General features: G+C 49.0%; 59 protein-coding genes (1 of these 59 cut by a window edge). 50 read left to right on the top strand and 9 right to left on the bottom strand.

Annotated elements, in window-relative coordinates; genetic code table 11:
• Positions 1-162: 162 nt before the first annotated feature.
• From H8Z76_RS12365 to H8Z76_RS12380, 4 genes are all read left to right on the top strand, one after another.
• Positions 163-744 (top strand): manganese efflux pump MntP, encoded by a 582-nt coding sequence (locus tag H8Z76_RS12365; protein ID WP_147619272.1) that lies wholly within the window; start codon positions 163-165, stop codon positions 742-744.
• A gap of 120 nt (positions 745-864) precedes the next feature.
• Positions 865-2,517 (top strand): ASKHA domain-containing protein, encoded by a 1,653-nt coding sequence (locus H8Z76_RS12370; protein WP_186982660.1) that lies wholly within the window; start codon positions 865-867, stop codon positions 2,515-2,517.
• A 19-nt stretch (positions 2,518-2,536) separates the two neighbouring features.
• Positions 2,537-4,267, top strand: coding sequence for a B12-binding domain-containing radical SAM protein (locus H8Z76_RS12375; protein ID WP_186982661.1), 1,731 nt, complete (start codon positions 2,537-2,539; stop codon positions 4,265-4,267).
• A 1-nt stretch (position 4,268) separates the two neighbouring features.
• On the top strand, positions 4,269-4,979 hold the full coding sequence (locus H8Z76_RS12380) for a 3'-5' exonuclease (RefSeq protein ID WP_022514429.1): 711 nt from the start codon (positions 4,269-4,271) through the stop codon (positions 4,977-4,979).
• On the opposite strand, the gene H8Z76_RS12385 is transcribed toward H8Z76_RS12380, so the two are convergent.
• On the bottom strand, positions 4,976-5,596 hold the full coding sequence (locus tag H8Z76_RS12385) for a hypothetical protein (RefSeq protein ID WP_022514428.1): 621 nt from the start codon (positions 5,594-5,596) through the stop codon (positions 4,976-4,978). The two genes, H8Z76_RS12380 and H8Z76_RS12385, sit on opposite strands and share 4 nt — an antisense overlap.
• 331 nt (positions 5,597-5,927) lie before the next feature.
• Here H8Z76_RS12385 and H8Z76_RS12390 point away from each other — a divergent pair, with 331 nt between their 5' ends.
• From H8Z76_RS12390 to H8Z76_RS13810, 24 genes are all read left to right on the top strand, one after another.
• Positions 5,928-7,523 (top strand): VanW family protein, encoded by a 1,596-nt coding sequence (locus H8Z76_RS12390; RefSeq protein ID WP_186982663.1) that lies wholly within the window; start codon positions 5,928-5,930, stop codon positions 7,521-7,523.
• A 117-nt stretch (positions 7,524-7,640) separates the two neighbouring features.
• Positions 7,641-8,627, top strand: coding sequence for an AIR synthase family protein (locus H8Z76_RS12395; protein ID WP_022514363.1), 987 nt, complete (start codon positions 7,641-7,643; stop codon positions 8,625-8,627).
• A 60-nt stretch (positions 8,628-8,687) separates the two neighbouring features.
• Complete coding sequence (locus H8Z76_RS12400; protein ID WP_147619282.1) at positions 8,688-9,170, top strand: Lrp/AsnC family transcriptional regulator; 483 nt, start codon at positions 8,688-8,690, stop codon at positions 9,168-9,170.
• Entirely contained in the window at positions 9,167-10,342 is a 1,176-nt protein-coding gene (locus H8Z76_RS12405; RefSeq protein WP_022514365.1) for an aminotransferase class I/II-fold pyridoxal phosphate-dependent enzyme, read from the top strand. Before H8Z76_RS12400 ends, H8Z76_RS12405 begins: the two co-directional genes overlap by 4 nt.
• 1 nt (position 10,343) lies before the next feature.
• Complete coding sequence (locus H8Z76_RS12410) at positions 10,344-10,844, top strand: tRNA (cytidine(34)-2'-O)-methyltransferase (protein ID WP_186982665.1); 501 nt, start codon at positions 10,344-10,346, stop codon at positions 10,842-10,844.
• Positions 10,845-10,884: 40 nt separating this feature from the next.
• The gene (locus tag H8Z76_RS12415) at positions 10,885-11,772 is read left to right on the top strand and encodes an energy-coupling factor transporter ATPase (RefSeq protein WP_022514367.1); all 888 of its coding nucleotides are present in this window, start codon (positions 10,885-10,887) and stop codon (positions 11,770-11,772) included.
• Between the two features lie 57 nt (positions 11,773-11,829).
• A complete protein-coding gene (locus tag H8Z76_RS12420) occupies positions 11,830-12,687 on the top strand; it encodes an energy-coupling factor transporter ATPase (RefSeq protein ID WP_186982667.1) in 858 nt (285 codons plus the stop codon).
• A complete protein-coding gene (locus H8Z76_RS12425) occupies positions 12,681-13,496 on the top strand; it encodes an energy-coupling factor transporter transmembrane component T family protein (RefSeq protein WP_022514369.1) in 816 nt (271 codons plus the stop codon). Before H8Z76_RS12420 ends, H8Z76_RS12425 begins: the two co-directional genes overlap by 7 nt.
• Complete coding sequence (gene truA, locus H8Z76_RS12430; protein ID WP_186982668.1) at positions 13,493-14,245, top strand: tRNA pseudouridine(38-40) synthase TruA; 753 nt, start codon at positions 13,493-13,495, stop codon at positions 14,243-14,245. Before H8Z76_RS12425 ends, truA begins: the two co-directional genes overlap by 4 nt.
• A 223-nt stretch (positions 14,246-14,468) precedes the next feature.
• Complete coding sequence (gene rplM, locus H8Z76_RS12435; RefSeq protein WP_186982669.1) at positions 14,469-14,897, top strand: 50S ribosomal protein L13; 429 nt, start codon at positions 14,469-14,471, stop codon at positions 14,895-14,897.
• 24 nt (positions 14,898-14,921) lie between these two features.
• Positions 14,922-15,317, top strand: a complete 396-nt coding sequence (rpsI, locus tag H8Z76_RS12440) for a 30S ribosomal protein S9 (protein ID WP_147619263.1) — start codon at positions 14,922-14,924, stop codon at positions 15,315-15,317.
• 94 nt (positions 15,318-15,411) lie between these two features.
• Complete coding sequence (locus H8Z76_RS12445) at positions 15,412-15,612, top strand: hypothetical protein (protein ID WP_147619262.1); 201 nt, start codon at positions 15,412-15,414, stop codon at positions 15,610-15,612.
• Positions 15,613-15,647: 35 nt separating this feature from the next.
• Complete coding sequence (locus H8Z76_RS12450; RefSeq protein ID WP_186982671.1) at positions 15,648-17,042, top strand: MATE family efflux transporter; 1,395 nt, start codon at positions 15,648-15,650, stop codon at positions 17,040-17,042.
• Positions 17,043-17,164: 122 nt separating this feature from the next.
• Positions 17,165-18,133, top strand: coding sequence for a DUF5104 domain-containing protein (locus H8Z76_RS12455; protein ID WP_186982672.1), 969 nt, complete (start codon positions 17,165-17,167; stop codon positions 18,131-18,133).
• A 322-nt stretch (positions 18,134-18,455) separates the two neighbouring features.
• Positions 18,456-19,835, top strand: coding sequence for a magnesium transporter (mgtE, locus tag H8Z76_RS12460; RefSeq protein ID WP_186982674.1), 1,380 nt, complete (start codon positions 18,456-18,458; stop codon positions 19,833-19,835).
• 84 nt (positions 19,836-19,919) lie between these two features.
• Positions 19,920-20,855 (top strand): hypothetical protein, encoded by a 936-nt coding sequence (locus tag H8Z76_RS12465; RefSeq protein WP_186982675.1) that lies wholly within the window; start codon positions 19,920-19,922, stop codon positions 20,853-20,855.
• Positions 20,856-21,008: 153 nt separating this feature from the next.
• A complete protein-coding gene (locus H8Z76_RS13710) occupies positions 21,009-21,449 on the top strand; it encodes a LytTR family DNA-binding domain-containing protein (protein ID WP_186982676.1) in 441 nt (146 codons plus the stop codon).
• Between the two features lie 13 nt (positions 21,450-21,462).
• Positions 21,463-21,906, top strand: coding sequence for a DUF3021 domain-containing protein (locus tag H8Z76_RS12475; RefSeq protein WP_186982678.1), 444 nt, complete (start codon positions 21,463-21,465; stop codon positions 21,904-21,906).
• Positions 21,907-21,971: 65 nt separating this feature from the next.
• Positions 21,972-22,748 (top strand): SDR family NAD(P)-dependent oxidoreductase, encoded by a 777-nt coding sequence (locus H8Z76_RS12480; RefSeq protein ID WP_186982679.1) that lies wholly within the window; start codon positions 21,972-21,974, stop codon positions 22,746-22,748.
• 1 nt (position 22,749) lies between these two features.
• The gene (locus H8Z76_RS12485; RefSeq protein WP_147619255.1) at positions 22,750-23,487 is read left to right on the top strand and encodes a ThuA domain-containing protein; all 738 of its coding nucleotides are present in this window, start codon (positions 22,750-22,752) and stop codon (positions 23,485-23,487) included.
• Between the two features lie 2 nt (positions 23,488-23,489).
• On the top strand, positions 23,490-24,365 hold the full coding sequence (locus H8Z76_RS12490; RefSeq protein ID WP_186982680.1) for a sugar phosphate isomerase/epimerase family protein: 876 nt from the start codon (positions 23,490-23,492) through the stop codon (positions 24,363-24,365).
• A gap of 25 nt (positions 24,366-24,390) precedes the next feature.
• Positions 24,391-25,359 carry a tRNA dihydrouridine synthase gene (locus H8Z76_RS12495; RefSeq protein WP_186982682.1) on the top strand — a complete coding sequence of 323 codons (969 nt, stop codon included), beginning with the start codon at positions 24,391-24,393 and terminating at the stop codon, positions 25,357-25,359.
• Positions 25,360-25,452: 93 nt separating this feature from the next.
• Positions 25,453-25,779 carry a cytidylate kinase-like family protein gene (locus H8Z76_RS12500; protein WP_186982683.1) on the top strand — a complete coding sequence of 109 codons (327 nt, stop codon included), beginning with the start codon at positions 25,453-25,455 and terminating at the stop codon, positions 25,777-25,779.
• Between the two features lie 15 nt (positions 25,780-25,794).
• The gene (locus H8Z76_RS13810) at positions 25,795-25,920 is read left to right on the top strand and encodes a hypothetical protein (protein ID WP_279287708.1); all 126 of its coding nucleotides are present in this window, start codon (positions 25,795-25,797) and stop codon (positions 25,918-25,920) included.
• 77 nt (positions 25,921-25,997) lie between these two features.
• Here the strand turns inward: H8Z76_RS13810 and H8Z76_RS12505 are convergent, their stop codons facing one another.
• Positions 25,998-26,444, bottom strand: a complete 447-nt coding sequence (locus H8Z76_RS12505; RefSeq protein ID WP_186982684.1) for a metallophosphoesterase family protein — start codon at positions 26,442-26,444, stop codon at positions 25,998-26,000.
• A 53-nt stretch (positions 26,445-26,497) separates the two neighbouring features.
• Here H8Z76_RS12505 and H8Z76_RS13815 point away from each other — a divergent pair, with 53 nt between their 5' ends.
• Both H8Z76_RS13815 and H8Z76_RS12510 read left to right on the top strand, forming a co-directional pair.
• A complete protein-coding gene (locus H8Z76_RS13815; protein WP_279287709.1) occupies positions 26,498-26,623 on the top strand; it encodes a hypothetical protein in 126 nt (41 codons plus the stop codon).
• 21 nt (positions 26,624-26,644) lie between these two features.
• Complete coding sequence (locus H8Z76_RS12510; RefSeq protein WP_022516400.1) at positions 26,645-28,015, top strand: MATE family efflux transporter; 1,371 nt, start codon at positions 26,645-26,647, stop codon at positions 28,013-28,015.
• Here the strand turns inward: H8Z76_RS12510 and H8Z76_RS12515 are convergent.
• Positions 28,012-28,452: an NINE protein gene (locus H8Z76_RS12515; protein ID WP_022516399.1), complete on the bottom strand. Its 441-nt coding sequence runs from the start codon at positions 28,450-28,452 to the stop codon at positions 28,012-28,014. The genes H8Z76_RS12510 and H8Z76_RS12515 overlap by 4 nt on opposite strands.
• Before the next feature lie 144 nt (positions 28,453-28,596).
• On the opposite strand from H8Z76_RS12515, the gene H8Z76_RS12520 reads away from it, so the two are divergent.
• Together H8Z76_RS12520 and H8Z76_RS12525 are read left to right on the top strand one after the other, a co-directional pair.
• Positions 28,597-29,283, top strand: coding sequence for an RluA family pseudouridine synthase (locus H8Z76_RS12520; RefSeq protein ID WP_186982685.1), 687 nt, complete (start codon positions 28,597-28,599; stop codon positions 29,281-29,283).
• A 37-nt stretch (positions 29,284-29,320) separates the two neighbouring features.
• Positions 29,321-30,379, top strand: coding sequence for an AI-2E family transporter (locus tag H8Z76_RS12525; protein ID WP_186982687.1), 1,059 nt, complete (start codon positions 29,321-29,323; stop codon positions 30,377-30,379).
• 84 nt (positions 30,380-30,463) lie between these two features.
• Here the strand turns inward: H8Z76_RS12525 and H8Z76_RS12530 are convergent, their stop codons facing one another.
• A complete protein-coding gene (locus tag H8Z76_RS12530; protein ID WP_022515656.1) occupies positions 30,464-31,804 on the bottom strand; it encodes a butyryl-CoA:acetate CoA-transferase in 1,341 nt (446 codons plus the stop codon).
• Between the two features lie 258 nt (positions 31,805-32,062).
• On the opposite strand from H8Z76_RS12530, the gene cbiM reads away from it, so the two are divergent.
• From cbiM to H8Z76_RS12545, 3 genes are read left to right on the top strand one after another with little or no spacing between them, the layout of a single operon-like run.
• On the top strand, positions 32,063-33,058 hold the full coding sequence (cbiM, locus tag H8Z76_RS12535) for a cobalt transporter CbiM (protein ID WP_186982689.1): 996 nt from the start codon (positions 32,063-32,065) through the stop codon (positions 33,056-33,058).
• Positions 33,055-33,867 carry an energy-coupling factor transporter transmembrane component T gene (locus H8Z76_RS12540; protein ID WP_147619246.1) on the top strand — a complete coding sequence of 271 codons (813 nt, stop codon included), beginning with the start codon at positions 33,055-33,057 and terminating at the stop codon, positions 33,865-33,867. The genes cbiM and H8Z76_RS12540 overlap by 4 nt, the downstream gene beginning before the upstream one ends.
• Complete coding sequence (locus tag H8Z76_RS12545) at positions 33,864-34,553, top strand: energy-coupling factor ABC transporter ATP-binding protein (protein ID WP_147619245.1); 690 nt, start codon at positions 33,864-33,866, stop codon at positions 34,551-34,553. Before H8Z76_RS12540 ends, H8Z76_RS12545 begins: the two co-directional genes overlap by 4 nt.
• Here H8Z76_RS12545 and H8Z76_RS12550 read toward each other — a convergent pair.
• Positions 34,548-35,051 (bottom strand): hypothetical protein, encoded by a 504-nt coding sequence (locus H8Z76_RS12550; RefSeq protein ID WP_186982690.1) that lies wholly within the window; start codon positions 35,049-35,051, stop codon positions 34,548-34,550. The two genes, H8Z76_RS12545 and H8Z76_RS12550, sit on opposite strands and share 6 nt — an antisense overlap.
• Before the next feature lie 168 nt (positions 35,052-35,219).
• Here H8Z76_RS12550 and H8Z76_RS12555 point away from each other — a divergent pair, with 168 nt between their 5' ends.
• Entirely contained in the window at positions 35,220-37,232 is a 2,013-nt protein-coding gene (locus H8Z76_RS12555) for an amylo-alpha-1,6-glucosidase (RefSeq protein ID WP_243240552.1), read from the top strand.
• Here H8Z76_RS12555 and H8Z76_RS12560 read toward each other — a convergent pair.
• Positions 37,202-38,377 carry a glycosyltransferase family protein gene (locus tag H8Z76_RS12560; RefSeq protein ID WP_147619243.1) on the bottom strand — a complete coding sequence of 392 codons (1,176 nt, stop codon included), beginning with the start codon at positions 38,375-38,377 and terminating at the stop codon, positions 37,202-37,204. The genes H8Z76_RS12555 and H8Z76_RS12560 overlap by 31 nt on opposite strands.
• Positions 38,378-38,504: 127 nt before the next feature.
• Between H8Z76_RS12560 and H8Z76_RS12565 the strand changes: the two genes are divergently transcribed.
• The 7 genes from H8Z76_RS12565 (at position 38,505) to murI (ending at position 46,075) form a co-directional block, all read left to right on the top strand.
• Complete coding sequence (locus H8Z76_RS12565; protein ID WP_022515663.1) at positions 38,505-38,687, top strand: DUF6472 family protein; 183 nt, start codon at positions 38,505-38,507, stop codon at positions 38,685-38,687.
• An 81-nt stretch (positions 38,688-38,768) separates the two neighbouring features.
• Positions 38,769-38,999, top strand: a complete 231-nt coding sequence (locus H8Z76_RS12570; protein WP_147619241.1) for a hypothetical protein — start codon at positions 38,769-38,771, stop codon at positions 38,997-38,999.
• A gap of 154 nt (positions 39,000-39,153) precedes the next feature.
• Complete coding sequence (locus H8Z76_RS12575) at positions 39,154-40,242, top strand: FIST signal transduction protein (RefSeq protein WP_186982694.1); 1,089 nt, start codon at positions 39,154-39,156, stop codon at positions 40,240-40,242.
• A 12-nt stretch (positions 40,243-40,254) separates the two neighbouring features.
• Positions 40,255-41,229 carry a methyl-accepting chemotaxis protein gene (locus tag H8Z76_RS12580; RefSeq protein ID WP_186982696.1) on the top strand — a complete coding sequence of 325 codons (975 nt, stop codon included), beginning with the start codon at positions 40,255-40,257 and terminating at the stop codon, positions 41,227-41,229.
• Positions 41,230-41,232: 3 nt separating this feature from the next.
• A complete protein-coding gene (locus H8Z76_RS12585) occupies positions 41,233-42,399 on the top strand; it encodes an exonuclease SbcCD subunit D (RefSeq protein WP_186982698.1) in 1,167 nt (388 codons plus the stop codon).
• Positions 42,396-45,203, top strand: a complete 2,808-nt coding sequence (locus H8Z76_RS12590) for an SbcC/MukB-like Walker B domain-containing protein (protein ID WP_186982700.1) — start codon at positions 42,396-42,398, stop codon at positions 45,201-45,203. The genes H8Z76_RS12585 and H8Z76_RS12590 overlap by 4 nt, the downstream gene beginning before the upstream one ends.
• 101 nt (positions 45,204-45,304) lie before the next feature.
• A complete protein-coding gene (murI, locus tag H8Z76_RS12595) occupies positions 45,305-46,075 on the top strand; it encodes a glutamate racemase (RefSeq protein WP_147619237.1) in 771 nt (256 codons plus the stop codon).
• A 25-nt stretch (positions 46,076-46,100) separates the two neighbouring features.
• On the opposite strand, the gene H8Z76_RS12600 is transcribed toward murI, so the two are convergent.
• The 3 genes from H8Z76_RS12600 to H8Z76_RS12610 are packed head-to-tail and all read right to left on the bottom strand — an operon-like array spanning position 46,101 to position 50,672.
• Positions 46,101-47,537 carry a sensor histidine kinase gene (locus H8Z76_RS12600; RefSeq protein WP_022515670.1) on the bottom strand — a complete coding sequence of 479 codons (1,437 nt, stop codon included), beginning with the start codon at positions 47,535-47,537 and terminating at the stop codon, positions 46,101-46,103.
• Positions 47,538-47,556: 19 nt separating this feature from the next.
• The gene (locus H8Z76_RS12605; RefSeq protein ID WP_022515671.1) at positions 47,557-48,258 is read right to left on the bottom strand and encodes a response regulator transcription factor; all 702 of its coding nucleotides are present in this window, start codon (positions 48,256-48,258) and stop codon (positions 47,557-47,559) included.
• 26 nt (positions 48,259-48,284) lie between these two features.
• Positions 48,285-50,672 carry an endonuclease MutS2 gene (locus H8Z76_RS12610; protein WP_186982702.1) on the bottom strand — a complete coding sequence of 796 codons (2,388 nt, stop codon included), beginning with the start codon at positions 50,670-50,672 and terminating at the stop codon, positions 48,285-48,287.
• A gap of 180 nt (positions 50,673-50,852) precedes the next feature.
• Between H8Z76_RS12610 and H8Z76_RS12615 the strand changes: the two genes are divergently transcribed.
• The 7 genes from H8Z76_RS12615 to H8Z76_RS12645 form a co-directional block, all read left to right on the top strand.
• Complete coding sequence (locus H8Z76_RS12615; RefSeq protein ID WP_186982704.1) at positions 50,853-52,130, top strand: S1C family serine protease; 1,278 nt, start codon at positions 50,853-50,855, stop codon at positions 52,128-52,130.
• A gap of 17 nt (positions 52,131-52,147) precedes the next feature.
• A complete protein-coding gene (locus tag H8Z76_RS12620) occupies positions 52,148-53,095 on the top strand; it encodes a 3'-5' exoribonuclease YhaM family protein (RefSeq protein ID WP_186982706.1) in 948 nt (315 codons plus the stop codon).
• Positions 53,096-53,108: 13 nt separating this feature from the next.
• Complete coding sequence (rlmD, locus tag H8Z76_RS12625) at positions 53,109-54,473, top strand: 23S rRNA (uracil(1939)-C(5))-methyltransferase RlmD (RefSeq protein ID WP_186982708.1); 1,365 nt, start codon at positions 53,109-53,111, stop codon at positions 54,471-54,473.
• A gap of 52 nt (positions 54,474-54,525) precedes the next feature.
• On the top strand, positions 54,526-54,711 hold the full coding sequence (locus H8Z76_RS12630) for a hypothetical protein (RefSeq protein WP_243240553.1): 186 nt from the start codon (positions 54,526-54,528) through the stop codon (positions 54,709-54,711).
• 111 nt (positions 54,712-54,822) lie between these two features.
• Entirely contained in the window at positions 54,823-55,725 is a 903-nt protein-coding gene (locus H8Z76_RS12635) for an RES family NAD+ phosphorylase (RefSeq protein WP_186982710.1), read from the top strand.
• Positions 55,726-55,959: 234 nt separating this feature from the next.
• The gene (locus tag H8Z76_RS12640; RefSeq protein ID WP_186982712.1) at positions 55,960-56,292 is read left to right on the top strand and encodes a hypothetical protein; all 333 of its coding nucleotides are present in this window, start codon (positions 55,960-55,962) and stop codon (positions 56,290-56,292) included.
• 399 nt (positions 56,293-56,691) lie between these two features.
• Positions 56,692-57,055: the 5' portion of a toll/interleukin-1 receptor domain-containing protein gene (locus H8Z76_RS12645; RefSeq protein WP_186982714.1), read on the top strand. Its footprint extends 173 nt past the window's final position; the window shows 364 of its 537 coding nt (coding positions 1-364); it begins with the start codon at positions 56,692-56,694; the stop codon falls past the right edge of the window.

A 57,055-nucleotide genomic window follows, 5' to 3' on the forward strand; every position in this document is an offset into this window, starting at 1 on the left:
GTTCAGGATTCAGAGGCGAATACTTTACGCTCTTTTGCGCCTGTTCCGCTTCTGGCATGACTGGAACAGATGTAAGAGCTGGAAGTTGCAGATATCTGCTTAATCAGCAGACACTAATTAGGAGCGGAAAAATGAGATTACCGAAAATGCAGGAGGAACGTTATGAATTGGATTGAAACATTACTGATCACACTTGGTATCTCATTGGATATATTCGGGATCGTTACCTGCGAGGGAGCGCTGTTGGCAGAGATCAATAAAAAGCGTCTTGCGGCGGGGAGCCTTCTGGTTGCCCTGCTGCAGACCATCGCTCTGTATCTTGGAGATCTGGTGGGCGGAGCGTCTCTTCGGTATGATATCAAGGACAAACAGATCTTAACCGTCCGTGTGATCGTGGCGATCATATTTATCGTACTCGGAGTGCGCATGATCTTAAAAGCATGGAAGAACAAGAGTATCGTGGAACGCAGAGAGGAAAACGGACTGAGCCTTGGAAGGATCTTAAAATGTGTCGGTGCTTCCAGCGTGTGTACACTTTTAGTCGGAGTGGCGTTTGGATTTCTCGGCACTAATGTGACGATCGTGCTGATCATGGTGGTATGTCTCACCGTTCTCATGGTTGTGTTTGGTATGTATACCGGATATCGCTTCGGATTTGAACAAAAGACAAAGGCGTACAGTATCGGCGGGGTTCTGCTGATCATCGGCGGGATCGACGTGGTGATACGCTATATTGTCCATTAACGTTTTGAAAGGAAAAAGGGATGAAAGCCTGTGGAAAGGTTTTCATCCCTTTTTTTAGAATAAATTCATACGATTTTAAGAAAAAACAGGGGAAACCATGATATAATAGGAACACTTGAAATGAGAAGAAAGCGGAAAGGAAGCGGACGGATGCCACAGATCACGGTGCTCTCAGAGGACAGGATGAAACAGAAGACGGTTTTGGTGCAGGCAGGAGAAACAGTTCTTTCCGGCATGAGAACGCTTGGCGTTGTGATGGGAAACTGTTGTGGCAACGGAACCTGCAAAAAGTGCGCCGTATATTTTGAGCATCCGGTGCCGGAGGCGTGTGCGGAGGACGCACGGCTGGGAAGAACGGCGCTTGATGCCGGAAAGCGGCTGGCGTGCTGCCATAAGGTGACAGAGGATCTCTGCGTGCGGCTGGCGTCCGGGATGTATCTGCCGGATGAAACAAGACCCAAAATGCAGATCGAGGGAGAAGACCTGAAAAGAAAAAGTGTGGCGGATGAGAACCGGCAGACGGAAGAAACAGAATATACCGTGATCGTTGATATCGGAACCACGACACTTGCGGCGGCATTTATGCGGGAAAGTGATCTTGAGATCGAGCAGGTGCTTACAAGGGAAAACAGTGAGCGCCGATACGGCAGTGATGTGGTAAGCCGGATCCGGGCGGCGGAAGAAGGACACGGCGTGGATATGCAGGCGGCAGTCTGGGCGGATATCGAGGCGATGTGTCAGGAATTTGTGACGGAAAAGATGCGGACACCGCAGGGAAGTGCCGGGGTCTTTCAAAAGATCCGTTTCCCGCAGATGGTGGTCGCCGGAAATACAGTGATGGAGCATCTGCTCTGCGGCTATCCGTTGAGCGGGCTTGGCGAGGCACCGTTCCGTCCATTCTCGCTCGAACTGACAAGGCAGAAAAAAAGCGGGATCTTTCCGGGGAGTGGATCGCTGGAAGAAACGGAAGTTGTGGTGCTGCCGGGAGCTTCCGCATTCGTGGGCGCGGATATCGTGGCGGGACTCTATGCGGTATCCATGGATCAGCAGGAAGGTGTCACCCTCTTTTTGGACATCGGGACAAACGGGGAGATGGCGATTGAAACCGGCGGGGAGATCCTTGCCACAGCGACTTCCGCCGGCCCTGCGTTTGAGGGAGCCAATATGACAGACGGAGTGCCCGGAATCGAGGGGGCGATCCAGCAGGTGAACCTGCTTGCCGGACGACCGGTGATCCGCACGATTGGCAATAAGCCGCCGGTCGGGATCTGCGGAAGCGGGATACTCGATCTCGCATCGGAACTGTACCGCAGTGGAAAGATCGACCGGCATGGCACGTTTTTGGATGGCGCCGCATCGTATCAGGTTGCCACGCGCGCGGATGGAAGCAGGATCTGCTTTACCCAGGAGGATATGCGGCAGCTTCAGCTGGCGAAGTCGGCGATCCGAAGCGGGGTAGATCTGCTGCTTAAAAAATCCGGTGTGAGTGAAGCGGAGGTTCAGACCGTATGGCTTGCGGGCGGATTTGGCTGTAAACTGAATGTACACAAGGCGGCACTGCTCGGGCTGATCCCCAAAGGACTTGAGAAAAAGACAAAGGCGGCGGGGAATACGGCATTGCGCGGCGCGTATGAGTTCGCGAAGGCGTGTGGGGAGCACGGAATCGAACAGACGGAGATCCGATTTAAAGAACTGGCGCATAAGATCCGGGTGCTCAATCTGGCGGGGGAGCCGGAGTTTGAGGCATATTATCTGCGCAATATGGATTTTTAACAAGAAAAGAGGAACAGACATGAAATTATTGCTGACAGCGGTAAACGCGAAATATATCCATTCCAATCTTGCCGTGTACAGTCTGCGGGCTTACGCGAAAGAATACCGAAGCCAGATCGAGCTTGCGGAATACACGATCAATCACAGACAGGAATATATTTTGAGCGGGATCTATAAGAGCAGACCGGACATCTTATGTTTTTCCTGCTACATCTGGAATCTCGATCTGGTGCTTTCGGTTGCGGAGGAGTTTCACAAGCTGTGCCCGGAGGTGCCGATCTGGATGGGCGGCCCGGAGGTTTCCTATGAAACAGAGGCGTTTTTAAGAGAGCATCCGTTTGTGACAGGCGTTATGGTCGGTGAGGGTGAGCAGAGCTTTTCGGAACTGTGCGAATATTATGTAAACGAAGAGCGCCGGGACGGGATCAAAGCGGAAGAAAGACCGGAAACGATAAAAGGGCTTGCATTTTTAGATGAGGACGGGCATATGGTTTTTACAGGGGAAAGAGAGCCGATCGACATGAGTACGATCCCGTTTTGCTATGAAAATATGGAAGACTTTAAAAACCGTATCATCTATTATGAGTCGAGCCGCGGCTGTCCGTTCCGGTGCAGTTACTGTCTGTCATCGATTGAAAAGAAACTGCGCTTCCGGGATATGGAACTGGTAAAACGGGAACTTGCCTTTTTTATCGAAAAGGAAGTGCCGCAGGTCAAATTCGTGGACCGCACGTTTAACTGTGATCATAAGCACGCGATGGAGATCTGGAAATTTATCCGGGAACATGACCGTGGGATCACAAATTTCCATTTTGAGATCGCGGCGGATCTTCTGACGGACGAGGAGATCGCATTTATCTCCGGGTTAAGACCGGGGCTCATACAGCTTGAGATCGGGGTACAGACGACCCATCCGGAGACGATCACGGAGATACACCGGAAAATGGATCTTACGCGCGTAAAGCAGGTCGTCCGGGAGATCAAAAAGAATAAAAACGTACACCAGCATCTGGATCTGATCGCCGGACTGCCTTACGAGGACTATGAGACGTTTCAGAAGTCGTTTGATGAGATCTACGCTTTAAAGCCGGAACAGTTACAGCTTGGATTCTTAAAAGTCTTAAAGGGATCGTTTCTGTTTGAACACGCGAAGGAGTATGGGATCGTCTATGGCAGCCGTCCGCCGTATGAGGTCTTAAAGACGGCATGGCTTGACTATGACGCGGTCTTAAAGATCAAACAGGTGGAGGAAATGCTTGAGGTTTATTACAACAGCAGACAGTATCCGATGAGCATACGGCTGTTGGAAACGCGGTTTGAGAGCGCGTTTGCCATGTTTGCGGCGCTAGGAACGTACTATGAAAAACACGGATATTTTTCCATGAGCCATTCAAGGATCCGGCGGCTGGAGATTTTGCTCGCGTTTGCGGAGGAGATCGACGGGGAACATCTGGATGTCCTAAAAGAGGCGGCGGTCTATGATATTTACAGCAGGGAGAACGCAAAGAGCCGTCCGGCGTTTGCGGAAGACCGGACAGAATACAAAGAGCTTGCGCACAGATTCTGCAAAAAGGGAAAACTGCAGCATCTGGAAAGATTTTACTATATCATGCCGGAGGAAGAGACGGTAAAAGAACTTCCGGAGAGACAAAAAGAGCCCTGCTATCTGCTGTTTGATTACGAGAAGCGTGACGCATTAAACCATCAGGCGGAGATTCATCCGGTGGATCCAAAAAAGGAGGAGGCGTAACATGCTCGAACGTTATGTGGTGGTGGATCTGGAAATGACCGGGTTAAATCCACGCAGGGACAGGATCTTAGAGATCGGAGCCGCAAGAGTGGAACACGGGGAAGTGACTGCGCAGTATGAGACGTTTGTAAATCCGGGGGTCGGTATTCCGGAGAAAGTGCGGGAGCTGACCGGGATCAATGATGAGATGGTAAAGGACGCACCGCGGATCAGCGAGATCCTTCCGGATTTTATCGCGTTCTGTGCGGATGATATTTTTGTGGGACATAATGTGATCTTTGACTACAGCTTTTTAAAACAGGCCGCGATCAACGAAAAACTGTCTTTTGAGAGGCAGGCGGTGGATACATTAAAACTCGCGCGGAAGTTTCTGCCGGAGCTTGAACACCGGTCCCTGGAATATCTGTGCGGATATTATGGGATCGACCGGACGAACGGACACCGGGCGCTCTTTGACGCGCTTGCGACCAAAGAGGTGTTAGAGCGGCTGATCGGGGCGTATGGCGCGGAGCATGAAAGGGCGTTTGAGCCAAAGCCGCTGGTCTACAAGGCGAAACGCCAGACTCCGGCGACACCGGTGCAGAAAACACACTTGAAAGAATTGTTCGATTATCATAAAATAAGCATTGATCTGGATTTTGATACACTGACAAGAAGCGAGGCATCCCGTCTTACCGACCGGATACTCGCCCAGTATGGAAAAATACATTAAGAAGCGTCTGCTCCATTTAAGAGATCTTCTAACTGTTTTACCGTTGCGTCTCTTAAAAGAGGACTTAAAGCGGAGGCTTCTTCGATCAGGGCACGGATCTTGTCCGTTGCGTGATCTTTCTGGTATAAGGATGCGAGAAACACAAACAGGCGGCTCGCGTCACAGTGGATCGAAATGCCGTATTCGAGAACCTGGATGGCTTCCCTGTGAAAACCGTTGTCTTCGAGTTCTTTTCCGTAGCTGTACAACAGGTTGGACAGCTGGGTAAAATTCTGATCGTACTCGGAGAGGACCGTGAGATTCGCAGTGCCGTAGGTAAGCTTTAAGTCCGTGTTGGACAGATTGCTCAGGTTTACGATCTTTTTACCGGCAAGTGCGGTAAGCTGGGACTCGAGGCTTATGCATCGTTCGGAAGAACAAACATGAAGCGGGAGTGCATCGAGCGGGATCTCAATATAAGACAGATCAGAAATATCTTTTTTGCGGATGTGGTTGGACTCATATTCTCTTGACCAGAACGCTTCCGTCGCGTCTTCGGATCTGCGGACAGACCGGTTACGGAAAAAAGCGAGAACAGACAAGATAATGAGGAACATTCCGAAACATAGAAATAACATAATATCAGACCTTCTTTTACAGAAATAATAGGATAACAGTAAAAAACGGAAACGAGGTGATTCCATATGATGAATTTTCGCAACTCAAAGAAAAAACGGATTTTCGCGGCAGCGATCGTACTGATCTTATGCGCTTCCATGCTGCTTTCTCTGGTCATAACCGTTATCGTATAGAAGGAATTCCTTCATGTTCATAATATACACAAAAACGCGGGTTTCTGTCAAATATATTTGTGGTTATGTGCATTGAAAAACGAAGCAGTTATGTTAAAATAGCAACTGTACAATGTAAAAAGAAGCAAGAGCAGTTTATAGATGAAAGAGGAAAATTATGAAAAAAAAGAGATCAGCTGGTATTCTTTTGGCGGCGGCGCTTGTTATGGCGCTTGTGTTTGTCTGGAACACAGACTTTACGGCAGCAAAAGAAAAAACAAATGACGTGATCCCGGACAATGTTTACATCGGGGAAGTGGCAGTCGGCGGAATGACTTCTGCGGAAGCAAAAGAGGCTGTGGAAGATTATGTGAAGGAAAACAAGGATGGCGATGTCGTGCTTACCGCAGGCGAGAACAGCGTGACGGTAAAGACGAGCGATCTCGGGCTGACCTGGGGAAACACACAGGTTGTGGATGAGGCAGTCGGGATTGGAAAATCAGGCAATCTGATCAAGCGCTATAAAGATAAAAAAGATCTGGAGAATCAGAACAAGGTCTATGATATCGTATATACGGTGGACACGCAGAAGGTAACAGAGGTGCTGAATGAGCAGGCATCGAAGCTTGACCAGAAAGCGGTCAACGCGAGCCTTACCAGAGAAAACGGTGATTTTGTGTACACCGATGGCAAACAGGGAATCTCAGTGAATGTGGACGATTCCGTGAAGGAGATCCGTGAATACTTTAATTCCGGATGGGATGGTGCGGACGCCACGATCGCTTTAGTTGCGGATGTCGTTGAGCCGGAAGGCAACAAGGAGTCCCTCGCGAAGGTAAAGGATGTTCTTGGAACCTACCACACGAATTTCAGTGATTCTTCCGCATCCCGTATCACAAACATCAAAAACGCGGTGAGCAAGATCGATGGAACCGTGCTGTATCCGGGCGAAGAGTTTTCCGTATACGCGGCGATCGCACCGCTTGATGCGGAAAACGGATACGAACTGGCGGGCGCATATGAGAACGGTACGACCGTACAGTCTTACGGCGGCGGCGTGTGTCAGGTCTCTACAACACTGTACAATGCGGTGCTCTATTCCGAGCTTGACGTGACACAGCGCTCCAACCATTCGATGATGGTACATTATGTAGATCCGAGCAGAGACGCGGCGATCGCGGGAACCTACAAGGATCTGAAGTTTAAAAACTCCTCAGAGGCACCGATCTATCTTGAGGGTTATACGAACGGATCGGATCTCTATTTTACGGTGTATGGCGAGGAAACAAGACCGCAGAACCGCAAGGTGGAATATCAGTCAGAAACGGTAAGCCAGGATACACCTCCGGTACAGATCGTAGCGGCGGCGGCACCGATCGGTTATGTGGCGACAACACAGTCACCGCATGTCGGACAGTCCGCACAGCTGTGGAAGATCGTGACTGTGGACGGCGTGGAGCAGAGCAGGGAAGTGGTAAACACCAGCAAATACGCATCCACCCCGAAGGTGATCGCAGTCGGAAATGTCGGAAACGATCCGAATGCATGCGCAGCGATCAACGCGGCGATCGCAACACAGGATGAGGCAACCGTCCGTGCGGCGGCGGCGCAGTACGCAGGATTCGGAACAACACCGGATCAGGCAGCAGAACAGCCGGCGGCAGACCAGGCACCGGCAGCGGCTGCGGCGGCACCTGCAGAGACCACACCGGCGGCGGACGCGGCGGCAGCCACGGATGCAGCAGCAGCGACAGACGCGGCAGTGGCACAATAAGAATAAAAAAGCAAGAAGGCTGTCTCATTTTTGTGAGACAGCCTTGCGTTATAATTGCCAAAATGATATGATGATACAAAATATGTAAAAGTCTAAAAAAGAGATAAAAGTGAGAACATGAAGACAGGAAAGATACCGGAGAGCGTGTTGAAACGCTCCGTATTAAGACAACTGCACAACAGGCGTGATGAGGTGCTTCTAGGAGCCGGCGTAGGCGAAGACTGCGCGGCACTTACGCTCGAAGCCGATGAGGTGTTTGTGATGTCAACAGACCCGATCACCGGAACCGGAAAAGAGATGGGAAGCCTTGCGGTCATTACGACGGCGAATGATCTCGCGAGCAGCGGGGCAGAGCCGGTCGGCGTAATGCTCACGATCCTTTTGCCGGAAGAGAGTGAGGAAGCCCTCTTAAAAGAGATCATGCGTGACGCGGAAGCCACATGTGAAAAATTTCACATGCAGATTCTCGGGGGACATACGGAAGTGTCTGCGGCAGTGAACCGCCCGGTGATCTCCGTATCCGGTGTCGGAAAAGTAAAAAAGGATGCGATGATAAAGACGGGCGGAGCAAGACCGGGGATGGATATCGTGGTATCAAAATGGATCGGCATAGAAGGAACCGTGATCCTCGCGAAAGAGCGGGAGAGGGAACTGCTCGGCCGCTACGCTACGACCTTTATCGACCGGTCAAAGGATCTGGATGCATATATCTCCGTGCTTTCGGAGGCCGCAGTCGCCGCAAGGTCTGGCGTTAGTGCAATGCATGACATCACAGAGGGCGGTATTTTCGGAGCGCTCTGGGAAATGGCGGAGGCATCTGGCGTCGGACTTGAAATCGACTTAAAAAAGATTCCGGTGCGGCAGGAGACGATTGAGATCTGTGAATTTTTCGGGCTCAATCCCTATGAGCTGATCTCCGGCGGGAGTATGCTCATGGCAGCGGAGGATGGAAATCAGCTGGTGCATGAACTGGAAAAGGCAGGGATCCCTGCGGCAGTGATCGGAAAAGCAATGGCAGGAAATGACCGTGTACTGCGAAACGAGGAGGAAAGACGGTTTTTAGAGCCGCCCAAACCGGATGAGCTTTACCGGGTGATCTGCTAAAGCGTGGTATCATATATTATATAGAAAAGACAGATTTTGGAGGATGAAAATATGGAAGGAATGCGCGAAAAAATCTTAACATTTATAGAGAAAAACAGCAGGATCGATCTTAAGGAACTCGCCATCGTTCTTGGCGTGGATGAAGTGACGGTTGCGAACGAACTCGAAGCCATGGAGGCGGAAAATATCATCTGTGGTTATCACACCTTGATCGACTGGGATAAGACCGGGATCGAGAAAGTGACGGCACTGATCGAAGTGCGTGTGACCCCGCAGCGCGGCATGGGCTTTGATAAAGTGGCAGAGCGCATTTACAATTACCCGGAGGTAAATTCGGTTTATCTGATCTCCGGAAGTTTTGATTTTATGGTGACGATCGAGGGAAGGACACTGCGTGAGGTATCCCAGTTTGTGTCAGATAAGCTTTCTCCGCTCGAATCGGTACTCAGCACAAAAACGAATTTCATCTTAAAGAAATACAAGGATCATGGAACCGTGATGGCAGAGCAGAAAAAGGATGAAAGGGAGTTGATGACACCATGAGAAATCCTTTGTCGGAAACAATCGTAGGAATCGAACCATCCGGTATCCGCAAGTTTTTTGATGTGGTCAGCGAAATGAAAGACGCGATCTCACTTGGCGTGGGGGAACCGGATTTTGATACACCGTGGCATATCCGGGATGAGGGAATCTATTCTCTGGAAAAGGGACGTACCTTTTATACATCCAATGCCGGGTTAAAAGAACTGAAAGTGGAGATTTCCAGATATCTGTACCGCAAGTACGACCTGGAATATGACTATAATCATGAGATCATTGTGACGGTAGGCGGCAGTGAGGCAATCGATATCGCGATGCGCGCCATGTTAGATCCGGGGGACGAGGTGCTGATCCCGCAGCCAAGTTATGTCTCCTATCTACCGTGCGCGGTTCTGGCGAACGGCAAACCGGTCATCATTGAGTTAAAGGCGGAGAATGAATTCCGCCTGACGAGAGAGGAACTTGAAGCTGCGATCACGCCAAAGACGAAGCTTTTGGTGCTTCCGTTCCCGAACAATCCGACCGGCGCGGTTATGCGAAGAGAGGATCTGGAAGCGATCGCAGAGGTTGTAGAACAGCATGACCTGTTCGTGCTCAGTGATGAGATCTATTCCGAGCTGACTTACGGAGAGGAATCCCATGTCTCGATCGCGTCTCTGCCGGGCATGAAGGAGCGGACGATCACGATCAACGGCTTTTCCAAATCCCATGCAATGACCGGATGGCGGCTTGGTTACGCGTGTGGTCCGAGACTGATCCTGGATCAGATGTTAAAGATCCATCAGTTTGCAATCATGTGCGCACCGACGACGAGCCAGTATGCGGCAGTCGATGCCTTAAAAAACGGGGATGAAGATGTGGCGATGATGCGTGAGCAGTACGACGGCAGAAGAAGATATGTACTGCACCGTTTTGAGGAGATGGGACTTCCGTGTTTTGAGCCGCACGGCGCGTTCTATACATTTCCGTGTATCCGGGAATTTGGCATGACATCGGATGAATTTGCCAATGCCCTGTTAAAAGACCAGAAGGTGGCGGTCGTACCGGGTACCGCGTTTGGTGCCTGCGGCGAGGGATTTCTCCGGATCTCCTATGCGTATTCGCTTGACAGCTTAAAGACGGCGCTTGACCGCATCGAAAATTTTGTGATTAAGTTGAGGGAGCAGGAAAAGTAAAATGGCAAAGCTTAATATTGTACTTTATGAGCCTGAGATTCCGTCCAACACCGGGAATATCGGAAGAACCTGTGTTGCCACGGGAACCAGACTGCATCTGATCGAGCCGCTTGGATTCCGGCTGAATGAAAAAGCGATCAAGCGCGCGGGAATGGATTACTGGTCCGACCTGGACGTGACGACTTATGTAAACTACGAGGAGTTCCTGGAGAAGAATCCGGGCGCGAAAATTTATATGGCAACCACAAAGAGCAGACAGACGTATACGGAAGTTTCCTATGAGCCGGACTGTTACATCATGTTCGGAAAGGAAAGCGCGGGGATCCCGGAGGAGATCCTTGTAAACCATCCGGATACCTGCGTGCGGATCCCGATGATCGGCGAGACGCGCTCTTTGAACCTGTCAAATTCCGTGGCGATCGTGCTCTACGAGGCACTGCGCCAGAACAATTTTGACCATATGAAACTGGAAGGAGATCTGCACAGACTGCACTGGGATTAGCAGGCAGAACTGAGCGCAGACCATTTATGAGGAAACAGAAATGAACAGCAATGCAGAACAAGAGAAGCATGCAAACATCATTGATGCGAGAGAGCTGGTACATGAGTATATCCGGCGTGACGAGGAAGGAAACGTAGAATCCATCCAGACCGCGCTCGACCATGTAAACCTCGACGTGAGACCGGGGCAGTTCATTGCAATCTTAGGGCATAACGGCTCCGGAAAGTCCACGCTGGCAAAGCATATCAACGCTTTGCTCGTGCCGACCGAGGGAACGCTTTATGTGGATGGAAAGGATGCGTCAAAAGAGGAAAATGTCTGGGATGTCAGACAGAGCGCCGGTATGGTATTCCAGAATCCGGACAACCAGATCATCGCAAGCGTGGTCGAGGAGGATGTCGGATTCGGACCGGAAAACATCGGTGTGCCGACGGAGGAGATCTGGAAACGTGTGGAGGAAAGCCTCGGTTCCGTTGGAATGCTCTCTTACCGGAAACATTCTCCGAACAAGCTTTCCGGCGGACAGAAACAGCGTGTCGCGATCGCGGGCGTTATGGCGATGAAGCCAAAATGTATCGTGCTCGATGAACCGACGGCCATGCTCGATCCGCTTGGCAGAAAAGAAGTTTTAAAGGCGGTTCACGCATTAAACCGCAAGGCGGGTGTGACGATCATACTGATCACACATTATATGGAAGAAGTGGTGGATGCCGATTATGTCTTTGTCATGGACGCGGGACATGTCGTTATGAAAGGAACGCCGCGCAGTATTTTTTCCCAGGTGGAAGAATTAAAGGAGTACCGTCTTGGTGTTCCGCAGATCACGCTGCTTGCGCATGAGTTAAAAAAGAGCGGGCTTCCGATCCCGGATGGCATTCTGACCAGACAGGAACTGGTGGAGGCGCTGCTTGCCATAAAAGAGCAGTAACTGGTAACTGAGAAACTGTACCCGGGGAACGGGACAGTATTTAATAGGAAGAAGAACATGTCAATTATATTAGATAACGTAAATTATACTTACAGTGCCGGAACCGCGTATGAGATCAGGGCGCTGAAAAATATCAATTTAAAGATCGAGGATGGACAGTTCATCGGGATCATCGGACATACCGGTTCCGGGAAATCAACGCTGATCCAGCATCTGAACGGTCTGATGAAAGCAACTTCCGGAACGATCTATTATAACGGGGAAGATATCTACGCACAGGATTATGACCTCAGAAAATTAAGAAGCAAGGTGGGACTGGTCTTTCAGTACCCGGAACATCAGCTTTTTGAGACAACGATCTTTGATGATGTCTGTTATGGACCGAAGAATCAGGGACTGACCAAGGAAGAGGCGGGACTGCGCGCGTTTGAGGCGTTAAAAAGCGTGGGCTTAAAGGAAGAGCTGTATTACCAGTCACCGTTTGACCTCTCCGGCGGGCAGAAGCGCCGCGTGGCGATCGCCGGTGTGCTTGCGATGCGGCCGGAAGTCCTGATCCTGGATGAGCCGACGGCAGGTCTCGATCCGAAAGGGCGTGACGAGATCTTGGATCTCATTACCGCGATGCACAAAGAGCGCGGCATCACGATCCTTTTGGTATCCCACAGCATGGAAGATGTGGCGCAGTATGTGGAGCGCATCATTGTGATGAACCATGGAGAAATGATGTTTGACGATGCGCCGCATGAAGTCTTTAAACATTATAAGGAGCTTGAAAAGATCGGGCTTGCGGCACCACAGGTGACCTACCTGATGCATGAACTGAAGGAAAACGGTATCCCGGTGGATGTGAACGCAACTACGGTGGATGAAGCAAAAAATGAAATTTTAAAGGCGTTGGGGAAAAAGGCATGTTAAAAGACATTACATTAGGACAATATTATCCGGCAGACTCCATTCTGCATAAATTAGACCCGCGGGTGAAACTGTTTGGAACCCTGATCTATATCATATCCCTGTTTACATTCCGCGGCATTCCGGCATTTTTGCTGGCAACCATATTTTTAGCTGCGGTGATCCAGATCTCAAAAGTACCTTTTTCCTATATGGTAAAAGGCTTAAAATCGATCATCGTTTTGATGATCATCACCGGTATCTTCAACCTGTTTTTGACACAGGGGGAAGTGCTCGTACAGTTCTGGATCTTTAAGATCACTTATGAGGGAATCAAAAACGCGGTACTCATGGTAGTCCGCCTGATCTATCTGATCATCGGCACTTCGGTCATGACGCTGACCACTACGCCGAACCAGCTGACCGACGGTCTTGAGAAGGCACTGATGCCGCTTCAGAAGATCAAGCTTCCGGTGCATGAGATCGCGATGATGATGTCGATCGCGTTACGTTTTATCCCGATCCTCGTAGAGGAGACGGACAAGATCATGAAAGCACAGATGGCAAGAGGCGCTGATTTCGAGAGTGGAAACATCGTAAAAAAGGCGAAGGCGATGATCCCGCTTCTGGTTCCGCTTTTTGTATCCGCGTTCCGCCGCGCGAATGACCTCGCGATGGCGATGGAGGCGCGCTGTTACCGGGGCGGCGAGGGAAGGACCAAGATGAAACCGCTTACCTATGGTGCGGCAGACAAAAAAGCGTATGTGATCCTGATCGTGTACCTGGTATTTATGCTGGCATTGCGTTTTGTATGGGTGAAATTTGTAGTATGAAAAAACGAGTGAAACTGATCGTTGCCTACGACGGCACCGCGTACCATGGCTGGCAGGTACAGCCGAACGCAGTGACCGTGGAGGGCGTGTTAAATGAAAAACTGACCGGGCTGTTGGGAGAAGAGATCACAGTGACAGGAGCAAGCAGGACGGATGCCGGTGTGCATTCGCTTGGGAATGTCGCTGTTTTTGATACGGAGACAAGGATTCCGGCGGACAAGATCTCCTATGCGTTAAACCAGAGACTGCCGGAGGACATCGTGGTGCAGGATTCCGCCGAAGTGCCGGCAGATTTCCATCCACGGTTTACGGACAGCCGAAAGACCTATGAGTACCGGATCCTAAACCGCAGATTTCCGATTCCGACCCTGCGCCATGATACCTATTTTTATTACCGTCCGCTCGATGTGGAGGCAATGAAAGAGGCGGCGGGATATCTGGTCGGAGAACATGATTTTAAGAGCTTTTGTACGGTCGGAGCGCAGGTGGAGACCACGGTGCGCACGATCTATGACCTTACGGTCACAAAAGAGGAGAATGTGATAAAGATCCGCGTCACCGGAAACGGATTTTTGTATAATATGGTGCGCATCCTCGCGGGAACGCTGATCTCCGTCGGCATCCATGAGCGGGAGCCGGAGGATATGACGCGGGTGCTCGCGGCATGTGACCGGACCGCGGCGGGACCGACTGCCCCGGCATGTGGACTGACGATGGTGGGAATTTCCTATGAGACCAAAAAACAGTGAGAAATTCCGGGAAAAAATGTTGACACGCGGGGCATCGTGTACTATAATACATAAGTCTGACATAGTATAGGAATGTTTTGCCAAAGCCCCGGCAGACATTTGAACTATAGATACGAACCGCAGACGGGGAACTGTGCCGGTACATCACAGAACTTCGCAGGGCGTATGCTTACTGTGGTTTGCGACAATGGAAAAGCGTTGCATATTTGAAGGAGGAAAAACCATGAAAACATTTATGGCTAATTCTGCTACAGTAGATAGAAAATGGTATGTAGTAGATGCTGAAGGAATGACATTAGGACGTTTAGCATCCGAAGTTGCTAAAGTATTAAGAGGAAAGAATAAACCGACTTTTACACCACATGTTGATACAGGTGATTATGTAATCGTTGTTAATGCAGAAAAAATTGCTGTAACCGGCAAGAAGATGGATCAGAAGATCTATTACAGCCACTCTGATTATGTTGGCGGTCTTAAATCTGCTACATTAAAAGAAATGCTGGCAAAACATCCGGAAAGAGTTATCGAACATGCAGTTAAAGGTATGCTTCCGAAGGGACCTCTTGGAAGACAGATGTATACAAAATTATTTGTATATGCAGGACCGGATCACAAGCATGCAGCTCAGAAACCAGAAGTTTTAACATTTTAATCGGAGATAAGGAGGCAGATTACATTGGCTAATACAACAAAGTATTACGGAACAGGAAGAAGAAAATCTTCTGTTGCAAGAGTATATTTAGTACCTGGAACAGGTAAAGTTACCATCAATAAAAGAGATATCGACGAATATTTCGGATTAGAGACTTTAAAAGTTATCGTTCGTCAGCCACTTACCCTGACTGAAACAGCAGACAAATTTGATGTTTTAGTAAACGTAAAGGGTGGCGGATATACAGGCCAGGCAGGAGCAATCCGTCATGGTGTTGCAAGAGCTTTATTAAACGTAGACGCAGACTTCAGACCGGCTTTAAAGAAAGCTGGATTCCTGACCAGAGACCCGCGTATGAAAGAAAGAAAGAAATACGGTCTCAAAGCAGCTCGTCGCGCACCGCAGTTCTCAAAGAGATAATAAAAATCAAATTAGCGAGAATAATAAGACCCTTGAAAATGTATATTTTCAAGGGTCTTTTGTAATAGAGGCGAAGAAAACAGGGGAAGTTTTTATGGCAGACAGATATTCCAAAGATAAGGACTATAAGGTGGTCACGGTCATTATTCTGACGGCGTACCGGGGAAAAGAAGACCGGCCGTATCAGCTTGAGGCAAGCATCGGTATCTATACCGACCGGATACAGAGCAATTCGCTGGACGTATTTATAAAAAAAAGCGGATGCGCTCATGTATCAGAACAAGTTACAGCATAAAAATTGTAGAAAAGATGAATAGGTTATTAAAGATTATGAAAAGTTTTGCAGGATTAAAACAGAAATATATCGGAGACCGTGCGTTTTACAAACGATATCTCCTTCTGGCAGTGCCGATGATCGTACAGAACGCGATCACGAATCTGGTCAGTTTCTTAGATAATATTATGGTCGGGCAGCTGGGGACGGAGCAGATGTCCGGTGTCGCGATCGTCAACCAGCTGATCTTTGTATACAATCTGGCGATCTTCGGCGCGGTGTCGGCGGCGAGTATCTTTGGCGCGCAGTATTTCGGAAAAGGAAATCACAAAGGACATATGTATTCCTTCCGTTTTAAACTGTACGCGACACTGCTTGTGACGGGGCTTACCGTATTTTTGTTTGTCACAAAAGGGGAAGGCCTGATCTCACTGTACCTGACAGATACGGTGGGAAACGGAGCGACCGAGCTTGCGCTTCAATATGGAAAACGTTATCTTGTGATCATGATGGCAGGGCTCATTCCGTTTGCGGTCAATCAGGCATACGCGACAAACATCAAGGAGACCGGGCAGACCTTCGTGCCGATGATCGCAAGCTTTGCGGCAGTCGGAGCAAACGCCGTGCTGGATTATCTGTTGATCTTCGGCATCGGCCCATTCCCGGAACTTGGTGTGGAGGGAGCGGCGCTCGCGACTGTGTTTTCCCGTTACCTGGAAGCGCTTATCGTGATCTTCTGGGCGCATATGCACAGACAGAAGAACCGTTATCTGGAAGGAGCTTACGCGGGTTTTGGAATCCCGATCGGGGAGTTAAAGGCGATTCTTATCAAAGGTTCGCCGTTAATGTTAAACGAGGTGCTCTGGGCTGCCGGAATGACGACCGTCACCCAGTGTTATTCGGTTCGCGGGCTGGATGTCGTGGCAGGTCTGAATATCGCGACCACGATCACGAACCTGTTTAATATCGTATATCTCCAGCTCGGTGCCTGTATCAGCATTGTGGTGGGACAGTATCTGGGCGCAGGGGAGTTAGAGGAGGCAAAGGACGCGGACAACAAGATGATCGTATTCAGCGTATTCTGCTGTGTGATCATGGCATCGATCATGTTTGCGGCAGGGCGGTTTTTCCCACAGATCTACAATACCTCCCCGGAGATCAAAAAACTGGCGGCAAATTTTATCGCGGTTTCGGCGATCATCATGCCATTTTGTTCGTTCAGCCACGCATCTTACTTCACGCTCCGTTCCGGTGGAAAAACACTGGTAACGTTCCTGTTTGACTCCGTGTTTACCTGGGTCGTGGTCGTGCCGGCGGCATATCTGTTGGCGCACTTCACCGGACTTGGCATCGTAAGCATTTATTTCTTTGTGCAGGCAACTGAGCTTATCAAGGTGGTCATCGGGTACTGCATGGTGCGCAGCAACGTGTGGGTAGTACAGATGGTATAAAATGGTTGAAATCGCAGGTGAAAGACCGGAGAACAAAAAGTCCCATGGATCTGACACCATACAGGGAGACAAAAGGTTTTTATTGTAGTAGTATAGAATCAGAGCGATAAAAAGGAGACGTTATGGGAAAGATAAATCTGGGAAAAAAACTGACTGTCATGCTCTGTGTGGTGTTGTGCTGTGTACAGACGACCGGCTGCGATAAAAAGGCGGTAAAGGAGCAGGCGGCGCAGATCGCGCAGGGAGCAAAGGACGCGGCGGCGGAAAAAGTGGACGCGTATCTGGAGAGCTGCACGGAGAGTGACAGTGAAAGCGAAGTTTACAAGCCGAGCATGAAGGATGAGCCGGAAATCTATGAGCGGGCAGTGGATGATTTTTTTGCGGCCGTAGACTCCGGAGATAAGGAAAAGATTCTTGCGCAGTTTGCGCCGAACGTGCGAAAAAATAATAAAGACCTGGAAGAAAACTTAGACGAGCTGCTTTCCTTTTATCCGGGGCCGACAGACCGGTGTGAACGAGACGGAAATGTGGTAGAGGGAAACTATGATCAGGAATACGGAATTGATCGCTATAACGCCCTCTCCTGGTTTGCGGTGGTGTCCGGCGGAACGACCTATTACTGCAAATTTTCTTATGTTTACCGGGACGATGCCGATCCGGACAATGTCGGAATCGAGTTTGTGGATATGGTATCCGAAAAGGTGATATGCGCGGAGAATTTTAAGTGGCCCGAGGAGCCGGGGATCTTTGTAAAAGAAGATGCGCCGGGGGACTATGAGACGGCACGGATCGGTGGCAATCCGGTCATTTATGTGCCGGTTGAGCGGAAACAGACGCTGACAAAGGAAGATGTGGAAGCGTTTTTAAAGACCGGCGGAAATTTCACGGATTTTAAAAAGCAGTTCGGAGAACCCAATGTAGAGGAGGTAAAATACTCTTCCTATGCGTATGAACTGCCGGAGGAAGATGGCGAAAAACGCTATGTGAGTTTTCTTGTCGATCATAAAAAAGACTGGGAGATCCTAAGGGTGACAATAGAGGAGGAAACAGGCATTGTAGAGACTCTTTACCGGTCGCCGGAATTGGATTGACAGGATTGAAAGATTCGTTTATACTTCACATAGCAGAAAAAATAAGCACAAATAATGAAATGAGGTGACAGGCATGGACAGTTGCGGTGATGCGTATCGAAGTTGGAGTGACGGAAAAATATGGAAATATTTGAAGCGCCAGTTCGCGGATCATACGGATACTGCGGCTGGTCTGTTCTTGTTGTTTTAAATATTTTCTAAAGATTCTGATCGCTCTTTGCAAAAGGGCGGTCTTTTTTTGTCCAGTTCCGGTAATGGTGACAGGGAAAATCAGCGACAGGACAAAGAAAGACGCCTCAAATAAGAAAGCGAGGGCAGAAAAATGAATTTAAATTATGTAAAAGAGATCGCAAAGTGGATGCAGAGCGACAGACCGGTTGCTGAGGTCAGAGAGGAACTTCTGAATTACCATGACAGGGATATTGCGTTCGCGATCGAATCTCTGGATGGCGCGGCACGGAAAAAGGCATTTCAGATCCTGGATGAGGAACGGCTTGCGGATGTATTCTCTTATTTTAAAGCTCCGCTGGAATATATGGATGAGATCGGCATGGAGCGGTTTGCGGCGATCGTCAGTGACATGGATTCGGATGACGCGGTCGATGTGTTGGAAGAACTGGACGATGCGACCAGAAAGCGTCTCGCGCCTCTGTTACAGGCGGATGCGAGGAAGGCGATCCGGCTGATCCGCTCCTATGATGAGGATGAGATCGGAAGCCAGATGACAACGAACTTTGTCAGGATCAGTCAGGGGATTTCCGTAAAACAGGCGACCAGAAGCCTGATCCTGCAGGCGGATAAAAACGATAATATCAATACGATCTATGTCTCGGACGGCGAGCGCCATTATGTGGGGGCGATCGATTTGAAAGACCTGATCACAGCGCGCGAATATGATGATCTGGAAGACATCATCGTGTCCTCCTATCCGTATGTTTTTGCTGAAGAAAAGATCGATGCGTGTGTGGATAAGATCAAGGAATACGCGGAGGACTCCATTCCGGTGCTGGATGAGGAACGAAGGATCGTCGGAGTTATCACGGCAACGGATATCACAGAACTCGTAGATGAGGAGATGGGAGAGGATTACGCCATGCTTGCAGGTATGACGGAGGCTTCGGATCTGGACGAGACAACGTTCCAGAGCATGAAAAAACGTCTGCCGTGGCTGATCTTACTGCTGTTTCTCGGAATGGGCGTCTCCTCCGTGGTCGGTCTGTTCGAGCAGGTCGTAGCCCAGGTGGCGCTGATCGTCTGCTTTCAGTCGCTGATCCTTGACATGGCGGGAAATGTCGGAACACAGTCGCTTGCGGTAACGATCCGCATCCTGATGGATGAGAACCTGTCGCTTGGCGAAAAATGGAAATTTATCGGAAAAGAACTGCGTGTCGGAACATATAACGGACTTCTGCTTGGTGGAATGGCATTTTTATTTATCGGGATCTATGTCACGGCAGCAAAGGGAAAAACGCTCGCGTACGCGTTTACAGTATCGGGCTGCGTTGGCATCTCGCTTCTTGTCGCTATGATGATATCGAGTCTGGTCGGAGTGCTGACACCGATGTTTTTCCACAAGATCAAGGTCGATCCGGCGGTTGCCTCCGGCCCGCTCATCACGACGATCAACGATCTGGTCGCGGTTGTGACCTATTACGGACTTTCCTGGCTGCTTCTCATCCGTATGTGCGGAATCCACGGCTAAAATAAAGATGGCGGTTGTGCCGGAAAATGAAAACGATTATAATAAAAACAGGGATACAAACGATAGCGTAAGGAGTAGTTACCTATGGATGAAAATGAACAGAAAGAGCCGATGACGGAATCTGCGGCGGAAGCAGAAAAACAGACGCAGGAAGAAATAAAACAGGAAGACGAAAAAAAACTCACAGAGAGCCTCAGGGTGCGGAAGATCGGCTATATGAAACAGCAGGTCGAAAAACAGCGCGCGGCAGAGGATCTTTTGACCGAGCAGATCATGGAAGAGCAGAGGATCCTGGATGAAACGCTCGGAGAGATCGATGACCAGATCGCATGTACGGAAAAGAGCAGAAAATACAACCGGGAAATGCAGGAAGAACTGAATGCCCGCGTGTACGGGATGCATGGGATCAGCGGCGACAAGATCCAGGGAATGCAGGAGAGCAAAAGCGCCTATTACCGCGGCTGCGCGTTTTCACTGTTTTTCCTCTCTGTGGTACTCACGCTGCTCTGCGGATTTCTGCATGGATTTTCAGCGGATGTCACATTGTTTATGCTTTGCTATACCGCGATCGAGGGAGCATTGCTTGCAAAGGATGAAAAGAGGAGCCGGTGGCTCGCGTTCCTTTGCAGAGTGCTTTATCTTTTGATGTTCCCGGCGATGATGGTGCTGTTTGTGTGCTATGAGCTGGGATATCCGGAGTATGGACAGTTTCTGCCGTTTATGACAGCAGGCGGCATCGTGATCGTGATCCTTGCGGTGGCATCCGTGTTTTTATACGATCCGTACCGGAAAGACAAGAAACGTCTGCGGACCGCCAGAAACTATATGAGCGATATCGAGAAGCTTGCAAGAAAAGAGATCAACAAAAACAGAAAGATCCGCGACCGGGAAGAGAAAAAAGAGCAGAAGGCTGCGGAAAAAAGAGAACAGAAAGAGCAGAAAAAAAAGCTGCGTGAAAAGCGACGAGAAGAAAGAAAACAGAAGCGGGAAGAACGAAAGAACAGGAAACAGGAACCGTAAGAAAAGGGACTGTCGCATGAAGTGATTCGTGCGTCAGCCCCTTTTTTTGCATTTCACATGTCAAAATGCACCACTTACTTCATTTTTCCACCACAGGAAAAAGAGTGTGCTAAGATAATGCCATCATCGATGATACAAAAAAGGAGGGATCTTGTGAACGTACAGATAAGGGTAGACGAGACAATAACAGAACCATACGCGGTTTTGTATACGCCGGAACTGAATGAGCAGATAAATGAAATGGAAAAACTGATCCGCGGACACGGGAAGGAGGAATTTTTACTGCTCGAACAGGAGGAGAGATACCATATCGTAAAGCCGCAGGATATCTATATGGCACGTTTTGAAGAACAGCAGGTTACACTTTATGGAGAAAAAGAAAAATACCGCTCCAGACAGAGGCTGTATGAAGTAGAAGAAGGACTTGGAAGCGGCTTCATGCGGATATCAAAGACAACGATCATCAACTTAAAACAGATTGACAGCGTGGAACCGTCATTCCGCGGCACGATGATGCTGAAATTGAAAAACGGACAAAAAGATTATATTTCAAGAAAGTATCTGCCGGAATTTAAACGTTATATTGGATTGTAGGAGGAAAAAAGATATGTCAGGAAAAGTGATAAAATATTTATTTGGTGGAATTTCATGGGGATGTGTGGTCTCGTGTATCGTCAATGTGATCGGAACTATGGTCATGGGAAACGCATGGTTTACCGGGGCGGAACACAGCTATACGGCACAGGTTATCGCGGCAGTGCTTGTCGGTGTTGCATGGGTGCTGCCGTCTATGATCTATGAAAGTGACCGGATGCCGCGCGTGATGCAGGCGATCATCCATTTTGTGATCGGATTCGCAGTATATTTTCCAACCGCGTTTGTGATGGGCTGGATCCCCGGTGATATGTCAACCGGCGCGATCTTTTTGGAAATGCTTTTGATGGCGGCAATGTCATTTGTGATCTGGCTTTGCTTTTGTTTTCATTACCGCAGGGAGGCGAAGCAGATCAATGCACAGTTAAAGCAGAAAAAAGAGCATGGAGAACTTTAAGGTAGTGTCAAAGCGTCCCGGATATGTTATGATAACATCAGTCAGAAACAGGAAGGAACGTGTGGATGGAATATGCGTTGATCACGGGGGCGACCAGTGGGATCGGTTACGCGCTTGCGGAGTGTTTCGCAAAGGATGGCGTTGGGCTGGTTTTAGTGTCTTCAAGCCTCGAACATTTAAGACAGACAAAAGAGAAGCTGGAACAAAAATATGATACGCTGATCGAACTGTATGAAAAAGATCTTTCGATGCCGCAGGCGGCGGAGGAACTGTATCAGGAGATTAAGGAAAGACAGACGCCGGTCACGTTTTTAGTAAACAATGCGGGGTTCGGTCTGCTCGGAGCGACCGATCAGATTGATATGACACAGGAGGAACAGATGCTTCAGTTAAATATGCTGACACCGGTGAAACTGGTCAAATTGTTTTTGCCCGATATGGAGCGGCACCAGAGAGGCTATATTTTAAATGTAGCCTCCACCGGCGCGTTCCAGCCGGGGCCGTATAACAGCACTTACTATGCGAGCAAGGCTTTTTTATACAGCTACAGCCGCGCGATATGCAAAGAATTAAAAGAAAAGGGGATCGTGGTGAGCACACTCTGTCCGGGGACGACCGGGACAGGTTTTTTTGTGCGTGCGGGGGTAAAAACGCCGTTTTTCGCAATGAAACCGGAGCGTGTGGCGGCGGCCGCCTATGCGGGGCTGCGAAAAGAGCGGGATGTCATTATACCGGGAGCGTTAAATAAGGTACTTCGGATCGTACCTGCGGGCGTGAAGTTAAACGCGGTCGCGAAGATGAAAAAGAAGCAGGCAAAGAGCGCAGGGCAGAGAGGAATGTGAAATGGGAAAAAAGATACGGGTCACGGTCTATAACGAGTTCATACATGAACAGGAATACGAAAATATAAGAAAGGTCTATCCGGACGGCATTCATGGATGCATTGCCGCATTTCTGGAAGAGGAAGCGGATATCACCGTGCGGACGGCGACATTTGAAATGCCGGAACACGGGCTTAGTGAGGAAGTTTTGGCAGACACGGATGTGCTGATCTTCTGGAGCCACGCAAGGCAGGACGAATTTTCGGATGAAGTCGCGGAGCGTGTGCGGCAGCATGTGCTGATGGGAATGGGACTGCTCGCGCTGCACTCCGCGCATTTTTCCAAGGTATTAAAGAAACTGCTCGGGACCTCCATGACTTTAAAATGGAGACACGGGGACAGGGAGCGTCTGTGGTGTATCGATCCGACGCATCCGATCGCGGCGGGGATCCCAGAGCAGATCGAGATCGGGCAGGAAGAGATGTACGGCGAATATTTTGATATTCCAAAACCGGATGATGTCGTGTTTGCCGGATGGTTTTCGGGCGGAGAGGTATTCCGAAGCGGCTGTACGTTTACAAGAGGCTACGGAAAGATCTTCTATTTTCAGCCGGGACATGAGGAGTATCCGGTTTACTATATGCCGCAGATACAAAAGATCATAAAAAATGCGGTGCGCTATCTGGCACCGGTTCGGCGGGAGAAAAAGCCGGCGGACTGCATCCACGCAGAACAGCCATACGAGAACGGAGAAAAATAAATATGAAATTATCGGTTTTTTATGACCATATCACAGAGGCATGCACGCAGAGGAAACTTCCGGTGCAGGAGGTGCTAAAGCAGGTGCGGGACGCAGGGATCACCGGCATCGAGATCAACCTCTCACAGCTGCTCGATAAAAAAGAAGAGATCTTAGAGAACTTTCGGGACGCGGATCTTTGTATCAGCAGTATCTATGAATTTTATGACTGGGGAAACCAGGGGGATCTAAGCCACGGCAGAAAACAGGTGGAGACCGCGTATGAGGTCGGAGCGGGAAAGATCCTTGTTGTGCCGGGCTTTGTCTCGGCGAAGGAAGCGGCGCAGTTTCGCCGGAAGAACCATTCTTACAAAGAACTTGCCGCATGCATGGCACAGAATGAAAAGATACGGAAAATGGAGAAGAATTTGTCCGAGCTTGTCTTTTATTCGATGGAACTTGCGGAGGACGAAAAGGCAGTCGCAGTGACGCTTGAGGATTTTGACGGGAAACTTGCGCCTTACGCAACCGCAAACGGACTGTTATATTTTATGGAGCATGTGCCGGATCTCAAATATACCGTGGATACCGGAAATTTCGCGTTCAGTGATGAGGACGCCTGGGAAGGATACGAACAGTTAAAGTCCTATGTCGTGCATGCGCACTGCAAGGACCGTGGCGAGGAAAAAAAGCTGCGCTACTGGAACTGCAGGGTGAACCGGGGGCTTGCCACTGTACCGGTCGGAAGCGGCTATATGCCGGTCGCACGGATCGTGGAAGATCTGCTTGACCGGGGATATGACGGCTATTTTGCAATCGAGCATTTCGGTGCGAAGGATCAGCTCTCCTGCATCAGAGAGTCCGCGAAGTATCTAAAGAATGAGATCAAATGGAAATAAAAAGCAAAGAAACTGAGAGAGAACTATGAAATTTTATTTGGCTCCCTTAGAGGGAATTACCGGTTACATTTATCGAAACGCGCAGCATGATTTTTTTGGCGCAGGGATTGACAAGTACTTTATGCCGTTTCTGGCGCCGCATACGAAGCGAAGTTTCAACGCGAAGGAAAAAAATGACATTCTGCCGGAGCACAATGCGGGGATGTACGCCGTTCCGCAGATCCTTACAAACAGTGCCGCGGATTTCCTTCGGATCGAAAAAGATCTTGGCGCGTTCGGCTACCGGGAATTAAATATCAATCTCGGCTGTCCGTCCGGGACGGTGGTGTCCAAAGGGCGTGGCGCGGGTTTCCTGGCTTCGCCGGAAAAACTCGATCAGTTTTTGGAAGAGATCTTTTCAAAGACAGAGGTGAAGATTTCCTTAAAGACCAGGATCGGGATGGAGGAACCGGAGGAATTTTTCCGGCTGCTTGAGATCTATAACAAATATCCGCTGGAAGAGCTGATCGTTCATCCGAGGGTGCAAAAAGAACTGTACCGCGGGACACCGCATTATGAAACCTTCCGTTACGCGATGGAGCACAGCAAAAATCCGCTCTGCTATAACGGAGATCTTGTGTCAGTGGATAGTTATGTAAATCTGCTTACCGACTGGGAGAAGGAGCAGGCGTGTGACCGGGCAAAGGTTACGTCGGTCATGGTCGGACGCGGAGTGTTAAAAGATCCGGCGCTGATCGAAAAACTGGCGGCATATGCATCCGGGGAAGCGTATGGAACAGACGCAAAAAAGAAGCTGCCCGCGTTCCATGACAGACTGGTTGCAGATTATGGGAAAGAATTTTCCGGGGATCAGAACGTGCTCTTTAAGATGAAGGAACTCTGGTCTTACCTGATCGTCCGGTTTCCAGGAAAAGAAAAAGAGGCGAAGGCGATACGGAAAGCGAAGCGGCTGGAAGAATACCAGGCGGCGGTGCGGCGGGTATTTTCGGAGTAGCGGATGTTCATTTGACTTTTTTCGGAAGAAAAAAGCGGAGTATGAAGCCGGAGTGCAGGAAGGCATTCAAAAAGGGCGTGCATCTGGCTTGGCATGGGAAAAGACGACGAACAGGATGAGATCTTTAAAAATCAGGTCAGTATCATACGGCAGCTGGCGGATAAACAGTCCTGCATTGTGGTAGGGCGCTGCTCTGATTACATTTTGCGGGAGCGTGAGGACTGCATGCATGTATTCATCTATGCATCGTATGAGCACCGGATGAAAAACTGCGTGGAAAGTCTTGGCATGACAGAGGCTGAGGCGATAGCAGTGAGCATCTTCGAATATGACGAGGAAAGAGAAAAAGAAAAACTGCGGAAAGAAGAGTATGAGGCAGGTCAGAAGAATGGAATAGAGCAGGGATGCAAAGCGGAGTAGGAACGTTTTAAGTGTTTGTCGGAAAAAATGCAGGCGGATCAGCGGATCGAGGAACTCCTGCGGGCAACGACAGATCTGGAATATCGGGATAAACTGTATCTGGAATATGATATACCGGAAGAAAAGTATGCATTAAAATAGGAAGACGGCAGGAGTGTGTCAGATAAAAACGCAGCGAAATGGCAAGTCACATGCTTTTTCACTGCGTTTTTACATCCCTAAAGCGTATACTGCTTTACCTTAAAATGTCCATGATCGGTGTCTAAGATCACAAAAGAATTTGGCTCACCTCTGCCTTCACTGACGCTGCCCGGATTTAAATAAGTCACACCCTGACGTTCAAAAAGTGTATAATGATGTGTGTGACCGAAGATGACAAGATCCGTGTCATCGGCAAGCCGTGACAGGCGGTTTAAGTCATGGATCAGGGAAATGGAGATCCCGTCGATGTGGAAAGAGAGAACTTCCTGCATATCGGCGGCATAGCTGCCCCAGTCACAGTTGCCCCTTACCAGGTAGGAAGGGAGATTCAACTGGAAAATGGCGCGGTAACAGGCTTCGCTTCCGATATCCCCGGCGTGGATCAGATAGTCACATTTTTTTAACGCATCCCCTGCGGCATCCGGAAGGGAGCCGTGCGTATCAGATATAACCCCAATTTTCATAAAGAGACCTCCGTAACAAATAGTCTGACATACTTTTTATTGTAGAGGTTTTTGTGGAAAAAATCAATCATGTTTTGGAGGAAACAGACAATGGAGACGCAAAGACTTTAAAAGCATTTATTGAAGGTTTGGAAAAAAAGGAATATAATATGGGAGATATTGAACCAATTTCAGGATAAAAAGTAAGGAAGATAATCTATATGAGTGAGACAACAAAAAATAATCCGCTTGGAACCGAGCGGGTCGGAAGCTTAATGGTGAAATTTGCGGTGCCGAGCATTATCGCGATGCTTGTCGGCGCGCTTTATAACATTGTGGATCAGCTGTTTATCGGACAGGCCGTTGGAACGCTTGGAAACGCGGCGACCAATATCGCGTTTCCGCTTTCCACATCCTGTATCGCGTTAGCGCTGTTATTCGGGATCGGTGGTGCGTCCAATTTTAACCTCGCCATGGGAGAGGGAAGAAAAGAAGAAGCGGCGTCCTATGCAGGAAATGCGGCGGTACTTCTGATCGGAAGCGGGCTTGTACTTTTTCTTGTGACACAGCTTTTTTTGACACCGTTACTCGCCTTTTTCGGAGCGCCGGCGGATGTTATGCCCTATGCGAAAGTCTATGTGCGCATCACATCGATCGGTTTTCCGTGCCTGATTCTGACAGCGGGAGGCTGTCATCTGATCCGTGCGGACGGCAGTCCGAAGATGTCCATGGTCTGCAATCTGATCGGGGCAGGGATCAACACTGTGCTGGATGCGATCTTCGTACTCGGATTCCGCTGGGGAATGGCAGGAGCAGCGCTCGCGACGATCATCGGGCAGATCGTATCCGCAGCAGTCGTCATTTATTATCTGGCGCACTATAAGACCGTACATCTCGGGAAAAAACAGCTGAGTGTAGAGAGCAGATGTGCAGTGAATATCATGGCGCTTGGCACGGCGTCCTTCTTTAATCAGGTCGCGATGATGATCGTGCAGATCGTTTTAAACAAATCTCTGACCCATTACGGGGAACTCTCAGAATATGGCGCGGCGATCCCGCTTGCCTGCGCGGGCATCGTCACAAAAGTCGGACAGCTGTTCTTCTCGGTGATCATCGGAATTTCCCAGGGAACACAGCCGATCGAGAGTTTCAATTACGGCGCGAAGCAATTTGGAAGAGTGCGGGAGGCGTACAATCTCGCAGTCCGCGCGGGCGCGATCATTTCCGTGGTATCCTTTTTGATCTTCCAGGTATTTCCGGGTGAGATCCTTGCGCTGTTTGGAACCGGAAGTGACGCGTATTTCAAATTCGGGATCAAATTTTTAAGAGTATATCTGTTTTTTACCTTTGTGAACTTTTTACAGCCGATCACATCGACATTTTTTACTTCGATTGGAAAACCGCAGAAAGGAACCTTTCTGTCACTGACGAGGCAGATCGTATTTTTGCTGCCTCTTACACTGATATTGCCGCTTTTTGTTGGCATAGACGGGATCATGTATGCTGCACCGGTCGCAGACTGCCTTGCAGCAGTCATAGCGATCACGATGGCAGTAAAAGAATTTCGTGAAATGAAAAAGCTGGAAGCTTAATCCTTTAAAGGATTGCCCTGACCGTCCACTTTGATGGAGCCGCAGAGGATCATGATTCCTTCCACGAGTCCCCAGATACTGATACCGAATACGATCAGTGCGCCGATACCGAAACAGGAAAGAAGGATGCCGACAATCGTGCATACCAGCTGGATCACAGCTTTTGTTGTATAGCCGAGATAGAAGTTATGTACACCGAAAGAACCGAGAAAAATGCCAAGCAGTCCGGCTGCCATTTTGGATTTCGCGTTCGGGTTGGTGTTAGCATCCGGCATAAGGGAAACACCACAATTTAAACATACGGTACTGGTCTGTGGAACCGGTTTGCCGCAGTTCGGACAAAAATTATTGCCCTGTCCCTTCGGGCAGCCACATTTTACACAGATGACAGCATCGTCTGTCTGATAAGATGATCCGCAGTTTCTGCAAAAATACATATAAAATCCTCCTTGAATGTAAAAAAATTTCATAACTGTAGTTGTAATCATATCATTTTTGGAGAGGACTGTAAACAAGTGCGGTGCGAAAGTAAAAAATATTTAAGAATTGGTCGAAAAAACAAAAACGGAAAGAGGAAAATTATGACAGGTCAGATCAAAGATCAGATACGATATGAAGATGACGCGGTGCTTGTGTGCAGAAAACCGGCAGGCATTCCGGTGCAGACCGCGAGAGCGGGACAGCAGGATATGGTAAGCCTGCTAAAAAATTACCGGGCGGCAAAAAAAGAGGAGCCGTATATCGGTCTGGTGCACCGGCTTGACCAGCCCGTGGAGGGGATCATGGTATTCGCGAAAACCAAACAGGCGGCGGCAGCGCTTGCCGCACAGGTTGGCGCACGCAGTGTGGATAAGAATTATTATGCGGTCATATGGGGAAAAATGAAGGAAAAAGACGGAGAACTCTGCGATCATCTGTCAAAGGACGGGCGGACGAACTGTTCCCGTGCGGTAAGCGAAAATACACCGGGCGCGAAGCGGGCGGAACTTTCCTATCATACGGTGGCGGAAACGGAAGAAAAGAGCCTGCTTTTTATCACATTAAAGACCGGGCGGCATCATCAGATCCGTGTGCAGCTGTCACATGCCGGTCATCCGATCTACGGGGACGGCAAATACGGAGCCAGAAAAGAGAGCGGGTATCTGCCGCTTGCGCTCTGCTCCTGCAGGCTTGGGTTTGTGCATCCGGTGACAAAGAAAAAGATGGAGTTTGAGATCCGCCCGGAGGGAAAGGCGTTTTTTGAATTTTTCCCGCCGGAAGAAAAATGACAGGATAGAGCATGGAAAATGCGGGCATACTGAAGGTATGAAAACGTATGAATCAAAGTTGCTCTGGAAAAAAATATTAAAACTTGCTGGAATCACGACAGGGGTATATGTTGGCGTACGCTTCTTTTTACCTCTCGTGATTCCTTTTTTTGTGGCATTCGCACTGGCGGCGCTTTTACATGGCGCAGCCGCAAAGATTGAAAAGAAAGCGGGAAAGGGAAAACGCGCGCTCCGTCTTTTTTTGTTCTTTTTCTGTTTCCTGCTCACAGTCTTTGGCGGCCTGCTTCTAATCTACGGGCTGGCGGTGCAGGTAAAGCGCCTGTGCCTTAATTACGGAAATCTGTGTGCGGTGGGAAGAGACTGCTGGCGGGACTGCTGCGCGCGGCTTGAAGTGTTGAGCGGAATTGAGGCGGAACAGATCAATGCGGTCATCTGTGAGAAGGCGGTCACGTTTTGGAAGAAGGGACAGGATCAGGTGATGGCGTGTATGTTTGACCGGTCGGTCAGCAGTATCCGGTGGATGCTGCATGCGGGCTGGATCATGCTCGTGATCTCCGTGGCAACACTTTTAATCTTCCTTGATTACGACGGGCTTGTGCGGCGGTTTCAAAATTTCGGGATCGGAAATGTGGCAGGGCACATCGCGGGCAGACTGAAAACCGCAGGAGGCGCCTATCTGAAAGCGCAGCTCATCATCTGGCTGTGTGTCAGCGCGATCTGCGTAACCGGGCTGTTTCTCACCGGAAATTCCTATGCGCTCCTGGCAGGGATCGCGATCGGAGTTTGTGACGCGCTGCCGTTTCTTGGAACAGGAACGGTATTTATCCCCTGGATGATCTTAGAAGTGCTTCAGGGAAAATACGGACTTGCCCTATGGTATCTCGGCATCTATCTCGCCTGTTCCATTACGCGGGAAATGTTAGAGCCAAAGCTCGTGGGCGGCGGGATCGGGGTGCATCCGGTCTGCGTGCTGATGAGCATCTATATCGGGATCAAAGTGTATGGGGGAGTCGGTGTGATCTTCGGGCCGCTCTCGGCGTTCCTGATCTGGGAGATCTATAAGATGACGACGGAGGAAGCGGATGCATCTGCATGACCATCATTTTCCTCGTCGCCGTTACAAAAAAAATCCCCGGTCACGAAATCGGCTCGTGACCGGGGAATCAGTCTGGACGGATGGTTATTTGTTGCTTCTTCTCCAGATATGCATTTTTTCAGCTTCTTTGATCAGTTCATCACGGAACTGCGGATGCGCGATGGAGATCAGCGCTTCCGTACGCTGCCATGCAGAGAGACCCTTTAAGTTTACTTTACCGTATTCGGTAACTACATAATGGGTGTTTGCACGGGTATCGGTAACGATAGAACCGTTGTCTAAGGTCGGCAGGATTCTGGATTTTAACTGTCCGTCCTTGGTTGTAAAGGTGGAGGAGCAGCAGATGAAGCTCTTTCCGCCCTTGGACAGGTAAGCGCCGAGTACGAAGTCAAGCTGTCCGCCGGCTCCGCTGATCTGCTTGATTCCTGCGGATTCCGCATTGACCTGACCGAACAGATCGATATTTACCGCGTTGTTGATGGAGATAAAGTTATCCAGCGCGGAAATAGAGCGGATATCGTTTGTATAGCTTACCGGAGCACTCATCATTTCAGGGTTGTCATCCAGGTAGTCGTACATCTTCTTGGTACCGCAGCCAAAACCGAAGGTCTGGCGGAAACGGTCGATGTTCTTCTTAGAACCGTTGATCTTTCCGGCTTTTGCGATATCAACGAAAGCGTCAACGTACATCTCAGTATGTACACCGAGGTCTTTTAAGTCGGATTCCGCGATCAGGGAACCAACCGCATTTGGCATACCACCAATACCGAGCTGTAAGCAGGCACCGTTTGGAATCTCTTCTACGATCAGTTTCGCAACAGCCTTATCGACATCAGTTGCAGGACCGCCTGCACCCATCTCAGCGATCGGGTCATTCGGGCCTTCTACGATCATATCAACCTTGGAAATATGGATGCTGTTCTCGAAACCACCGAGGCAGCGCGGCATATTTTCATTTACTTCAACGATGATCTTCTTAGAATTTTCACAGACAGCCATCATATGGGAAGCGTTCGGTCCGAAATTGAAATAGCCGTGCTTATCCATCGGAGCTACCTGAAACATTGCAACATCGTTTTTGCAGTCCAGATCGTAGTAGTAACGTGGAAGCTCGGAATAACGGATCGGAGCATAGTAAGCGAATCCTCTGCTGATGTATTTACGTTCAATACCGGACATATGCCAGGAGTTCCAGGTGAAGTGCTCACCGGCATCTTCACGCTCAAATACAGCGAGCGGTTTTAAAAGGATACCGCCGCGAAGCTTTACATCCTTTAACTCATCCGTACGTTTTGCAAGGGCCTTATCCAGCGCATTTGCAGTGGCATTACACCATCCGTAGTCCACCCAGTCGCCGGACTGAACGACTTTTACGGCTTCATCCGCTGAAACCAGTTTCTGTTTGTATTCCTGTGAATAATCCATGAAAAACCTCCTTAAATTTCAACTCATAGTCTGAAAAAGTCAGATTGTTAAATTTTTACCATACTCGTATAGTATCACTTTATGGCGAAATTTACAAGCGTACGGTCGGGGAAATTTCTGGAAACAGACGGCTGTTCCTATAGAAAAACATAAAAATATCCCCCCCGGTGGCTTGTGGCAGAAAAAAAAGCGTTTTATACTTTTTGAAAGAAGTAATTGAGAAATTGTTTCACAAAGAAAAGAATCAGGAGAACATTTATGCATATTCCGGACAATTATCTAAGCCCATCCACCTGCGCGGTCCTAGGGACGGCAATGGTTCCGGTGTGGGCGGTTTCTGTAAAAAAAGTAAAAGCGGAGATCCCAAAGGAGAAGATCCCGCTCCTCGGTATCGGGGCGGCGTTTTCATTTCTTGGGATGATGTTCAATATCCCGCTTCCCGGCGGTACGACCGGCCATGCGGTGGGAGGGACGCTTATCGCTGCGCTCTGCGGCCCGTACGCGGCATGTATTTCCGTGACGATCGCGCTGCTCGTACAGGCGCTGTTGTTTGGGGACGGCGGGATTCTCGCGTTTGGCGCGAACTGCTTTAACATGGCATTTGTCCTGCCGTTTGTAGGCTATATGGTTGCCCAGGTGCTGAAACATTACCTGAAGGGAAAACATGCGGATTCCATCGCTTACGGGATCGGCGCGTATTTCGGGATCAACGCGGCGGCACTTTGCGCGGCAATCGAGTTTGGCGTTCAGCCGCTCTTATTTACGGATGCGGCAGGAAAAGCGCTGTACTGTCCATATCCGCTCGGCGTGGCAGTCCCGGCGATGATGATCGGGCATCTGACCGTTTTTGGCGCGGCGGAGGTGATCTTTACGGTTGCCGTGCTCGCGTTCATGAAAAAGGCGGCACCGGACACCGCCTATGTGAAAAAGAGCCATGCGGTACGCCCAGTGTATCTGCTCCTTACGGCGCTCATCGTGCTTACGCCGCTCGGTCTGCTTGCGACCGGTACCGCCTGGGGCGAATGGGGAATGGATGAGATCGCGGAAGTGGTATCCGGTGGAAAAGCGCTCGGCTACACGCCTGCGGGCATGGCGGACGGAATGGATTTTTCGGCGCTGTTTCCGGATTATACAGTCGCGGGAATGCCGGAGTGGCTTGGCTATATCCTGTCGGCAGTGATTGGCGCGGCACTCGTGATCATTATTTTTAAACTGATCGGAAGTTTTAAGAAAAGTAAGGTCGATTTTGATTGAAAAAACAGACAGAACTCCCGGAATGGATGACACAGACAGAAGATTATGTGCCATCGCGGGATAAGGACAGCTTTCAGAAGAAAACATCAGGGCAGCTTTTAAAGCTGCTTGCAAGAATAAGGATGCAGACGGTCCGGCGGAAAGAAAAAGAAATTTCCGCCGGGATCAGTCTGCTTTTGCTGTTTGTGACGGTGTTACTCACCGTATGCGCGCACGGCTTACGTTTCCCGGTCACAGTCCTTGGGCTCATGATCGTACTGCTCGCGGCATTTTCCGGCAAAGATATCCGGCAGATCCTTGTGGAAACGCTGACCGGAGTGGGATTTTCCCTGGTATTTACACTTCCGGCGGCGTTACTTGGAAATGTGTATTCCATGCAGGTGATCGCCACAAAGACCGCGGTCACGGTAATGGCAGTCGCCATGTTAAACCATGCGGTGCGCTGGAATAAGATCTGCGCTTCGTTGAGCCGGTGCCATCTGCCCGATACGTTTCTGTTTGTGTTTGATATGACCGTAAAGTATCTGGTCGTGCTCGGGCGCAGCTGTAAAGAACTTCTGGATGCGCTGACGCTCCGCTCGGTCGGGAAAAATCCGGATAAGAAGCGCGCGGCAGGAGGGATCCTCGCAGTCACCTATCTGAGATCACAGCGGATGGCGGAGGAAACCTATCTTGCCATGCACTGCAGAGGGTATGACGGAACTTACCGTTATTATATGAAACATAAGAAAAACCGGTGGGATCTTCTGCCGGTTGGTCTGCTTGCCGCAGAGATCGTACTTTATATTATGGAAGGAGCGTATTTATGATCACCTTAAAAGATATCTGTTTTGCGTATGAAGACCGTCCGGTCTTAAAACATATCGACCTTCAGGTAGAAGCGGGAGAGACCGTGATGTTAGAAGGCCCGAACGGCTGTGGGAAATCAACGCTGATCCGTATCTTAAACGCGCTTGCGTTTGCGGATCTTGGAACCTATGAGTTTGACGGGGATATCATCGATGAAAAGAGCATGAAGAAAGAGAGCTTTGCGAAAGCATTTCACCAGAAGATCGGTTATGTGTTTCAGAATCCCGAGGCACAGCTTTTCTGCGCAAGTGTAGAGGAAGAGATCGCGTTTGCCCCGATGCAGATGGGACTTCCGGAGGAGGAAGTAAAAAGACGGGTAGAAGACTGTATCGCACTTTTAAACCTCGGATCCCTGCGGGACCGCGCGCCGTATTATCTCAGTACCGGAGAAAAAAAGAAAGTGGCGATCGCATCAATACTTTCCATGAACCCGAAAGTTCTTGTGCTGGATGAACCGTTAAGCGGGCTGGATACAGAGACCGAAGAATGGCTTACCGGTTTTTTGCTGCAGTTAAAAAAATCCGGCAAAACCATGATCATAGCAACGCATAATCATAAGTTTGCCGGGACGGTTGCGGACCGTATCGTTTTCATGGACCGGGATCATCACATCGATCACATCTGGAAACGGGACACAGACCTATAAAATAACCTTGCGCATGTAACGCTTGTGAAGGGTATCGATCATCTTTTCATCCGGTTCAAAAGAGATGATGTGGATCGTGTTGTTGTCACGGTATACGACATCATAGATCTTTGCGTCCGGTCTGCCGGATACGGCTTTTAATTTCTTTACATCGCTGTTTCTTGCGTACTGATTCAGTTCTCCGGAACCCTGCGGAGCGATCAGGATCAGCTCATCGAGGTCGATCTTTGCAACTTTCTTTCTTTTTCTTTTCGCCTTGATCTTGTCGATGTCGAGCTCGCCCTCGATATAGGTATATTCATACTCCATATCGCAGGAACCGTGCATAAAGTAGGCAAAAACCGCAAACAGCACGGTCGGAACAAAGAGTCCGAGCGGAGAAAAGAGAATGGTTCCAAGTGCGCTCAATATGGTAAGCGCAATGAGCAGATACTGCGCGAACAGCTGTCCGTAGGACGGCCGTTTTTTGATCATAACGGTATTTTCAAAAATACTCATAAAAAAATCCTGTCCTTTCCTTCTGGTATAACTTACTGAGAGCATTATATACTTTTTTTGCGTTTTATTCCAGTAAAAAAAGTATAAACAAATGGGGAAGCTGGATTTTTTAGCTTATTTAGTATATATTAAGTAGTAGATTTACAGGCAGACGAAATGGAGGAGACTATGAAGCCATATCATGTTACAGGGGATGCTCTCTCGGTGTTTAAAGAGGGAATAAGCAGAGAATGGGTGATGACAAACGGGATCGGAGGCTATGCTGGCAGCTCCGTCATAGGGGCGCATACCAGAAAACATCACGGTTATCTGATCGCGAGTCTGCATCCGCCGGTGGAACGTTATGTGATCCTGTCGAAAGTTACGGAGCGCTTTACGAGCGGCGGAGCGGTTTTTGATTTTGAAACATCGCAGCGTGGAGAAAATTACAAAGAGGGCGGATTTCGGAGCGAATGTGTCGAGGGACAGAAATATCTGAAAGATTTTGCCTATGACGGACTGGTGCATTTCTCGTATCAGGCGGGAGACTGCAGCGTGGAGAAGACGCTGTGCTTTGAGCATGGGAAAAATACGATCGCGGTTTCCTACGAGATCACGAATAACGGAGCGGACGCGGTTTTCTATTTCACACCGCTTTTTAATTACCGCGCGCACCATGATGGCAGCAGTGTTTCGGATCTGAAATTCGAGACGCGTCATACCAGACATCATATGTACCTGACACCGGAAAAAAATAAAGAGATAAAAATCAGGCTGATCGCGACGGACGGAGAAGTGGTAGAGCGGGAACAGCGTTTTGACGAAAATATGCAGCTGCAGACGGAGATCAATGTGGAGGCAGACTGCATCGATAACAATTTTACGCCGTATGAAGTAAAGTATACGGTTCCGGCCGGAAAGAAAAGAAAGATCGCGCTTATCTGTACGATCGAGGCGTCCTACAACCGCAATGTGGAGGAGACCATCGAAAATGAATACCGCCGTCTGAACGGGATCATAAAAACGGCAGGATACAGGGATCAGTTCGCGAATACGCTAGTGCTTGCGGCGGATCAGTTTTTGGCTTACCGCCAGTCCACCGGGCTTACTACCGTGCTTGCGGGTCTGCCGTGGTTTACGGACTGGGGCAGGGATACGATGATCGCGCTGACCGGACTTACGCTTGCGACAAAGCGTTTCGATGAGGCGAGGGATATCCTTACGACCTTTGCGATGTATGTAAAAGACGGACTGGTGCCGAATATGTTCCCGGATGAGGGAACCGAACCGCTCTACAATACCGTGGACGCGTCCCTGTGGTATTTTTATGCGGTGCATAAATTCCTGACTTACAGCGATACGCCAAAAAATTATGCCTATGTGAAGGAACATATCTATCCGAAACTGAAAGAGATCATAGAGGCATATAAGAACGGAACGGGATTTTCCATTTTTATGGATGAGGACGGACTGATCTCGGCGGGAAGCGGACTCGATCAGGTGACCTGGATGGATGTGCGTGTCGGTGACTGGGTGGCAACGCCGCGCCATGGAAAACCGGTCGAGATCAATGCACTCTGGTACAACGCCTTAAAGGTGATGGAGAGCCTTTCGGTCTATTATGACGAGGATCCAGAGCCGTATCATCTGCTTGCGGAGCAGGTGCGGGAATCCTTTAACCGTGAGTTCTGGAATGAAGAAAAAGAATGTCTCTACGATGTGTTAGAGCCGGATAAAAAGGATGATAAGGTGCGCCCGAACCAGATCTATGCGGTATCGCTGCCTTATACCATGATGTCCAAAGAAAGAGAAAAGCGCGTGGTCGAAAAAGTAAAAGACGAACTCTATGCGGGCTGCGGGCTGCGCTCCCTTGCGCCGGAGGATCCGGATTATCACGGGGTATACAGCGGCTGTCTCGCAAAGCGTGACGCGGCCTATCACCAGGGAACGGCATGGGGATTTTTACTCGGCGGATTTTTCACCGCGTATATCAAAGTTTACGGACATTCCGCGCAGACGATGGAGCGTGTAAAAGAAATGCTTTTGCCGGTGCAGAAACATCTGACGAAGGGATGTGTGGGAACGATCGCCGAGATCTTCGACGGAAACGCGCCACATACCTCCCGTGGCTGTTACGGGCAGGCATGGAGCGTGGGAGAGATCTTGAGAGCTTATACGGAAGACATCCTTCCATTTTTATAAAGAATATCAAAAAAGCGCTGTCCTGTGGTTTCCCAGGTGGCGTTTTTTTTGGCGTTTTTATAGCCGGCTTCTGCAATCGAAGAAAGTCTTTGTTCATCGGAGAGCAGGGAAAAGATCTGCTGCGGCAGCAGTTCCATGTGATCCGTGTCATAAAAGACGAGATCCGTTCCGTCCTGATAGAGCCGGGTCAGCATATCGCTTCTGTCTGTGACTGCAACGCTTTTGTTTAACATGGCGGACGGGATCCGGTCATGAGATCCGTTTTTAAATAAGGGCATGATGTTTAACGTGATCTTCGCGTCAGCCATCAGGGAAAAGGTATCCGCGTATGGAACACTCTCATGAAAGGACACATTGCCGCCGGATAAAGGTGGCATTTTTTCCCAGTCGCCACCGTAAACGGAGAGTGGAACGCCGGCATCGGAGAGCGTGCGGATCAGTTTTTCCCGCAGAAACGCGCGTATATAGGTGTCTGCGAGAAAATATGCCTGCATGTGAAGCGGAAAATTTTCGGCGATCAGGCTGTCTGTCTCCGGGATCAGATCAGTTACGGCGTCTTCTAACGTGAGGCGCGGATCCAAAAGCATGCGGTCGATCAGTTTTTTGATGTCCGCCGCGAGAAAAGGCGGACAGTGCTCGATCGCATCGTAGACTTCAGCGGGCGAAGTGTAGGTGCCTAGGAACAAAACGTCAGTGGAACGCTCTGCCATCGGCGGACAGATCGCAGCAGATTCACCAGTCATGGAAACCACATCCACACTTTTGATATGTGGATAATTCTTCAAAATATAGTCGCGGTGGTTGATATCCAGGCAGATTACATGAAAATCCATGAGCTGCTGTTTTAACATATCGTGGTGGTAGAGCGGATGGTCGAGCAGTACATCATAAAACGGGGCTTGGATGTGGTCAAGAAAATAGGAACCGTCATCCATTTTTATTTTGGGAAGATCGGAATTAAATTCAAGCACAGCGTCAAAGGACGCGCCGACGTAGCGTTCGAGATGTTCGATGGGTTCTTCCGAAGCCCTGAAATAAGTGACTTCACACCCGAGCTTTTCAAGCTCGCTGCCCAGACGGTCTTCAAAATAGAGATAAGAGTTGTAACAGACAGATTTTAACGCGCAGATCAGAATCTTTTTCATGAGGATCCTCCTACTAAATTACTATGTATTTTCTAAGAAACAGCATAGCATAACTGAAATAAGTTTGCTATACTTATTACAGATTGAGGCGTGCGCTTCCGGCACGCAGGGAAACGGAGGAAAAAGATTGGCGAAACAGGCGAGCTGCGATACCTGCAGCAATTATGTGTTTGACGAGGAGGAAGACGCTTATCTGTGCGAAGTGAGCTTTGACGAGGATGAGATGGCACACTTTCTGTTACATCCGCACTTTGAGTGTCCGTATTATTCCTATGATGACGAGTACCGCATTGTGCGTCATCAGATGTAAAAAAGGTTGCAATTTAAAATACCGGATGGTATGATTAGGTGCTGATAATCAAAAGCAGGACAAGGAACAGGTGTACAAAGTATGGAAAATAAGTTTTGTTTCTTAAAAGGGCTGGTAGAATGTGAATCCGGCCGGATTCAGGACTGCAACATGAAGAGACTGAATAAATGTCCGTTGGAAGAAAAAAAGGAAGAACCGAAAAAACCGGTACAGCAGGCATTCTGCTATCTGAAAGGACTGGTGGACTGTGAGCCGTGTGATGTGCAGGACTGCAATATCAAACGGGTCAGGGAATGTCCGAGAAACAAGTAGGAAATAAGTGAAAAAGGGGAGGCACAGCCGCAGGGAAGCGGTTTGTGTCTCTTTTTAAAACGCAGTTTTTTTAGAAAAATGCGGTAAAACTATTGCCATTTTTAACTTAAAAAAATATACTGGAATTTATAGGGAATGAAGGAGGAATTGTGGCATGAAAGCATTTGTCGGAACCGGGCACGGAAGCCCGAAGGATGCTGTGGCACAGGCAACACAGGGGCTTAGTGCACCACAGGCGATTTTGTTTATGGCACCGTATGATATGGCGGGGGAAGTTGCGGCGTTGCTTATGGCAGCTTATCCGGATACGCCATCGATCGGAACGATCGGAACCAAACTTGTAAATGGACAGGTCAGTGATACCAATGTTGCGGTACTCGGGCTGTTTGAGGACGCGAAGACGAGCCTTGGCGTGATCGAGCATATCAGTGCATGTCCGGTTGCGTGCGCGGGAGAGATCGAGCGCAGGATTTCACAGGTATCTCCGGGCAGGGACGATACCGTCTGCATCGAATACTGTACCGGTGCGGAGGAAAAACTCGTAACGACATTTACAGCCTGCTTCGAGAAAAAGGGGATCAAACTGGCAGGTGGTACGGTATTTGGAGTGCCGGACGGCAAAAAGCCGGTCGTGGCATACAATGGCAGACTGTATGAGGATGCCTGCGTATACGCGATCATCAAAAATACGACAGGAAAAGTAAGAGTATATAAGGAAAATATCTATGAAAAACAGTCCGCACAGTCACATTTCGCGACAAGAGTCGATGTGTCAAGAAAGGCACTGATGGAACTCGATGGCAGGCCGGCAGCGGAGGTATACAGTAAGGAGCTCGGTGTGCCGCGTGACAAGATCGTGGACAACGTGTTGGTCAATCCGATGGGACGTGCGGTCGGTGACCAGGTATTTATCTCGTCGATGATGGGCATGGAGCCGGATGGCACACTGGTCAACTACAAGCGGATCAACAAAAATGACTGCATTTATTTCTTAAGTCTCGGGGATTATAAAGAGACAGAGCAAAGAACCAGAGAGCAGATCAAAAGCGAGATGCCGCGGATCTCACTGGTATTATCGGTGGACTGCATTTATCGCTATCTGCTGTATGAGAAAGAAGGATATTTTAATACATACGCGAAAGACATGGCATCCCTTGGAAAGCATATGGGCGTTGTCGGAGGCGGAGAACAGTACAATAATCAGCATGTGAACCAGACGATGGTATGTGCGGTATTTGAATAGAGGAGGAATGTTATGTTCGGAAGAAAAAAAGAGGAAGTACAGGAGATGACGGTGCATACCGCACAGCATGGAAAGAAAGGAAATGTGAAGGAATATCTGGATTCCATGTCCTATCTGAGCCGTTTCGTCATTGAAAAGAAGGAAGCACTCGTGGAAGAGGAAATGAAAGCAATCCGCGAGATCGACAAGGTAAAGGATTCCTACACGGAAGTGATCGAGCACAATGCTGCGGTCAGCGACGCGGTAGACGCTTTCCAGACAGAATTCGCAAAGATCGGAGAGATCTCCGGACAGTTCAATGATGTGATCCAGGGCGTTACCACGGTATCGGATGGCGCGATCGAAGACATCCGTGAGTTAAAGGAGAGCTCTGCAAAGGTGGAGGAACAGTTCACTGAGATCGGAAAGATCTACGATGAATTTCAGGCGCGTTTTGATGAGATCCGCGCGACCATGCAAAATATCGTAGGCATCGCAAATCAGACCAATCTGCTCGCGCTGAACGCGTCCATCGAGGCGGCAAGAGCCGGAGAGCACGGAAAAGGATTCGCGGTAGTTGCGGATGAGGTAACGAAGCTCTCGATCGGGATCAAGGAACTGGTTGGAGACGTAAATAAGAGTATGGAAGGTCTGGAGGCAAGTTCGGAGAATCTGACCAAGTCACTGGGCGGAGTGCGCGAAGCGCTCGATGAGTCCCGCACCCAGATGGAAAACACCGAAGAGGTCTTCCAGAAGATCAATCAGTCGGTTTCCGGTGTTGAGGATGTACATCAGGGGATCAATCAGGTCGTAGATCACTGCACGGGCAAGGTAGAGCGGATCCAGAGCAGCATGGATACTCATGAGAAACAGTATGAGCAGGTCAGAACAAATATCGATGACTTAAAGAGTCTCATGACCCAGAAGGGATTCATTTACGAGGACATTTCCAACATGATGGAACAGGCGGAACCGTTGATCAAAAACATTTCCGCGGAACTGGAATAACAGATGCGTTTTTTTCATATATCCGATCTTCATATCGGAAAACAGCTTCACCGCTATTCCATGCGGTCTGAGCAGGAAGACATTTTAAATAAGATTGTCTGCGCTGTGAAAAAAGAACAGCCGGACGCGATCGCGATCGCCGGGGACATCTACGACAAGTCGGTGCCGTCGGCGGAAGCGGTTGCTCTTTTTGATCATTTTCTGACGGTAATGAAAGAGCAGGCGCCACAGGTGCCGCTTCTTATCATCGCCGGAAATCATGACTCGGCAGAGCGGCTCGATTACGCAAGGGAGCTTCTGACCAAAAATCAGGTCTATATCTCCGGGATGCCGCCGCGTACAGAGGGAGAATATTTAAAGAAGGTCACACTGCAGGATGCGTATGGGGCGGTGAATTTTTATCTTATGCCGTTTATTAAGCCGTTTTTTGTCCGGAGCCTGTTAAAGGAAAGTGATACGCTTACCTATGACGCGGCGGTGCGCGGGGTACTTGCGAGAGAACAGATCGACCGCACAGAGCGAAATGTCATTCTCTCCCATCAGTTTTATGTGGCGGGAGGCAGCAGGCCCAAGACGAGTGAATCCGAGATCGCTGTGGCAGGCGGGATTGACGAGGTGGATGTCTCGGTGCTTGCGCCGTTTGACTACGCGGCGCTCGGTCATATCCACAGACCGCAGAAGATCGGAAAGGAGCAGTACCGTTACTGCGGGACGCCGCTCAAATATTCGGTCAGTGAAGAACATCAGGCAAAGAGCATTACCTGTGTGGAGTTAAAAGAAAAGGGAACGGAACCGGTCATAACACAGATCGGGTTAGAACCGCTCAGAGAACTCCGAAGCCTGCGGGGAACACTTTCCGAGGTGCTTTCCCTTGCGACAGAGGAAAATAAGGATGATTTTTTAAGTATCACGCTGACAGACGAGATCGATCCCTATCAGCCCAAGGAACGGCTGATGGAGGTGTACTCCCATATCCTGGAAGTCCGTGTGGACAATGCAAGGACCAGACGGATCTTATCGGAAGCAGTAGAAGAATTAAAGTTGGAGGATCCGGTGGAAGTCTTTGCGCAGTTCTTTGAAAATATGCAGGCGCGTCCGATGTCTGAGGCGGAGAAGCGGGTCATGACAGAGATCTTTGCAAAAGCTGCGGAAGGGGAGGCGAACGGATGAGACCGGTAAAACTTCTTTTGTCTGCGTTTGGTTCTTATGCCACAAAGACAATGATCGATTTTGAACAGGCGAGGCAGGGGCTCTTTCTGATCACCGGAGATACTGGTTCGGGAAAGACGACGATCTTTGACGCAATCACCTACGCGCTTTACGGGGAGACCAGCGGCGGTATGCGAAGCGGAAGCATGATGCGCAGCCAGTATGCCGCGGAAGATGAAAAAACCTATGTGGAATTCTCCTTTGAGTATCGGGGCGATGTTTATCAGATCCGGCGGAATCCCGAGTACCGGATCACAAAACATCTGAAGAACGGAAAGATAAAGGAGCAGAAGGTGGCGGCAGCAGTCGAGCTGACGCTTCCGGATGGCATGGTATTTCCGGGAAAGAAAAAGGAGACTGACGAAAAGATCGCGGAACTCATCGGACTGGATGTAAAACAGTTTACACAGATCGCGATGATCGCGCAGGGAGATTTCCTGAAGCTTTTGTATACAAAGACCGAGGAACGCAAGCTGATCTTTTCGCGGATCTTTCAGACGACGCTTTATTACCGGGTTCAGGAAGAATTAAAGAAGCGTTTTTTTGCGCTGGATGAAAAATTAAGCTACAACCGCCAGGCAATTTTACAGGAGACCGCAAGGATCCGCTGTATGGATCCGGAGCAAAAGGAACAGTTGCGCGGGCTGGGCGAACAGACCCTGCTTCCGGTGGAGGAATACTGCGCACTCACCGGGGAAATCTGCAGGCGCGGCAAAAAGGAAGAAAAAGACGAACAGAAAAAGTTAGAGACCGTGCAGGGTGCCGTGCGGGAACTGACGGGAGCGCTTGCGAAAGCACTGGAACAAAAGAAATTAAAAGAGCAGCTGATGGAGGCGCAGACGCAGCTTGCGGAGCAGGAACAGAGAGGCACGCTTCTTGCGGAGGCAAAACAAAAGACAGCGGAAGACCGAAAGAAGCAGGAGCCGGAGCTGTTAGAACAGCAGGTTGCCGCAAAACAGGCACTGGAACGCTTTGACGCGCTGGAAGAAAAGGTGAAGGCGGAACAGAAAGCAAAAGAAGCGCTTGCAGCCGCGAAAGAAGCGTTTGCGGCATTGGAAGAAAAAGAAAAGAAATTAAAGGAAACGTACGAACTTTCGCAACAGAAGCTGCAACAGCTGCAAAATACAGAGAGCAGACTGGCGGAGGCAAGGGAAAAAGAGCGGATCTGCGCACAGAGCTGCCAGGAGATCCGTGAGTTAAGGGAAGGCAGCCGGCAGTGGGAACGGGAACAGAAAAGGGAACAGAAATGCAGGGAAAAACTGCTTTTTGCGGAGCAGGAAGCAAAGCGGCTTATTTACCGCTATGAGACGGATTATGAGCAGTTCCTTTTTGCGCAGGCAGGCATTCTGGCGGAACATCTTAACGATGGAGAACCATGCCCGGTCTGTGGAGCAACGGAGCATCCGAAGCCTGCGAAACTAAGCGCTGGCGCACCGTCGGAAGCCTGCATCCGAAAAGAAAAAGAAGAGAGCGAGCAGGCGAAAAAAGAAAGAGAACAGTGTCATCTCGCGTTTGTGGCACAGGGCGAAAAAACACAGGCTGCCAAAAACAGGTGTGAGGAACAGTGGAAACGGTGTGTGGAGGCATTAAAAGCCCAGGAGCAGGATGTTACGGATGCCGCCGGGCAAATGCCGGATACCGGACAGATCGAAGCACTTTTGAAACAGATGGGAAAGCTGGAAGCGGAGGCGCATGAAAAAGCCGAAGCCGCAAGGAAGGAAGATCTTGCGCGGATACAGCTGCAAAAGCAGGCGGAAGAACAAAAAGAACAGCTTGCGGCGCTTGCCGCAGAGGTTGAGACAGAGCGAAAGGCGGAAACTTCGCTGGAGCTTGCGTGGCTGGAAAAACAAAAAGAGCGCGCGGTCTGGCAGGAGACTTTGGTGTACGCCGACAAGAAAGAGGCAGAGAACGTAAAAAACAGCCTGGAAGCGCGGTTAAAGGCGTTACAGGAGGCAGAGACACTGGCACAGCAGGCGTACCATGAGTGGGAGAAAACGTGCAGTCTTTTGAGAGGAACTATCGCGGCGGGCGAAAAAGCGCTGAAAGAGGGAAAAGAAGAAGATACGGAGGCGTTGCGGGAAGCACTCGAAGAAAAGAGCGGACTGCAGAAGGCGGCGGAAAAAAGACTTGCGGAGCTGCACAGCGAGAACGGCGTGAACGAAGCCGTGCTCACCGAGTTGAAAAAATATGCCGCGCAGCGAAAAGATATGGAACAGGAAGCGGCGGTGCTTGAAATATTGAGCAAGACCGCAAACGGCAGGCTCGGCGGAATGGCAAAGCTTGACCTGGAAACTTATGTGCAGCGGCAGTATTTCCGGCAGATCATCGTGCAGGCAAACCGGAGGCTGGTCGTCATGTCGCAGGGACAGTTTGTCTTAAAGTTAAAGGACAGCGAGAGCGCGGGAAAGAGCAAAAACGAGGGACTTGATCTTTCGGTATACAGTCTGGTGACAGATACCGTGCGCGACGTAAAGACTTTATCCGGCGGGGAAGCTTTTATGGCGGCACTTTCCATGGCGCTCGGGCTTTCGGATATCGTACAGCGGACGGCGGGAGCGGTGCATCTGGATATGATGTTTATCGATGAGGGCTTTGGCTCGCTGGATGACGGTGCGCGCGAGCAGGCGATCCGTGTGCTCCGTGATCTTGCCGGGGAAAACGGTGTGGTCGGGATCATTTCGCATGTCGCGGAATTAAAGGACGGCATCGAAAAGAAACTGATCGTAAAAAAGACCGAACGTGGCAGTACCGTGTCATGGGGCTAGGCAAATGCGGACAAACGTGCTACAATAAATATCCGGTAAGAAAGAGGAAAAACGGCAGGCGGCAGATGACCGCCTGTTTTTAAAGATCGTGAGGGAAAGCTATGGATATATCGCAGGCACCGGTCGGTGTATTCGACTCAGGCGTTGGCGGGATCAGCGTGTTACGGGAACTGGTGAAGCTGATGCCGAATGAAAATTATATTTATTATGGAGATTCCAAAAACGCGCCGTATGGTCCGAAAACGGTAGAAGAGGTGCGCAGGCTGACCGTAGAGCATATTGATTTTTTAGTGGAGCGTGGCGCGAAAGCGATCGTGGTGGCATGTAACACAGCGACGAGCGCGGCGATCGATCTGCTCCGGGAAAAATATCCGGATATGCCGGTCGTCGGGATCGAACCGGCGTTAAAACCGGCGGTTCTGTCAAAGCAGAATGCCAGGGTGTTAGTCATGGCGACACCGATGACGATCCGGGAAGAGAAATTTCATCATCTGATGCAGGAATATGAGGCGCAGGCAGAGATCTATCCGTTAGCTTGTCCGGGGCTTCCGGAGTTTGTGGAAGCGGGAGATCTGGACGGAGAAGATTTAAAAGCGTATTTAAGTGAAAAATTCGCGCCGTATCAGGGCAAAGTAGACGCGGTCGTGCTCGGATGTACCCATTATCCGTTTGTGCGCCCGGTCATTCAAGAGCTGCTCGGAAGCAGTGTCGCGGTGTTTGACGGAGGAGCAGGTACCGCACGTGAGCTGCGCCGCAGAATGCGGGAGAGCGGGATTTTAAACCCTTCCGGAGAAAAGGGAGAGATCTCGATCTTAAACAGCAGGGAGACAGCAGAAGAGATCGCACTCTGCGAAAAACTGCTTTCTTTGTAAGAAGTGATAAAAAAGTCCGCAGTGGTCAGTTTTCTGACCCTGCGGATTTTTCCTTTGCGAGCGGGAGCGTGAAGATAAATTCCGTTCCGACTCCTTCGGTACTTATGACATTGATATTTTCACCGTGTGCCTGAATGATCTCCTTTACGATGGCAAGTCCGAGACCGGTTCCCTTCTTGTCCTTGCCACGGGAGAGATCCGTCTTGTAAAAGCGTTCCCAGATCTTGTTCAGGCTGTCCTTCGGGATGCCGATCCCGGTGTCTTTGACCGATACAAAGACTTTCCCGTTCTTTTCGGTCGTTTCGATCGTAATCGTAGAATCGTTGTGGCTGAACTTGATCGCGTTATCGATCAGGTTGTAGACGACCTGCTCGATCTTGCTCATGTCCGCGCGCACAAAGAGCGTCTGCCCGGTCAGGATCAGTTCAAAGGAGAGATGCTTTTCCTTGCAGCGCCCCTCGAACGTCATGGCAGTCATCTTGATCACATGGTTGATATCGAAATTTCCGGTGTCCAGGATGGTTCTGCCGTGCGAACCGTATTTATTCAGCTCGAGAATGCTGTTGGTCAGCTTGTTCAGGCGTTCGGTCTCAAACAGGATGATGTTCAGATACTTGTCCTGCAATTCCGGCGGGATCGTGCCGTCCAGCATGGCTTCCACATAGCCTTTGATCGAAGTGAGCGGCGAGCGGAAATCGTGCGAGACATTGGAAACAAATTTACGCTGGTCTTCCTCGAGGGTATTCATCTCGTTTGCCATATAGTCGATCGAGGCGGCAAGATAACCGATCTCGTCGTTGGTATGTACATCGATCTTTTTGGAAAAATCACCGTCTGCATAGCGCGCGACCGACTTCGCGATCTTGTGGATCGGGTGGACCACAAAGAAAACAAACAGGATGATAAGGAGCAGCGCGCATGCCGCTAACAGTCCGAGTGTCAGGTAGGAAAAGTTCAACAGACGGTTGTTAAACGAGGTGATCACCGATAGGGGCTTGTGGATAACGATATAACCCTTCACCTTGTAATTTACAGTGATCGGCGCGAAGACGCTTAAATAATCCTGCGAAAAATAATTATAAAAATGTCCGATCTGATAATAACGGCTGCCGAAATCCGTCGCGTTAAAGCTGTCGATGCGCTCTAAATTGCTCAGATCCACCGGCGCGCCGGAATTGACCAGAATGTCCCCGTCGGTATTGATCAGCCAGATCTCAGACGAAAGATAGGTATCGAGAGCCTCAAACTGGTTGTTTAGATCAGAAAGGGTCATGGTATTTTTGTAATATTCGGCGGCATATTTGTTGGCAACGAGCGTCGCCTCACGGTAGAGATCCGAAGCCGTGTGCTTTTCCAGATAGTGAAGCTCGACCTCGGCGGTCACGGTGGAAACCAGGATAAACCCCAGAATGCCAAAGATCAGATAGCCGAGCAGGAGCTTCCAATACAGTGTCTTTTTCATGTTATGTAAACCTCTTGCGTCAATCCTTTACCTCAAACTTGTAGCCGATGCCCCAGACCGTGGCAAGGCTCCAGGAAGCGTTGTCCTTGATCTTTTCTCTCAGACGTTTGACATGGACATCCACGGTACGCGTATCTCCGATGTATTCATAGCCCCAGATGTGGTCGAGAAGCTGTTCCCTTGTGAACACCTGGTTCGGAGAGGAGGCAAGGAAATACAAAAGTTCGAGTTCCTTTGGCGGCATGTCGATGGGCTGTCCCTGATAGAGCACGGAATAGTTGGAAAGGTTGATGACCAGATCCGGATATTCCACACACTTGATATCCGCGGCGGGAGCGTCCGGTTTCGCGGGCTGGAAACGGCGCAGGACCGCTTTTACCCGGGCAACCAGCTCCTTGGAATCAAACGGTTTCATGATATAGTCATCGGCACCAAGTTCAAGTCCTAACACTTTGTCGAAGATCTCGCCCTTTGCCGAGAGCATGATGATCGGGACGTTAGATTTTCCCCGGATCTCCCGGCAGACCTGATAGCCGTCAATGCCCGGAAGCATCAGATCAAGGAGGATCAGGTTCGGACGGTAGGATTCAAAAGCTTTTAAGGCATCTTCTCCGTCATTTACGATTTCCGTATCATAACACTCTTTGGTCAGATAAAGAGAGATCAGTTCTGCGATATTATTGTCATCATCTACGATTAAAATTTTCTGTTTTGCTGCCATAAATACCTCCGTTCAAATTTTTTTGTCTATTCAAATTCTGCGATCGTCACACCGGCATCGCCTTCCCCAAACTCGCCGAGGTGAAAGGATTTTACATATTTTAAGCGCTTTAAGTGCTTGTGTACCGCGGCGCGCAGTGCGCCGGTGCCCTTGCCGTGGACGATACGGACGGAAGGCAGATGCGCGATATAGGCGTCATCCAGATACTTGTCGAGCACAGCGATCGCCTCGTCTGTCGTCATGCCGATCAGATTGATCTCGGTGGAGACGGACGCGGATTTCGACATACGGATCTTTCCGGAACCGGATTTGCCGTTTGTCTTTTTGGCTGCCGCAGGCACGGTATCGTCCGGGAGCAGTACCAGATCCCGCACATTGACCAGAGAGCGCAGAATGCCCATCTGCACATAGAGATCGCCTCTTGCGTTTGGCAGGGTGTGGACGGTTCCGGTCAGATTCATGCTGAGTACCTTGACACGGTCACCGATGCGCAGGTTCTTTGGCGCGTTTCCGGCAGGAGCCTGTTTTTTCTTTGTGCCCGCCATGTTCTTTTCCGCAGCGGACATTTTATCACGGATCTTCGAGCGCTGTTTTTCCATCTCGCTGACCGGCGCATGGGTAGTGCCGTATTTGTTGAAATTGCGGATGGAAGTGTCAGCGACGTCTTTTGCTTCTTTTAAGATCGCGTAGGCCTGTTCATTTGCCTCACGCAGGATCTTGTCACGGCTCTCGTCAAGCCGTTCCTGTTTGGCTTCCAGTTTTTTCTTTAAGGAGGCAACCTCCGCCTTGTACTGGTTGATCTCAAGCCGTTCCTTTTCAATGGTAACGCGGCTCGATTCGAGGTCTGCGATCAGATCCTCGAAATTCTGCTCACTCGTGGTGATCCTGGTCTTCGCGTCCTCGATAATGTCGGCGGAAAGTCCGAGTTTGCCGGAGATCGCAAATGCGTTACTTTTGCCCGGGATCCCGATGAGCAGGCGGTAAGTCGGACTTAATGTCTCCACGCTGAATTCACAGCAGGCGTTCTCCACACCGGGTGTCTCGAGCGCAAACACCTTGATCTCGCTGTAATGCGTGGTCGCCATGGTGCGTATGCCGCGCGCGTGCAGCTTTGAGAGGATCGAGATCGCGAGCGCGGCACCTTCGGTTGGGTCGGTTCCGGCGCAGAGCTCATCAAAAAGAACCAGAGAGTGCTCATCCACATGATCTAAGATCGAAATGATATTCGTCATGTGCGAGGAGAACGTACTGAGGCTCTGTTCAATGCTCTGCTCATCTCCGATATCCGCAAAGACCTCATGAAAGACACAAAGCTCCGAGCGGTCATTTGCGGGAATGTGAAGTCCCGCCTGCCCCATCAGCGTAAAGAGACCGACGGTCTTTAAGGACACGGTCTTTCCACCGGTGTTCGGTCCGGTGATGATAAGAAGGTCAAACGCGTCGCCCAAAGTGACATCGATCGGAACGACCTTGTGTTTGTTTAACAGCGGATGGCGTCCCTTTCGGATGTGGATATAACCGTTTTCATTGAAAATCGGCGCGGTGCCGTTGTAGATCTTCGCGAGGGATGCTTTCGCGAAAATAAAATCAAGTTCAGTCAAAATCCGGTAATCCTCCCGGATATATGGAATATATTCAGAGGTCAGATTACTTAAATTCGCGAGGATAACCGAGATCTCCTCCTGTTCCTTTAAGTAGAGCTCTTTTAATTCATTGTTCAGGTTGACAACTGCCATCGGTTCGATAAAAAGCGTGGATCCGGTGGAAGACTGGTCGTGTACCATACCGGGCACCTGATTTTTGTATTCCGCCTTGACCGGAAGACAGTAGCGGCCGTTCCGCATGGTGATGACACCGTCCTGCAGACTGTTGCGGATGTTCGTGTTGTTTAACATCGCGGTCATCTGGGAGTGGACGCGGTCGTTCATGCTGCGGATGCTTCTGCGGATATTTTTTAAGGCCGGACTTGCGTCATCCGAGATCTCATCCTCGGAAATGATGCAGCGGCGGATCTCATCCAAGAGCGGTGTCAGCGGTTCGATGCCGTCAAAGAGGTCATCCAGGGAATCCCGTGCGCCGTCCTCGGATTTTCCACGGGAAAAAGCCTTGACGCGTTTTGCCGCTTCAAGCAGGGAACTGAGTGCTAAAAATTCATCGATGCCCATCGTTCCGCCGATCTCAAGGCGCTTTAAGGAAGCCTCCATATCATGGATCCCGGAAAAAGAGACGCTGCCTTTCTGGAAAAGTCTTGTCAGTGCGTCCGCCGTCTGGGTCTGCGCGGCTTCGATCTTTGCCTTATCGGTCATTGGTTTTAAGGAGCGGCAGAGTTCCTTCGCCTTCGGGGACGCCGCCTGCTCGGTCAGAAGATCGATGATCTTATTATATTCTAATGTTTTGAATGCCTTTTCGTTCATTTAAATTCTCCGATTTGTATTTCTGATTTCTGGTAGAAAGTCTACTATACATAAGTATAACCCAACCGTATGGAAATCGCAAAAAATATTTTGAGGATCCTCTAAATTCATTTAAACAGTTGCAACCGCCCGGAATTCAACGTATAATGGGAGCAGACCTGAGGAAATGGGGATTTTACAATGCCAGAGAAAAAGGAAGATGAATTCGCGTTTATTAAGGAAAAGATAAAGGACAAGCCGGTGAGTAAAAGACAGGTACTTTCCAAAGTGGCAGTGCTTCTCGTGTCAGCCGTTGCGTTCGGGCTGATCGCGTGTCTGGTCTTTACGCTGGTGCAGCCCTATATGCAGGAGTGGCTGTATCCGGAGGAAAAACCGGTGGTGACGATTCCGAAAGACGAACTGGAACCGGAGACAGAGCGGGAGCCGGAAAAAGATTCCGAGACAGAGAATGCCGCTCCGGTTTACATAACAGAAACGCAGGAACTGGAGACGACCGATTACCAGAAGCTGCAAAATAAGATCTACGCGATCGGCGAGGAGCAGAATAAGTCCATTGTTACGGTGACAGGCGTAAAGAGTGACATGGACTGGTTCAACACGCCTTATGAGAGCTCCGGACAGGCGAGCGGAGTTGTCATTGCGAATAACGGACAGGAGCTTTTGATCCTGACAGAGAAAAAAGTGATCACAGACGCGCAGGCGATCCGTGTGACGTTTGTGGACGGAGCGATCGTGAACGCGGTGTTAAAGCAGTACGATGGAAATACCGGCGTGGCAGTATTAAGTGTTGCGCTATCCGACATCCCGGACGTGACGCTTGGAGCCATAAAGACAGCCGTGCTCGGCAATTCTTATGCGGTACAGCCGGGGACCGTGGTCATTGCGCTCGGAAGTCCGCTTGGGGCGAACTTTTCGATCCTGACCGGGGACATTACAGCGACCGGAAACAGCGTATCCACGCTGGACGCGACCTACCATGTCCTGAATACGGATATTGTGGGAAACAGCAGCGGCAGCGGTGTCCTGATCAATTTAAACGGAGAGATCGTCGGACTGATCATGCAGGGATACAGCAGCGGCAGTGACACGAATACGCTGACGGCAGTATCCATTTCGGAGCTAAAAGAAGTCATCGAGAAACTTTCCAACAATCAGAGCATTCCGTATCTTGGCGCGAAATTAAGCACCGTCACGGATGAGATCTCAGCGTCCTATGATCTGCCGAAGGGCGTGTATGTGAAGTCGGTGGAGATGGATTCGCCGGCGATGAACGCGGGACTGCAGAGCGGGGATGTCATCGTGGAATTAAACGGCGCGGAGATCACGAATGTATCGGATTATACGGAAAAACTGCTTTCCCTCTCACCGAACACGAACGTGAGCATAGCAGTAAAAAGACAGGGAACAGACGGCTATACGAAGATCACCTGTACGGCAGTCGTCGGAGTTTTGGAATAAATTTTGGAGGATTGGACATGAGATATATTGAAACATTGCGTGAAGGAGAAAGAGTCAACGAGGTCTTTCTCTGTAAACATAAACAGTCGGCAGTCACAAAGAACGGCAAGCCGTATGAATCTTTGATGCTGCAGGACAAGACCGGGCTTTTGGATGCGAAGATCTGGGATCCGGGTTCACAGGGGATCGATGATTTTGACAGTCTGGATTATATCAACGTGGTCGGGGATCTGACCAGTTTTCAGGGCGCGCTGCAGTTAAATGTAAAGCGTGTGCGCAAAGTACAGCCGGGAGAATATGATCCGAAGGACTATCTTCCGGTCAGCGACCGCGATATTGATGAGATGTATGAGGAACTTACCGGATACATCACGAAAATGAAAAATCCGCATTTGAAACAGCTCGTAAGCAGCTTCTTTTTGGAGGACGCAGATTTTGAGAAACGTTTCAAATTCCATTCGGCGGCAAAGAGCGTGCATCACGGATTTGTCGGCGGACTTTTAGAGCATACGCTTGGGGTGACGAAGCTCTGTAATTATTTTGCGGACAACTATCCGATCTTAAACCGTGACCTTCTAGTTGCCGCAGCGATGTTTCACGATATCGGAAAGCTCTCCGAGCTCTCCACATTCCCGGAAAATGATTATACCGATGCGGGACAGCTTCTCGGCCATATCATGATCGGCGCGGAAGTGGTGGGAGACCGGATCCGTGAGATCCCGGATTTCCCGGTAAAACTCGGAAATGAATTAAAGCACTGCATTCTTGCGCATCACGGAGAACTGGAATTTGGTTCCCCGAAAAAACCGGCACTCGTCGAAGCGGTTGCGCTCACGTTTGCCGATAATCTCGACGCGAAGATGGAGACGATGAAAGAAGCGTTCGCAAAAGTGCCGGACGGAAATACGGAGTGGCTCGGCTTTAACCGTCTGTTTGATTCCAATATCAGAAAGACCAGTATTTAAAGGATGAACGATTTTGAAAAAAGATGATGTAATTGAAGTAAAGATAGAAGATATGGGCGTGGATGGCGAAGGCATCGGAAAGGCGGACGGCATCACGCTCTTTATCAAAGATGCCGTGATCGGTGATGTCGTGCAGGCAAAGATCATGAAGATGAAAAAGAGCTATGGTTACGCGAGACTGCTTGAAGTTCTGACATCGTCGCCTTACCGCGTGGAGCCGAAATGTCCGGTCAGCCGCCCGTGCGGTGGCTGCCAGCTTCAGGCGCTTTCCTATGACAAACAGCTGGAATTCAAGGAAAACAAAGTGCGCAACAACTTAAAGCGCATCGGTGGATTTACGGATATTCCGATGGAACCGATCGCCGGTATGAAGGAGCCGTATCACTACCGGAACAAGGCGCAGTTTCCGATCGGCAGGGATAAAGACGGAAAGCTCACCGCCGGCTTTTACGCGGCGCGCACGCACAGCCTGATCCCGGTGGACGAATGTTATCTCGGTGCAAAGATCAATGAGCCAATCTTAGGGAAGATCTTACAGATCATGGAACAGGAGCATATCGAACCATATGATGAGAAGACGCACACAGGGCTGGTGCGTCATATTTTGATCCGTTTCGGATTTACGACCAAGGAGATTATGGTCTGTTTTATCTTAAACGGAAAAAAGCTGCCAAAACAGGAAAAATTCATTGCCGCGCTGACTGAGATCCCCGGGATGACAAGCATTTCCGTAAATCGTAACGAAAAGGATACAAATGTGATCATGGGTGAAAAGACGATCACAATCTGGGGATCGGATTACATCACAGATTATATCGGTGACATCAAATATCAGATCTCGCCGCAGTCTTTCTATCAGGTCAATCCGGCGCAGACCAAAGTCCTGTATGAAAAGGCACTGGAGTATGCGGGACTTACCGGCACAGAGACGGTGTGGGATCTTTACTGTGGCATCGGAACGATCTCTTTATTCCTGGCGCAGAAAGCAAAAAAAGTTTTTGGTGTGGAGATTGTGCCGCAGGCGATCGCGGATGCGAAGAAGAATGCCGCGTTAAACGATATCACAAACGTCGATTTCTTTGTCGGAAAGGCTGAAGAAGTCTATCCATCCTATGTCAGTGAGCATAAGGAGGAGGCAAAAGCCGAGGTCATCGTGGTCGATCCGCCGCGCAAGGGCTGCGAGGAGAGCCTGCTTTCTACGATCGTGTCCATGGCACCGGAGCGCATTGTGTATGTGAGCTGTGATTCCGCAACGCTCGCGCGTGACCTGAAGTATCTGTGCGGACACGGGTATGAGTTAAAGCGCGTGCAGGCGGTGGATCAGTTCTGCCAGACGGGGCATTGTGAGGCGGTGACGCTGCTGCAAAGAATTAGATAGAAATGAATATGATATTCCTGTTGAGGAGAACTTCAGGAAGGATGTGAGTGTTATGTGTAACTTGAGTCAGGGAATAAAAGAAGATGGTATTGCGATTGGACGTGCGGAAGGTGAAGCAGGACTCATTATGAAAATGTATAAGAATGGTTTAACAGCAGAGCAGATAGCCTCAGCTACAGATAAGGATATAGAAGAAGTGAAAGCGATTATTGCAGGGAAGAAACCTGCGCTTGCATAAGAAAATTTTTAATGAAAATGAGAAGCCTTTGAGTTTAATGACTTGAAGGCTTCTGTTTCATAGTTTGGCAAAATCAATTAAGAAAATATTTTATGTATAGGTGGGAAATATATGGATAAGAATTTGCAAAAATTGAAAGATTCAATAAATACGAGGGGATGGTCTGCAAATGCAAGAATTAATTTTAATAAATTTATAAAGGCAATAGAAACAGAACAAGGACTAATTGAACAAATTCAAAGAATTCAATCTATTATTGATGATATCGTACTTAATAAAGAGATATCGCAGTTTAAAAAATGCTTAGAGGTAGGTACAGAATATTATCGAGCAAGAATTATTAACCCGGAGGATGATGATAAATTAGAAAAAGGGATTGGAAAAACTCAAGATAATAAGTTCATGGGGTATAATGATATAAATTCAAGAGAACCTATTTTGGGAATAGGAGGTGAAGGAAGAAATAATATTGCGGGAGCATCTTATTTATATATTGCTTCTGATCCAGAAACAGCTTGTATGGAAATAAAGTCACAGTTTGGCGATTTAATTTCTCTTGCAAAGTTCAAAGTGTTAAAACCATTATATATTATTGATTTTGCGTCTGAAAAAAGTTTTCAGCGAAAAGACACCGAAGTTTATGGAATGAGCATGGGGGTATTCTTTTCACAGTTAATGTTTCGTTTTACCCAGCCAGTGAGGGGCGAAAATGCTTATCGGGCTACACAGATAATAGCGGATCATTTGCGAAAAACGGGAATAGATGGAATAAAATACAAAAGTTTTTTTACTCCAGGAGGTATTAATTATACAATTTTTAATTGCCATCCATCAGCAATAGAATTTTGTGAAAGCAGGGTTTTGCTGCATAAACAAGCGAATCATTCTTTTTGGGACTTCAATAATGAAACAGAAATTATGTCAAATAAAGATGGAAAAATGTTGATTTATGATAAAACAATAGCTGATGAACAAAAAGAGCGCTTGTTGCAACGGTTCAAAAGAATAGAGTAATAATAAAAAATTACAAGATATGATAATGTGGCAGAGGTTAATTTTGTGGTTGTGATAAATGTTAAGAATACGAGGAGGATACATATGTTTGAAGAAAAAGAGAGATTATTGGCGAATGAAGCGGCATTAACTTCATCCATGTTGGCAAATGGATTAACGTCACTTAGAAAAGCAAACGTTTCATAAAAATTTTATGATCCGCTTTGTGAATGGTCAAGGATAGCAAAGCGCATAGTGGATTCTGGAAAGAAGGGAAAAACAATCAATAATAAACAGGAGTTGGCAAGGGTCATAGATGAGTTTGCGCTATTTAATTTATATGATTTACAAGGAAAGAATATTACTGGGGCATTAGATATCTTGGATATGTATGAATTTCAGGAAACGATACAGTCCTATTCAGTGCAATATGTATTTGAGATTATTACAAAAGGAGTAGAGGAAATCCGTAAATTAGAACAAAAAAAGTATTTGATGCCAGTATTGTCTGAGTTTTTTCCTTTGTATCATAAAAATTGGAAACCGTATGAAATTAGGAGGAAAAAAGATTGGACCCGTATCTTTTAGTAGAACATAATCTTCTAAAATCGAATTTCCTAAGGGAGAAACATTAATATTATACATAAGTTTTCTCGCGTAGGACGGTACGAAGATCAGAAGAAGCCATGCATGCAGGAACGTCAGCGGCATAGGCTTTTTTTCTTCTCAATTTCAGTGCAATTCTGAGGGATCGTGTCAGATAGCTTAATAAATGTCTGTATAAAAAGAATTCCTTTCATAGCTATAGTTTAAAAAAATTTTAACGCTATTATATTGGCTGAAATAGAAATGAACAATAAAATAGATGACATTTGAAACCATATGTGCAGGCGCAGTCATACATAAATTTTCGTAAAAAATCGACAAAATATTGCATTGGAGAACAGGTACGGTATACTGAAAGAAAAACTAGTGAGAGGTGATCGGATGGATTACAAATATGATATTGCACTGTCATTTGCAACAGAAGACCAAAAGCTGGTGGAGAAAGTGAACCATTATCTGCGGGCTGAAAATTTAAATGTATTTTTTGCACCGTCACAGGAAGGGCAAAAGGTTCTGAGTGGAAAAAATCAGCGGGAAGTTTTTTACAGTATATTTGGGTTAGAGGCAGAGTATGTGGCATTATTTGTTTCCCAAAACTATATTATGCGTCAGGTACCAATGGAAGAAGCAGGGATTGCATTTGCAAAGCATGGCGCGGACGGTCACGTGATTCCGGTATACTTAGATGGAACAGGTTTGCCCAAGGATATGCTGGATCCTCAAAGCACAAATTATTTTGAAGCAA

Origin of the sequence: Roseburia yibonii, from assembly GCF_014297335.1 — a bacterium.
Taxonomy (GTDB): Bacteria; Bacillota; Clostridia; order Lachnospirales; family Lachnospiraceae; genus Roseburia_D; species Roseburia_D yibonii.

What these genes read in the sequence shown, in the direction of transcription:
- H8Z76_RS12365 (WP_147619272.1), top strand. Translation starts at nt 163, where the DNA reads ATGAATTGGATTGAAACATTACTGATCACACTTGGTATCTCATTGGAT.
- H8Z76_RS12370 (WP_186982660.1), top strand. Translation starts at nt 865, where the DNA reads ATGAGAAGAAAGCGGAAAGGAAGCGGACGGATGCCACAGATCACGGTG.
- H8Z76_RS12375 (WP_186982661.1), top strand. Translation starts at nt 2,537, where the DNA reads ATGAAATTATTGCTGACAGCGGTAAACGCGAAATATATCCATTCCAAT.
- H8Z76_RS12380 (WP_022514429.1), top strand. Translation starts at nt 4,269, where the DNA reads ATGCTCGAACGTTATGTGGTGGTGGATCTGGAAATGACCGGGTTAAAT.
- H8Z76_RS12385 (WP_022514428.1), bottom strand. Translation starts at nt 5,596, where the DNA reads ATGTTATTTCTATGTTTCGGAATGTTCCTCATTATCTTGTCTGTTCTC.
- H8Z76_RS12390 (WP_186982663.1), top strand. Translation starts at nt 5,928, where the DNA reads ATGAAAAAAAAGAGATCAGCTGGTATTCTTTTGGCGGCGGCGCTTGTT.
- H8Z76_RS12395 (WP_022514363.1), top strand. Translation starts at nt 7,641, where the DNA reads ATGAAGACAGGAAAGATACCGGAGAGCGTGTTGAAACGCTCCGTATTA.
- H8Z76_RS12400 (WP_147619282.1), top strand. Translation starts at nt 8,688, where the DNA reads ATGCGCGAAAAAATCTTAACATTTATAGAGAAAAACAGCAGGATCGAT.
- H8Z76_RS12405 (WP_022514365.1), top strand. Translation starts at nt 9,167, where the DNA reads ATGAGAAATCCTTTGTCGGAAACAATCGTAGGAATCGAACCATCCGGT.
- H8Z76_RS12410 (WP_186982665.1), top strand. Translation starts at nt 10,344, where the DNA reads ATGGCAAAGCTTAATATTGTACTTTATGAGCCTGAGATTCCGTCCAAC.
- H8Z76_RS12415 (WP_022514367.1), top strand. Translation starts at nt 10,885, where the DNA reads ATGAACAGCAATGCAGAACAAGAGAAGCATGCAAACATCATTGATGCG.
- H8Z76_RS12420 (WP_186982667.1), top strand. Translation starts at nt 11,830, where the DNA reads ATGTCAATTATATTAGATAACGTAAATTATACTTACAGTGCCGGAACC.
- H8Z76_RS12425 (WP_022514369.1), top strand. Translation starts at nt 12,681, where the DNA reads ATGTTAAAAGACATTACATTAGGACAATATTATCCGGCAGACTCCATT.
- truA (WP_186982668.1), top strand. Translation starts at nt 13,493, where the DNA reads ATGAAAAAACGAGTGAAACTGATCGTTGCCTACGACGGCACCGCGTAC.
- rplM (WP_186982669.1), top strand. Translation starts at nt 14,469, where the DNA reads ATGAAAACATTTATGGCTAATTCTGCTACAGTAGATAGAAAATGGTAT.
- H8Z76_RS12445 (WP_147619262.1), top strand. Translation starts at nt 15,412, where the DNA reads ATGGCAGACAGATATTCCAAAGATAAGGACTATAAGGTGGTCACGGTC.
- H8Z76_RS12450 (WP_186982671.1), top strand. Translation starts at nt 15,648, where the DNA reads ATGAAAAGTTTTGCAGGATTAAAACAGAAATATATCGGAGACCGTGCG.
- H8Z76_RS12455 (WP_186982672.1), top strand. Translation starts at nt 17,165, where the DNA reads ATGGGAAAGATAAATCTGGGAAAAAAACTGACTGTCATGCTCTGTGTG.
- mgtE (WP_186982674.1), top strand. Translation starts at nt 18,456, where the DNA reads ATGAATTTAAATTATGTAAAAGAGATCGCAAAGTGGATGCAGAGCGAC.
- H8Z76_RS12465 (WP_186982675.1), top strand. Translation starts at nt 19,920, where the DNA reads ATGGATGAAAATGAACAGAAAGAGCCGATGACGGAATCTGCGGCGGAA.
- H8Z76_RS12475 (WP_186982678.1), top strand. Translation starts at nt 21,463, where the DNA reads ATGTCAGGAAAAGTGATAAAATATTTATTTGGTGGAATTTCATGGGGA.
- H8Z76_RS12480 (WP_186982679.1), top strand. Translation starts at nt 21,972, where the DNA reads ATGGAATATGCGTTGATCACGGGGGCGACCAGTGGGATCGGTTACGCG.
- H8Z76_RS12485 (WP_147619255.1), top strand. Translation starts at nt 22,750, where the DNA reads ATGGGAAAAAAGATACGGGTCACGGTCTATAACGAGTTCATACATGAA.
- H8Z76_RS12490 (WP_186982680.1), top strand. Translation starts at nt 23,490, where the DNA reads ATGAAATTATCGGTTTTTTATGACCATATCACAGAGGCATGCACGCAG.
- H8Z76_RS12495 (WP_186982682.1), top strand. Translation starts at nt 24,391, where the DNA reads ATGAAATTTTATTTGGCTCCCTTAGAGGGAATTACCGGTTACATTTAT.
- H8Z76_RS12500 (WP_186982683.1), top strand. Translation starts at nt 25,453, where the DNA reads ATGGGAAAAGACGACGAACAGGATGAGATCTTTAAAAATCAGGTCAGT.
- H8Z76_RS12505 (WP_186982684.1), bottom strand. Translation starts at nt 26,444, where the DNA reads ATGAAAATTGGGGTTATATCTGATACGCACGGCTCCCTTCCGGATGCC.
- H8Z76_RS12510 (WP_022516400.1), top strand. Translation starts at nt 26,645, where the DNA reads ATGAGTGAGACAACAAAAAATAATCCGCTTGGAACCGAGCGGGTCGGA.
- H8Z76_RS12515 (WP_022516399.1), bottom strand. Translation starts at nt 28,452, where the DNA reads ATGTATTTTTGCAGAAACTGCGGATCATCTTATCAGACAGACGATGCT.
- H8Z76_RS12520 (WP_186982685.1), top strand. Translation starts at nt 28,597, where the DNA reads ATGACAGGTCAGATCAAAGATCAGATACGATATGAAGATGACGCGGTG.
- H8Z76_RS12525 (WP_186982687.1), top strand. Translation starts at nt 29,321, where the DNA reads ATGAAAACGTATGAATCAAAGTTGCTCTGGAAAAAAATATTAAAACTT.
- H8Z76_RS12530 (WP_022515656.1), bottom strand. Translation starts at nt 31,804, where the DNA reads ATGGATTATTCACAGGAATACAAACAGAAACTGGTTTCAGCGGATGAA.
- cbiM (WP_186982689.1), top strand. Translation starts at nt 32,063, where the DNA reads ATGCATATTCCGGACAATTATCTAAGCCCATCCACCTGCGCGGTCCTA.
- H8Z76_RS12545 (WP_147619245.1), top strand. Translation starts at nt 33,864, where the DNA reads ATGATCACCTTAAAAGATATCTGTTTTGCGTATGAAGACCGTCCGGTC.
- H8Z76_RS12550 (WP_186982690.1), bottom strand. Translation starts at nt 35,051, where the DNA reads ATGAGTATTTTTGAAAATACCGTTATGATCAAAAAACGGCCGTCCTAC.
- H8Z76_RS12555 (WP_243240552.1), top strand. Translation starts at nt 35,220, where the DNA reads ATGAAGCCATATCATGTTACAGGGGATGCTCTCTCGGTGTTTAAAGAG.
- H8Z76_RS12560 (WP_147619243.1), bottom strand. Translation starts at nt 38,377, where the DNA reads ATGAAAAAGATTCTGATCTGCGCGTTAAAATCTGTCTGTTACAACTCT.
- H8Z76_RS12570 (WP_147619241.1), top strand. Translation starts at nt 38,769, where the DNA reads ATGGAAAATAAGTTTTGTTTCTTAAAAGGGCTGGTAGAATGTGAATCC.
- H8Z76_RS12575 (WP_186982694.1), top strand. Translation starts at nt 39,154, where the DNA reads ATGAAAGCATTTGTCGGAACCGGGCACGGAAGCCCGAAGGATGCTGTG.
- H8Z76_RS12580 (WP_186982696.1), top strand. Translation starts at nt 40,255, where the DNA reads ATGTTCGGAAGAAAAAAAGAGGAAGTACAGGAGATGACGGTGCATACC.
- H8Z76_RS12585 (WP_186982698.1), top strand. Translation starts at nt 41,233, where the DNA reads ATGCGTTTTTTTCATATATCCGATCTTCATATCGGAAAACAGCTTCAC.
- H8Z76_RS12590 (WP_186982700.1), top strand. Translation starts at nt 42,396, where the DNA reads ATGAGACCGGTAAAACTTCTTTTGTCTGCGTTTGGTTCTTATGCCACA.
- murI (WP_147619237.1), top strand. Translation starts at nt 45,305, where the DNA reads ATGGATATATCGCAGGCACCGGTCGGTGTATTCGACTCAGGCGTTGGC.
- H8Z76_RS12600 (WP_022515670.1), bottom strand. Translation starts at nt 47,537, where the DNA reads ATGAAAAAGACACTGTATTGGAAGCTCCTGCTCGGCTATCTGATCTTT.
- H8Z76_RS12605 (WP_022515671.1), bottom strand. Translation starts at nt 48,258, where the DNA reads ATGGCAGCAAAACAGAAAATTTTAATCGTAGATGATGACAATAATATC.
- H8Z76_RS12610 (WP_186982702.1), bottom strand. Translation starts at nt 50,672, where the DNA reads ATGAACGAAAAGGCATTCAAAACATTAGAATATAATAAGATCATCGAT.
- H8Z76_RS12615 (WP_186982704.1), top strand. Translation starts at nt 50,853, where the DNA reads ATGCCAGAGAAAAAGGAAGATGAATTCGCGTTTATTAAGGAAAAGATA.
- H8Z76_RS12620 (WP_186982706.1), top strand. Translation starts at nt 52,148, where the DNA reads ATGAGATATATTGAAACATTGCGTGAAGGAGAAAGAGTCAACGAGGTC.
- H8Z76_RS12630 (WP_243240553.1), top strand. Translation starts at nt 54,526, where the DNA reads ATGTGTAACTTGAGTCAGGGAATAAAAGAAGATGGTATTGCGATTGGA.
- H8Z76_RS12635 (WP_186982710.1), top strand. Translation starts at nt 54,823, where the DNA reads ATGGATAAGAATTTGCAAAAATTGAAAGATTCAATAAATACGAGGGGA.